Source organism: Blautia sp. OM06-15AC, assembly GCF_003481425.1.
Classification (GTDB): domain Bacteria; phylum Bacillota; class Clostridia; order Lachnospirales; family Lachnospiraceae; genus Fusicatenibacter; species Fusicatenibacter saccharivorans.
In genome coordinates, this window is record NZ_QULD01000013.1 from 42,201 (window position 1) to 93,254 (window position 51,054).

The 51,054-nt window shown below is 50.1% G+C and carries 45 protein-coding genes, 2 tRNA genes and 2 other annotated features; of the genes, 14 read left to right on the plus strand and 33 right to left on the minus strand.

Going from position 1 to position 51,054, the window contains the following annotated elements; translation table 11 throughout:
* Nucleotides 1-100: 100 nt before the first annotated feature.
* Together DXB83_RS14185 and DXB83_RS14190 are read right to left on the minus strand one after the other, a co-directional pair.
* Nucleotides 101-472, minus strand: a complete 372-nt coding sequence (locus DXB83_RS14185; protein ID WP_118595600.1) for a hypothetical protein — start codon at nt 470-472, stop codon at nt 101-103.
* A 97-nt stretch (nt 473-569) separates the two neighbouring features.
* Nucleotides 570-1,409: a DegV family protein gene (locus DXB83_RS14190; protein ID WP_118595628.1), complete on the minus strand. Its 840-nt coding sequence runs from the start codon at nt 1,407-1,409 to the stop codon at nt 570-572.
* A gap of 326 nt (nt 1,410-1,735) precedes the next feature.
* On the opposite strand from DXB83_RS14190, the gene DXB83_RS14195 reads away from it, so the two are divergent.
* The 3 genes from DXB83_RS14195 to DXB83_RS14205 are packed head-to-tail and all read left to right on the plus strand — an operon-like array spanning nt 1,736 to nt 4,232.
* A complete protein-coding gene (locus DXB83_RS14195; protein WP_022461993.1) occupies nt 1,736-2,617 on the plus strand; it encodes a magnesium transporter CorA family protein in 882 nt (293 codons plus the stop codon).
* A 6-nt stretch (nt 2,618-2,623) separates the two neighbouring features.
* Nucleotides 2,624-3,130 carry a DUF5721 family protein gene (locus DXB83_RS14200; protein WP_055221274.1) on the plus strand — a complete coding sequence of 169 codons (507 nt, stop codon included), beginning with the start codon at nt 2,624-2,626 and terminating at the stop codon, nt 3,128-3,130.
* Nucleotides 3,131-3,164: 34 nt separating this feature from the next.
* The gene (locus tag DXB83_RS14205) at nt 3,165-4,232 is read left to right on the plus strand and encodes an ethanolamine utilization protein EutH (RefSeq protein WP_118697773.1); all 1,068 of its coding nucleotides are present in this window, start codon (nt 3,165-3,167) and stop codon (nt 4,230-4,232) included.
* Nucleotides 4,233-4,320: 88 nt separating this feature from the next.
* Here the strand turns inward: DXB83_RS14205 and DXB83_RS14210 are convergent, their stop codons facing one another.
* Nucleotides 4,321-6,300, minus strand: a complete 1,980-nt coding sequence (locus tag DXB83_RS14210; protein ID WP_117509736.1) for an oleate hydratase — start codon at nt 6,298-6,300, stop codon at nt 4,321-4,323.
* A gap of 219 nt (nt 6,301-6,519) precedes the next feature.
* On the minus strand, nt 6,520-7,086 hold the full coding sequence (locus DXB83_RS14215) for a TetR-like C-terminal domain-containing protein (protein WP_022461989.1): 567 nt from the start codon (nt 7,084-7,086) through the stop codon (nt 6,520-6,522).
* A 343-nt stretch (nt 7,087-7,429) separates the two neighbouring features.
* Here DXB83_RS14215 and htpG point away from each other — a divergent pair, with 343 nt between their 5' ends.
* From htpG to DXB83_RS14235, 4 genes are all read left to right on the plus strand, one after another.
* Nucleotides 7,430-9,505 (plus strand): molecular chaperone HtpG, encoded by a 2,076-nt coding sequence (htpG, locus tag DXB83_RS14220; protein WP_118697774.1) that lies wholly within the window; start codon nt 7,430-7,432, stop codon nt 9,503-9,505.
* A gap of 82 nt (nt 9,506-9,587) precedes the next feature.
* Nucleotides 9,588-11,015 (plus strand): Na+/H+ antiporter NhaC family protein, encoded by a 1,428-nt coding sequence (locus DXB83_RS14225; RefSeq protein WP_279221692.1) that lies wholly within the window; start codon nt 9,588-9,590, stop codon nt 11,013-11,015.
* A gap of 223 nt (nt 11,016-11,238) precedes the next feature.
* Nucleotides 11,239-11,610, plus strand: a complete 372-nt coding sequence (locus tag DXB83_RS14230) for a CidA/LrgA family protein (protein ID WP_117509759.1) — start codon at nt 11,239-11,241, stop codon at nt 11,608-11,610.
* Entirely contained in the window at nt 11,607-12,299 is a 693-nt protein-coding gene (locus tag DXB83_RS14235) for an LrgB family protein (RefSeq protein WP_055267500.1), read from the plus strand. The genes DXB83_RS14230 and DXB83_RS14235 overlap by 4 nt, the downstream gene beginning before the upstream one ends.
* A 125-nt stretch (nt 12,300-12,424) precedes the next feature.
* Here DXB83_RS14235 and DXB83_RS16705 read toward each other — a convergent pair whose 3' ends face one another.
* The 3 genes from DXB83_RS16705 to ilvB are packed head-to-tail and all read right to left on the minus strand — an operon-like array spanning nt 12,425 to nt 14,887.
* Nucleotides 12,425-12,628, minus strand: a complete 204-nt coding sequence (locus tag DXB83_RS16705) for a hypothetical protein (protein ID WP_055227113.1) — start codon at nt 12,626-12,628, stop codon at nt 12,425-12,427.
* A gap of 18 nt (nt 12,629-12,646) precedes the next feature.
* Entirely contained in the window at nt 12,647-13,156 is a 510-nt protein-coding gene (gene ilvN, locus DXB83_RS14245; protein WP_022463092.1) for an acetolactate synthase small subunit, read from the minus strand.
* 12 nt (nt 13,157-13,168) lie between these two features.
* A complete protein-coding gene (gene ilvB, locus DXB83_RS14250) occupies nt 13,169-14,887 on the minus strand; it encodes a biosynthetic-type acetolactate synthase large subunit (protein WP_022463091.1) in 1,719 nt (572 codons plus the stop codon).
* A gap of 71 nt (nt 14,888-14,958) precedes the next feature.
* Nucleotides 14,959-15,234: a binding site (T-box leader), on the minus strand.
* Nucleotides 15,235-15,378: 144 nt separating this feature from the next.
* Between ilvB and DXB83_RS14255 the strand changes: the two genes are divergently transcribed.
* Nucleotides 15,379-16,500, plus strand: a complete 1,122-nt coding sequence (locus DXB83_RS14255; protein WP_118595595.1) for a phosphotransferase enzyme family protein — start codon at nt 15,379-15,381, stop codon at nt 16,498-16,500.
* Nucleotides 16,501-16,604: 104 nt separating this feature from the next.
* Here DXB83_RS14255 and DXB83_RS14260 read toward each other — a convergent pair whose 3' ends face one another.
* On the minus strand, nt 16,605-18,620 hold the full coding sequence (locus DXB83_RS14260) for a beta-galactosidase (RefSeq protein WP_118697775.1): 2,016 nt from the start codon (nt 18,618-18,620) through the stop codon (nt 16,605-16,607).
* 161 nt (nt 18,621-18,781) lie between these two features.
* Here DXB83_RS14260 and DXB83_RS14265 point away from each other — a divergent pair, with 161 nt between their 5' ends.
* Nucleotides 18,782-19,603, plus strand: a complete 822-nt coding sequence (locus tag DXB83_RS14265; protein WP_118697776.1) for a helix-turn-helix transcriptional regulator — start codon at nt 18,782-18,784, stop codon at nt 19,601-19,603.
* 79 nt (nt 19,604-19,682) lie between these two features.
* Here DXB83_RS14265 and DXB83_RS14270 read toward each other — a convergent pair whose 3' ends face one another.
* Genes DXB83_RS14270 through DXB83_RS14280 form a run of 3 tightly spaced genes read right to left on the minus strand, consistent with a single transcriptional unit; the run spans nt 19,683 to nt 22,057 of the window.
* Nucleotides 19,683-21,077, minus strand: coding sequence for an NAD(P)/FAD-dependent oxidoreductase (locus tag DXB83_RS14270; protein ID WP_055267487.1), 1,395 nt, complete (start codon nt 21,075-21,077; stop codon nt 19,683-19,685).
* Nucleotides 21,078-21,101: 24 nt separating this feature from the next.
* Nucleotides 21,102-21,365 carry a hypothetical protein gene (locus DXB83_RS14275; protein WP_055221292.1) on the minus strand — a complete coding sequence of 88 codons (264 nt, stop codon included), beginning with the start codon at nt 21,363-21,365 and terminating at the stop codon, nt 21,102-21,104.
* 23 nt (nt 21,366-21,388) lie between these two features.
* Nucleotides 21,389-22,057 (minus strand): HAD family hydrolase, encoded by a 669-nt coding sequence (locus DXB83_RS14280; RefSeq protein ID WP_055221324.1) that lies wholly within the window; start codon nt 22,055-22,057, stop codon nt 21,389-21,391.
* Nucleotides 22,058-22,231: 174 nt separating this feature from the next.
* On the opposite strand from DXB83_RS14280, the gene DXB83_RS14285 reads away from it, so the two are divergent.
* From DXB83_RS14285 to pepF, 3 genes are all read left to right on the plus strand, one after another.
* On the plus strand, nt 22,232-23,053 hold the full coding sequence (locus DXB83_RS14285; protein ID WP_118697777.1) for a Cof-type HAD-IIB family hydrolase: 822 nt from the start codon (nt 22,232-22,234) through the stop codon (nt 23,051-23,053).
* Between the two features lie 143 nt (nt 23,054-23,196).
* The gene (locus DXB83_RS14290; protein ID WP_055267483.1) at nt 23,197-23,568 is read left to right on the plus strand and encodes a hypothetical protein; all 372 of its coding nucleotides are present in this window, start codon (nt 23,197-23,199) and stop codon (nt 23,566-23,568) included.
* Nucleotides 23,569-23,650: 82 nt separating this feature from the next.
* Nucleotides 23,651-25,453, plus strand: coding sequence for an oligoendopeptidase F (gene pepF, locus DXB83_RS14295; RefSeq protein WP_199607239.1), 1,803 nt, complete (start codon nt 23,651-23,653; stop codon nt 25,451-25,453).
* 97 nt (nt 25,454-25,550) lie between these two features.
* On the opposite strand, the gene pdxR is transcribed toward pepF, so the two are convergent.
* The 3 genes from pdxR to DXB83_RS14310 all read right to left on the minus strand — a co-directional run bounded on the left by pdxR (nt 25,551) and on the right by DXB83_RS14310 (nt 29,358).
* A complete protein-coding gene (gene pdxR, locus DXB83_RS14300; RefSeq protein ID WP_117760560.1) occupies nt 25,551-26,957 on the minus strand; it encodes a MocR-like pyridoxine biosynthesis transcription factor PdxR in 1,407 nt (468 codons plus the stop codon).
* 87 nt (nt 26,958-27,044) lie between these two features.
* Nucleotides 27,045-28,718 (minus strand): glutamine--tRNA ligase/YqeY domain fusion protein, encoded by a 1,674-nt coding sequence (locus tag DXB83_RS14305; RefSeq protein ID WP_022463080.1) that lies wholly within the window; start codon nt 28,716-28,718, stop codon nt 27,045-27,047.
* Between the two features lie 151 nt (nt 28,719-28,869).
* The gene (locus DXB83_RS14310; RefSeq protein WP_022463079.1) at nt 28,870-29,358 is read right to left on the minus strand and encodes an Lrp/AsnC family transcriptional regulator; all 489 of its coding nucleotides are present in this window, start codon (nt 29,356-29,358) and stop codon (nt 28,870-28,872) included.
* Nucleotides 29,359-29,647: 289 nt separating this feature from the next.
* On the opposite strand from DXB83_RS14310, the gene DXB83_RS14315 reads away from it, so the two are divergent.
* A complete protein-coding gene (locus DXB83_RS14315; protein WP_117760561.1) occupies nt 29,648-31,060 on the plus strand; it encodes an aspartate ammonia-lyase in 1,413 nt (470 codons plus the stop codon).
* 113 nt (nt 31,061-31,173) lie between these two features.
* On the opposite strand, the gene DXB83_RS14320 is transcribed toward DXB83_RS14315, so the two are convergent.
* From DXB83_RS14320 to mutY, 14 genes are all read right to left on the minus strand, one after another.
* Complete coding sequence (locus DXB83_RS14320) at nt 31,174-32,346, minus strand: NAD(P)-dependent malic enzyme (protein ID WP_055267479.1); 1,173 nt, start codon at nt 32,344-32,346, stop codon at nt 31,174-31,176.
* A 347-nt stretch (nt 32,347-32,693) separates the two neighbouring features.
* Nucleotides 32,694-34,082: an MATE family efflux transporter gene (locus DXB83_RS14325; protein WP_117804325.1), complete on the minus strand. Its 1,389-nt coding sequence runs from the start codon at nt 34,080-34,082 to the stop codon at nt 32,694-32,696.
* Nucleotides 34,083-34,429: 347 nt separating this feature from the next.
* Nucleotides 34,430-34,723, minus strand: a complete 294-nt coding sequence (locus DXB83_RS14335; RefSeq protein WP_117804327.1) for an AAA family ATPase — start codon at nt 34,721-34,723, stop codon at nt 34,430-34,432.
* A complete protein-coding gene (locus tag DXB83_RS14340) occupies nt 34,702-35,298 on the minus strand; it encodes a chromate transporter (protein WP_118666966.1) in 597 nt (198 codons plus the stop codon). The genes DXB83_RS14335 and DXB83_RS14340 overlap by 22 nt, the downstream gene beginning before the upstream one ends.
* Complete coding sequence (locus DXB83_RS14345; RefSeq protein ID WP_118666965.1) at nt 35,295-35,861, minus strand: chromate transporter; 567 nt, start codon at nt 35,859-35,861, stop codon at nt 35,295-35,297. Before DXB83_RS14345 ends, DXB83_RS14340 begins: the two co-directional genes overlap by 4 nt.
* Nucleotides 35,862-35,946: 85 nt before the next feature.
* A tRNA-Thr gene (locus DXB83_RS14350) sits at nt 35,947-36,019 on the minus strand.
* 169 nt (nt 36,020-36,188) lie between these two features.
* A complete protein-coding gene (sigH, locus tag DXB83_RS14355) occupies nt 36,189-36,794 on the minus strand; it encodes an RNA polymerase sporulation sigma factor SigH (protein WP_226906387.1) in 606 nt (201 codons plus the stop codon).
* 39 nt (nt 36,795-36,833) lie between these two features.
* Entirely contained in the window at nt 36,834-37,556 is a 723-nt protein-coding gene (rlmB, locus tag DXB83_RS14360; protein WP_055221331.1) for a 23S rRNA (guanosine(2251)-2'-O)-methyltransferase RlmB, read from the minus strand.
* 243 nt (nt 37,557-37,799) lie between these two features.
* Nucleotides 37,800-38,159: a Mini-ribonuclease 3 gene (locus tag DXB83_RS14365; RefSeq protein WP_055221333.1), complete on the minus strand. Its 360-nt coding sequence runs from the start codon at nt 38,157-38,159 to the stop codon at nt 37,800-37,802.
* Between the two features lie 107 nt (nt 38,160-38,266).
* Nucleotides 38,267-38,950 (minus strand): serine O-acetyltransferase EpsC, encoded by a 684-nt coding sequence (epsC, locus tag DXB83_RS14370; protein WP_055227154.1) that lies wholly within the window; start codon nt 38,948-38,950, stop codon nt 38,267-38,269.
* A gap of 100 nt (nt 38,951-39,050) precedes the next feature.
* Nucleotides 39,051-39,285 (minus strand) — a binding site (T-box leader).
* Nucleotides 39,286-39,327: 42 nt separating this feature from the next.
* A complete protein-coding gene (locus DXB83_RS14380) occupies nt 39,328-41,955 on the minus strand; it encodes a cation-translocating P-type ATPase (protein WP_118697779.1) in 2,628 nt (875 codons plus the stop codon).
* Nucleotides 41,956-42,217: 262 nt separating this feature from the next.
* On the minus strand, nt 42,218-42,766 hold the full coding sequence (ispF, locus tag DXB83_RS14385; protein WP_022463066.1) for a 2-C-methyl-D-erythritol 2,4-cyclodiphosphate synthase: 549 nt from the start codon (nt 42,764-42,766) through the stop codon (nt 42,218-42,220).
* Between the two features lie 26 nt (nt 42,767-42,792).
* A complete protein-coding gene (locus DXB83_RS14390; RefSeq protein WP_055267469.1) occupies nt 42,793-43,809 on the minus strand; it encodes a glycosyltransferase family 2 protein in 1,017 nt (338 codons plus the stop codon).
* Nucleotides 43,810-43,846: 37 nt separating this feature from the next.
* Nucleotides 43,847-44,914: an A/G-specific adenine glycosylase gene (gene mutY, locus DXB83_RS14395; protein WP_055267466.1), complete on the minus strand. Its 1,068-nt coding sequence runs from the start codon at nt 44,912-44,914 to the stop codon at nt 43,847-43,849.
* A 148-nt stretch (nt 44,915-45,062) separates the two neighbouring features.
* Between mutY and DXB83_RS14400 the strand changes: the two genes are divergently transcribed.
* A complete protein-coding gene (locus DXB83_RS14400; RefSeq protein ID WP_226906388.1) occupies nt 45,063-45,695 on the plus strand; it encodes an HAD family hydrolase in 633 nt (210 codons plus the stop codon).
* Between the two features lie 86 nt (nt 45,696-45,781).
* On the opposite strand, the gene DXB83_RS14405 is transcribed toward DXB83_RS14400, so the two are convergent.
* The 5 genes from DXB83_RS14405 to DXB83_RS14425 form a co-directional block, all read right to left on the minus strand.
* Nucleotides 45,782-48,205, minus strand: a complete 2,424-nt coding sequence (locus DXB83_RS14405; RefSeq protein WP_118595585.1) for a L,D-transpeptidase family protein — start codon at nt 48,203-48,205, stop codon at nt 45,782-45,784.
* Between the two features lie 181 nt (nt 48,206-48,386).
* Nucleotides 48,387-48,833: a threonine/serine exporter family protein gene (locus DXB83_RS14410; RefSeq protein ID WP_022463061.1), complete on the minus strand. Its 447-nt coding sequence runs from the start codon at nt 48,831-48,833 to the stop codon at nt 48,387-48,389.
* 41 nt (nt 48,834-48,874) lie between these two features.
* The gene (locus DXB83_RS14415) at nt 48,875-49,636 is read right to left on the minus strand and encodes a threonine/serine exporter family protein (protein WP_118697778.1); all 762 of its coding nucleotides are present in this window, start codon (nt 49,634-49,636) and stop codon (nt 48,875-48,877) included.
* A gap of 389 nt (nt 49,637-50,025) precedes the next feature.
* Entirely contained in the window at nt 50,026-50,625 is a 600-nt protein-coding gene (locus DXB83_RS14420) for a DUF4230 domain-containing protein (protein WP_055268449.1), read from the minus strand.
* Between the two features lie 203 nt (nt 50,626-50,828).
* A tRNA-Trp gene (locus DXB83_RS14425) sits at nt 50,829-50,899 on the minus strand.
* Nucleotides 50,900-51,054: the final 155 nt, after the last annotated feature.

The following is a 51,054-nucleotide window of genomic DNA, read 5'->3' on the forward strand; positions in this document are numbered from 1 at the left end:
TATTTTCGGGGATTGCTATAAATCTCTATAACAAAAGCGCTTATCACTCCGGGATTTTCCCGTCTGTGGTAAGCGCTTTTACTTTCTTTAACAATTCTGCTTATTCCGCTGTACTTTCGCTGATGGAATCTGCTGTGCTGTCACTTGCCGTATCTGCTGTGCTGTCCGAAGATGTATCGGAAACATCAGAGCTGTCGCTGGTGTCATCTGCACTGCTGTCGCTGGATGTGTTGGTCTCGCTCAGATAATTCTGAATATCCGTCACGTTCATCGTTGTGGTTTCTGTCGTGCGGTTCGCCTTTTTCTCTGCTACCGAGTTCTGGTAAACAGCAACGGAGAACCAGCCGATCAGGGTAGCCAGAACAACGACGAAAGCGGTAACTTCCAGTCTCGTGATCCATCTTTCACGTCTCATGATTTTCTCACGGTTCGCTTTTTCCTTTTTATAGCGGTCAACTTTTTCCTGACTCATGGTTCTACTTCTCCTTTGATTTCTAAAAAGTGCTCGGCGGCACTTTCAAACATGTTGAAAATTATACTACATTTTCAACAAAAAGGGAAGAGAAAAGTTATAATGCAATGATAATTCCGCCGTCATTTGCATACATACTGCTGACGCCCTGGGTATCGAGTACGAAGACATCCTGTACCGCAAGGCGCTCCAGAAGGGCTTCTTTTACCATCTCGGCGCGCTCCGGGCAGTTGCAATGAGAGATGGCAAGCGTTTTGTTTTCTACATGCTGTGCGTCATTTACAATGGCATCGACCATTTTCATCAGTGCTTTGTTGATGCCGCGCGCCTGATCAAGCTGTACGATATCGCCCTCCGATGTGGCTCCCATAACCGGTTTGATCTTAAGCGCGGATGCAACAAGTGCTTTCGCCTTGGAAAGACGGCCGTTTTTCCGCAGAGTTTCGAGATTTTCCAGCACGAAATAGGTGTGCTGTGTGCTGATATAGAGTTCTACTGTCTCTACGACGCGCTCAAAGCTCATGCCGGCTTCCTCGCACTCCACGATTTTTTTCACGATCAGGGTCTCTCCTATCGATGCGCTTCTGGAATTGAATACGTGAATCTTCAGATCCTCGTTCTCCTCCTGCGCCAGGTTTGCACCGAGCACTGCGCTGTTATAGGAACCGCTGAGCTGTGCGGAAAGTGTGACCGCGTAGCACCGTTCTGCTCCGTTCAGAAAAGATTTCCGGAAATAATCCGGCGACGGGCAGGCGGATTTCGGGCACTCCGGGCATTCCGCTACTCTCTTTAAAAAATATTTCTGGTCAAATGTCTCGTCATCCAGAATGGATTCTCCGCCGACTTCCAGGGTCAGCGGTGCAATTTCAATATTTCCTCTTTTTTTCATATCTGCTGTCAGTTCACAGCAGCTGTCTGCAACAATGTGAAAACTCATATATTTTATCCCTCCAAACTTGATTCCGCTTTTTCTCACTGCGGACGTTTCGTATTTCCAATCACCGCTCTTTTTCAAACCTTCCTGAACTAGGGACGAATTCGACACAGTGAATTTTTTGATATTTTGTCATGTAGTTTTGATAACTACATTTTATCATAACACACTTAGTGCTCCATTGCAAAAAGTTTTTTCCCAATAAAAGTTTTTCCGTTAAAAGTTTTTTCCTTTTCTTGTCGCACTCCCCTTTTTGCGGTATACTACGGTCATACGGCTTTTTTGTTTATGGATATTTTTCCATTGCTTATTTTCAGGAGGTGGTACGTATGGAATGGACTTTTTCGGATTCGGTCCGGCTTTCCCTGCTTTCGTTTTCGGAAGCTTCCAAAGCCTGCGCGGCGCTGCCCGGATTTTCTCTTTTCCGGCGCAGTCTGCAGCCGGAGCGCATCGAATACTGCCGCGCAGAGCTGCTGCCTGACTGCCTGGTCGGATCGCTTGCCGTCCCGGACAAGACGCATCCGCTTCACCTTGCATTCTCGCTTGCGTTTTATCTCGACCGGGGGCAGCTTATTCTGGCAGCCGACGAACAGACACTTCCGGCTTTGCAGAGCCTCCTCTTCCCGGAAGAACCGCTCGATACTTCCGATGTCTTCCACCTGTTTTTCTCGTTTCTGGAATCGCTGATCCAGGAGGATATGCTCTATCTGCAGAATTTTGAGAAGCGCCTCGCGACAATCGAGGAGTCTCTTCTCGACACTCTGCCAAAAGAGCTGCAGCGGACCCTGATCACGATCCGTCGGGAGCTGCTCGTGTTCCATGCCTATTACCAGCAGCTTCTCGACATGTGCGAAATACTCTCCGAGGACGAAAATCACTTTCTTCCCCCGGAATGCGCCCGTCAGTTTTCGCGCCTTGGAAACCGCGTGGACCGTTTGTACGACCACACCCAGATGCTGCGGGAGTACGCCCTGCAGATCCGCGAGATGCAGCAGGCGCAGATCGACCTGCGTCAGAACGATACGATGCGGATTCTGACGGTCGTCTCGACGATCTTTTTCCCGCTTTCCCTGATCGCCGGCTGGTACGGCATGAATTTTACGCATATGCCTGAGCTTTCTGCCCCGTATGCGTACTTCATCCTGATCGGCGTCTGTATTCTCATTGTTGCTGTTGAAATTTGGTATTTTAAAAAGAAAGGCTGGTTTTAACTACGGATGATTATCCTGCAGATTACACAGTTAAAGAATTTTATGAACACCCTGCTCCGTCTCGAGACATTTGACCGCTTTCCCGTCTCCGAGGCATCGATCACAACGTTTACGACGTTCTCCATCGACGGCAGTCTTCACACGGACTTTTTCGATCCCGATGACGCGCAGCTCTTAAAAGAAAAAGGGCGGACGCGGCTTCTCTGGAAAGATGTGAAATCGTTCTGCTATTCCGTCATCAAAGGAAAACGGACACCTCTGCAGTTCAAATTTGTGTTTCAGCTTCCGCAGGCGGCGTGCGAAAAAATGATCGCGGACCATGCGCTGCCGCTGGAAATAGAGAACGTGTTTGGATGCTTTCTGAATTTTCAGTATAAGGACGGAAAACTCTTACTTACCACCGGAACTTCCCTCAAAATCTTTACGATGGACAAGTCGCTCGACCGCGTCTTCGATGAGGAAGTCCGCCAGTTTCTGCTGAAAAATGAAATTGCATTTGAAGAACAGATATAAAGACAAAATACTTATTTAGAAAGGTTCTCTTTTTATGAATCAGATTATTATGTGGATCATGGCAGTCGGCACGGTACTCGGCGGTGTCGACCGGATCGCTGGCAATCGCTTCGGATTTGGAAAACGGTTTGAGGAGGGCTTTATGCTGCTTGGACCGACGGCACTTTCCATGTCGGGCATCATCTGCCTCACCCCGCTGCTCTCCCGCTTTCTCCGTTTCGCCCTCGTTCCCATCTGGAACTTTTTTGGGCTGGATGCGGGACTTCTCGCCGGCATTCTCGCCATTGACATGGGCGGCTACCAGCTCGCCGGAGAGCTTTCGGCATCGCAGGAGATGGTGCGCTACGCAGGACTTGTGATTGCGGCGACGCTTGGCTGTACCATCACCTTTACAATTCCGGTCGGCATGGGAATGCTGAAAAGCGGCGACCGCCTCTTTTTCTCCCGCGGCATGCTGATCGGCACGGGCACGCTTCCCGTCACGATGATCGTCGGCGGACTGCTCTCAGGACTCTCTTTTCTGCAGATCGTACTTCAGTCGCTCCCGGTGCTCCTCTTCTGCTTTCTGCTGATGTTCGGCATCTGGCGTTTTCCGGAGCAGACCGTGCGCGCGTTCACGGTATTTGCAGATGTGATCCGGCTTCTGACGACGATCGGCCTCATCGCGGGCGCGTTCTGCTATATGACTGGCTTTTCGCTGCTCCCGGACCTTGCGCCGCTGGAGGACGCGATGGCGGTCGTCTCGTCCATCGGCATTGTACTGCTCGGCAGCCTTCCGACGGCGGAGCTTTTACAGCGGGTGCTCAAAAAGCCGCTCTCTTTTATTGGAAGAAAAACCGGCATGAACGACAGCAGTGCCGCCGGCCTTCTGATGGGCATTGTCAGCCCTGTTCCGGCGATCACAATGATGGAAAAAATGGACGAGCGCGGAAAGATTGTAAACGCAGCTTTCCTCGTCTCCGCCGCATCGACCATCGCCGCACATATGGGATTTACGTTCGGCACCGATCCTGATTTTGTCGTGCCGCTTCTCGTTGCAAAGCTCGCTGGAGGCATCGCCGCCGTCTGTGCCGCACTGTTTTTCACGAAGAAATCTGCTTAATTGTTTGAGAGCATACATAGCAACGCAATAAGACCTGCGCCGTTTGAAAGCGCAGGTCTTATTGCATTTCTTACTTATTTTCTATTTCTTATTTCACCATATCCTCTTTAATAATTCCATGCTCTTTTAAGAGATCTCCAACTACATTTCCATCTACCAGTTTCAGCAGAGGTTTTTTCAGCAGGTTGAGCGGTCCAGGAAGCTCGATTTCCAGCGGGGATTTTCCATCCATCAGTTTCACGGAGCTGTCCAGCAGGTCGCGGATATCGTAAACGCTGCCCCATACTTCCGGCACGCCGCGGTCTACGCCGAGGAGTCCGTAAACAGCTTCCATTGCGGTACGAACGGAATACTCTGTCGTGAAGATGGTATCTCTTGGTGTCTCAGCGAACTGTCCGAGGAATGCGAAGTTGACGCAGCCATCCGGGATGACATCCGGGCGGTCGCCCTTTCTTCTTGGCATAAAGAATGCGGTGATGTACGGCATCATGGTCGGTACGCAGACAGCGCTGTTCTCTGCCAGCTCCGGAATCTGGTCAACCGGCACGCCGAGGTGGTACAGCCACTCTTCGGTGATCTCTTTACCAGTGCACTCTTTCATCGGTTTCTTCACATAGTCACCAGGTACGTCGGTGAACAGGCTGTAAACCCATACGCATACCTTATCTTTATCCTGCTCTTTGAACTGTCCCTGACGGTTGATGGTCCAGCTTAAAAGCCACTTGGAATCCTGGCAGCTTACGATACCGCCGGTAACAACCTTTCCGGTTCTCGGATCACGTTTGCAGATATTGGTGATATACGGAATGATCTTATTGTCGAGAGTGGTAATTGTTGCGGATTCCCAGTTTGTCTTTGCAATATCGGAGCAGAATTTCTCCGGATGTCCAAAGGACGGATCCTGTTTTGCAATGTTTTTCCACAGGCTCCAGCAGCCGCTCGTGCGGACCTCTGCATCACCGTTCGGTGCATGGTTCTGATCGCCGTAGATCGTGCCTTCGGTGCAGCTTCCGTTGGTAACGAAGACGAGGTCATTCTCGGTGAGAACGATGCCTTTCTCGACGCCGTTTACTTTGCACTCGATGGCTTTTGCTACTTTCTTTCCATCGTTGATTTCAAAGATAACGTTGGTTACTTCGGTATTGAACTGGAAGTCTACGCCGGCATCCTCGAGGTATTTCTTCATCGGAAGAATCAGGGATTCATACTGGTTGTACTTCGTGAATTTCAGTGCGGAGAAGTCCGGCAGTCCGCCGATGTGGTGAATGAACCGCTGGAAGTACAGCTTCATCTCCAGTGCACTGTGCCAGTTTTCAAATGCGAACATCGTTCTCCAGTACAGCCAGAAGGTGGAATTGAAGACTTCATCATCGAAAACATCCTCGATCGTCTTGTCGTACAGATCCTCGTCTCTTGTCATGAAGAGTTTCATGATCTCCATGCAGCCTTTCTGGCTCAGGTTGAACTTGCCGTCGGTATGGGCATCCTCGCCGCGGTTCTTCGTTGCACGGCACAGGGAGTAGTTCGGGTCTTTTTTGTTCAGCCAGTAATACTCATCAAGAACGGATACACCAGGTGTCTCAATTGACGGGATGCTGTGGAACAGATCCCACAGGCACTCGAAGTGGTTTTCCATCTCACGGCCGCCTCTCATGATGTAGCCGCGGGTCGGATCGTAGATACCGTCGCAGGCACCGCCGGCGATGTCCATGGCTTCCAGAATGTGGATGTGATCGCCTTTCATCTGGCCGTCTCTTACAAGGAAGCACGCTGCTGCGAGGGCTGCGAGGCCGCTTCCTACGAGGTATGCGCTCTTCTCATCGACGCCTTCCGGTTTTTCCGGTCTTGCGAAGGCTTCGTAGTTTCCGTTGGTGTAATAAATGCCTTTGCTGTTTTTCTTATCTTTTCCGCGCTCGGTGTTGCGGTAATCATTCTTTGGTTCTGATGTTACAGTGGTTGTCTCCGCTGCTTTTTTTGCTTCACTCTTGTTTTTTGCCTGCAGCACTGCTGCTCCAGCTCCGATGACTGCTGCTGATGCGATTCCGAATTTTAATCCCTTTTTTGACATAGACGTTCATCCTTTCTTTTCTAAATACGACTGCCGGAATGTTTTTTCGAATTTCCGGTTCGTATAGGTTATGCTGCTTTCTTTGTTTTACAAGTTTCTATTTGTGTTGCCATTGTCTGTTGACAATTTGAATCTTACTTCATTTTTCCCCGCTTTTCCATTTACAAAACAGGGCGGATGATTAAATTTTTATCATCCGCCCTGTTTTGTAAAGTGTAACTATATTTTATTTCTTTTTTCAAAATTTCGGATGGAATTGACGACATTTCCTTCCATCGTGCGGTGCATTTTTTCCGCAATCATATGGTAATCCACTTTCATTCCGTCTTTGATCCAGTCAAGCATGACACCGGTAAAGCTATACTTATAGAAATCTGCGATAAAACTCTGATCCGCCTCAGAGATGCCGGTTCCCTTTGCTTTTTCCTGCACGACACCGTACAGCAGATCGTGCGTCAGATGAAAGAGATATGTTTCGATCTGCTCCCGGCTTACAGAGTGATAGACATTCATAATAAATGGTTTATTCTCGAGCACTGCCTCAAAAATCTGCTGCAGGCCCTCCTGCCATGTCTCATACGTTTTCTTCCCCTGCAGCGCCTGCGTCGCATCCTCCAGGCACGACCATTCGACAAGATCGTAGATATCCTTAAAATGATAATAAAACGCCATCCGGCTGATGCCGCAGTCTGTCGTCAGATCGTTGATCGTAATTTTGTCCAGCGGCTTTTTCAAAAGCAGCTTTTTTAATGACGCTTCCAGCGCCGCCTTTGTCGCATTTGTCATGTATTTCCTCCATTTTTCTTTTATGTACCCTCGGAATCTTTCTGTTCGAAACGCTTCTATGCTTTTTCATTGTAGCATATCCATTCTCCAGAAACAACTGCGCAGCCCTTCTGATCAGACTTTACAAAAAGTTTAGAAAGTACCGTAATACCAGTAAATTCAATACTTTCCGTTGTTCTGTTAGCACTCTTTTTTCTCGAGTGCTAATTTTTCCTTGACTTTTCCCTGTGCCAGTATTACTATAACTATCAGAGCAGTAAAAAAGCTGCAGACATCTAAAAAAGCATGATATCCCCGCTTTGCTGGATCAAAATATTTTTATAAGAAAAGGAGTGTGTTTCTCATGAGTGCGAAACATGGAAATCTTTCAATCAACAGCGACAATATTTTCCCGATTATCAAAAAATGGATGTACTCCGACCACGATATCTTCGTCCGCGAGCTCGTTTCCAACGGCTGCGATGCCATCACCAAACTGAAAAAACTCGACGGCATGGGCGAATATACTCTGCCGGATGACTACAAAGCAGCCATTCAGGTGATTGTAAACCCGGATGAGAAAACCTTAAAATTCATCGATAACGGTATCGGTATGACCGCAGACGAAGTCGAAGAATATATTACCCAGATCGCCTTCTCCGGCGCTACCGAATTCCTGGAGAAATACAAAGACAAAACGAATTCAGATCAGATGATCGGCCACTTCGGTCTTGGTTTCTACTCTGCTTTCATGGTAGCAGATGAAGTTCACATCGATTCTCTTTCCTATAAAGAAGGATCCACCCCGGTACACTGGACCTGTGACGGAAGCACCGAGTACGATATGTCCGAGGGCAGCAAGACAACTGTTGGTACCGAAATCACTCTGTTCCTGAACGAGGACTGCCTGGAATTCGCAAACGAATACCGTGTCCGCGAAGTTCTGGAAAAATACTGCTCCTTCATGCCGGTTGAAATTTTCCTGTCCAAAGCAAATGCGCCGCAGGAATACGAGACCATCGATGAAAGCGAATTAAAAGATGACGACGTTGTCGTAGAGCACATCCACGAGGACGCAAAATACGAAGAGAAAGAAAAAGAAGACGGAACGAAAGAGCAGGTTGAAGTTTCCCCGGCCAAAGAGAAAGTAAAAATCAACAAACGCCCGGTTTCCATCAGTGATATCCACCCGCTGTGGACCAAACATCCAAACGAGTGCAGCGATGAGGATTATAAAGAATTCTACCGCAAAGTCTTCAACGACTACCGCGAGCCGCTGTTCTGGATCCACCTGAACATGGACTATCCGTTCAACCTCAAAGGTATCCTCTACTTCCCGCGTATCAACACCGAGTACGATTCCATCGAGGGAACCATCAAGCTGTACAACAACCAGGTATTTATTGCCGACAACATCAAAGAAGTCATTCCGGAATACCTGATGCTCTTAAAAGGCGTCATCGACTGCCCGGATCTGCCGCTGAACGTATCCCGAAGCGCACTGCAGAACGACGGATTTGTCAAGAAGATCTCCGAGTACATCTCCAAGAAATTCGCTGACAAGCTCTCCGGCATGTGCAAAACCGACCGTGAGAATTACGAGAAATACTGGGATGATATCAACCCATTCATCAAATACGGATGCATCAAGGACGAGAAATTCTCCAAGAAGATGATGGACTATATTCTGTTCAAGAACATCGACGGAAAATATCTGACTCTTGAGGACTGCATCAACGAGAATAAGAAAGAAGAAGCTCCTGCAGAGAACACCGAAGAGAAGGCTGAAACTACGGAGAATACCGAAAATACGGAAAACGCTGACGAGAAGAAAGAGCCGGAAAAAACGACTGTTTACTACGTCACCGACGAAGTTCAGCAGAGCCAGTACATCAACATGTTCCGCAGTCAGGGCATGGATGCTGTCATCCTGAAACACAACATCGACTCCGCTTTCATCACCCATGCAGAGCGTTACAACGAGCATGTAACTTTCCAGCGCATCGATGCAGATCTGACCAACGATATGAAAGACGAGTCCGGTGAGGATCTGACCGACGCTACAAATACTCTGACCGATCTCTTCCGCAAAGTCCTCGACAAGAAAGATCTGACCGTCAAAGTTGAGAACCTGAAAGACGAAAATGTATCCTCCATGGTAACGCTTTCCGAGGAGAGCCGCCGGATGCAGGATATGATGAAGATGTACGGCATGACCGGCATGGATCCGTCCATGTTCGGCGGACAGGAAACCCTGATCCTGAATGCAAAACATCCGCTCGTTCAGTACATTCTGAAGAATGGCGAGAACGGCAACACATCCCTGTTCTGCGAGCAGCTGTATGATCTGGCAATGATCAGCCACAAACCGCTCTCTCCGGACGAGATGACAAAATTCGTAAGCAGAAGTAATCAGATTATGATGCTCCTCGCAAAATAATAAAGCACAGGCACAGCAAAACGCACCTCTTATAAAAAACGCCGGATTTCTGGAATTTACCAGATGTCCGGCGTGTTTTTTCCTGCTTTTTTACTTTACGATTTCTGATCCAGATGATAGAATAATTCTATTCGCCCTATTAAAAAATAAGGAAAATCACACGAAAGGTCTGGTATTTATTTCTATGAAAAAAGGAAAGCCATCCGCCCTGCTCCCGATCGCCGTTTTTCTGGTGTTTTATCTGGGGTTCGGCATTTATTCCGAGTATATTTTAAAAATTCCGATGGGCTTCTACAACATCCCCATCGTCGTCTCGTTTCTGACAGCGATCCTCGTCGCCTGTCTGCAGAACCGCAGTGTCTCGTTTGAAGAAAAGCTCGCCCTCATGGGACAGGGCATCGGGGACAAAAACATCATCACAATGCTGCTGATCTTCCTCGCCGCAGGCACGTTTGTCGGCGTTGTCGGAAGGAGCAGTGCAGAGAGCGTTGCCTATTTCATGCTCTCCTGGATTCCGGCAAAGTATGCCGTCGCTGTGCTCTTTGTCGTTGCCTGCTTCGTCTCCACGGCCATGGGAACCTCCGTCGGAACGATCACGCTTCTCGTGCCGATCGCCGCTGCTGTTGCCGAGACCTCCGGCTTTTCGCTGGCGCTCTGCGTCGCCTCCGTCATGGGCGGATCCATGTTCGGCGACAACCTCTCCTTCATCTCCGACACGACAATCGCCGCCTGCAACGGACAGGGCTGCGAGATGAAAGACAAGTTCCGCGAAAACTTCTGGATCGCTCTCCCGGCTGCTCTTGCCGCGCTGGCGCTGATCCTTGTAATCTCCTTCCGACAGGCGCCGGGCACACCGATCGTCCACGAATACCATCTGCTGCAGATGGTTCCGTACCTGCTCGTGCTGATCGGCGGCATCGCGGGCATTCAGGTGTTTGTCGTACTCCTTATCGGTATTGCTTCCGGTGCCGTTATCATGCTCGGTACGGGACAGACGACGCTCTTGGATATGCTCTCCAGCATGGGAAGCGGCACTTCGGGTATGTTTGAGACATGTATGGTTGCGATTCTCGTCGCTGCGATGTGCGCGCTGATCCGGGAAAACGGCGGCTTTACTGTCCTGCTTCGTGCCATTCACAAAATCTTCCGCGGAAAAAAGGGCGGCCAGCTCGGTGTCGGCATTCTCGTCGCGCTGCTCGACATTGCGACCGCAAACAACACCGTCGCGATCGTCATGGCAAACCCGATCGCAAAGCAGATGTCCGAGGACTACGGCATCACCCCACGGAAAACGGCATCGCTCCTCGATACCTTCTCCTGCATCTCACAGGGCATCCTGCCGTACGGCGCGCAGATGCTCGTGGCGATTTCCGCGGTGCATGAACTGGGATATGAGCTCTCCGCCTTTGAAATCATGGCAAACCTCTTCTATCCGGGCATGCTGCTTGTCAGTTCGCTGATCTTTATCTTCGTTCTGCCGGATCGGAAAAATGCCGAAAGCAATGCTTAAAAAGTTCCGTATCGGATCAACTCAAAAAATTATGTTAAAATGCCCACCGATTTCACTTTTTCGTTTGATTGGCGGGCATTTTTTTGCTTTTTTTGGCAAAAATAGCCAAAATTGCAGTAACATTTACGGTTGAAATTCTTTTACGCGGGTAGTATAATCGGGGTCGTGACATTGAGAAGGAGTGATGTTATGTGGGTTATGGGGAGAAAGGACAACAGAAAAAGTGAAATTATTAAGACAGTTCCTTGTAATTATGGCGGTTTCGTTCGTCGGAGAAATCCTGCACGCCGTGCTGCCGCTTCCGATTCCGGCAAGTATCTACGGCCTTGTGCTGATGCTGGCGCTTCTGATGACGGGGGCATTAAAACTTGATACCGTCGAGGACGCAGGCAAGTTTATGATTGAGATCATGCCGGTCATGTTCATTCCGGCGGGCGTCGGCCTGATGGAATCCTGGGGTGAATTAAAAGCCGTTCTCGTTCCGGTTCTCGTGATTACGCTCGTCAGCACCATCGTCGTTATGATTGTGTCCGGACGCGTGACACAGGCGGTCATCCGGCTGGAAAAGAAACACAAAGGAGGGGACGCAAAATGACAAATATGCTCTGTGAATCTGCATTTTTCGGCGTTGTCATCAGCCTTCTGGCGTATGAGCTCGGCATGCTGTTAAAGAAAAAATTTGGGCTTCCGATTTTCAATCCGCTGCTGATTTCCATTGCAGTCGTCATTGTATTCCTTGCTGTTTTCGATATCGATTATCAGAATTATAATGACGGTGCAAAATACTTGAGCTATCTGCTGACTCCTGCAACGGTCTGCCTTGCGATTCCGCTGTATGAGCAGATGGAGGCATTGAAAAAGAATATCAAAGCCATCCTCGCCGGTATTCTCTCCGGCGTGCTGACGAGCCTTACCGTGGTTCTCGCGCTGGCGCTGATCTTCAATCTGAATCATAAAATGTATGTAACACTGCTGCCGAAATCCATCACAACGGCCATCGGCATGGGTGTTTCGGAAGAGCTCGGCGGTGCGGTGACGATCACGGTTGCCGTTATCATCATCACGGGTGTGCTGGGAAATATGCTGGCGGAGACGCTCTGCAAGCTGTTTCACATTGAGGAGCCGATTGCAAAGGGCATCAGTATCGGATCGGCCTCCCATGCGATCGGTACGGCGAAGGCCATGGAGATGGGCGATGTCGAGGGCGCGATGAGCAGCCTTTCGATTGCAGTTGCAGGTATTCTGACTGTGGTCGGAGCGTCGATTTATGCGATGTTTATCTAAAAACGAACACTGATAAAAAGCAGAAAAAATCCGGGAATGGAAAGCAATGTAAAACTTTCCGTTCCCGGATTTTCTATCCCTGAAATTCTATAATTAAAAATTAAAATTCCGACTGCAGAAACTCTTCAATAAAAAGAAGCGCAGTAGCACTCCGGCCCTTCCGGGTCAATGCAGATATGCTCGAGCGTTCCGCTGTGCATCGAAAGCCCCATCGTCAGATCCTGCACAATCTGCTGCTTCGCCGTCTGGCGGTGCTCATAGATGTACTGATACACACTTTTCTTATTAATCTTTTTTAACGTAATTGTGGTAATACTCTTTTCGTTCACGCAAAAACGTCCTCTCTTTTACCGCTCCATCACATTGATCGACTCGATACCGACGCTTCCGCCGCGCACGACTTCAATCTTGCCGAATTCCTCTTTCATCAGCTTCACAACTGCATCGTTTTTCGTCGCTGTCTGGACAAACTCGAGCAGCAGGCTGTCTTTTCCGTAGTCGATGACCTTCGCCTTGAACGTCTCAGCGATCTGGAACAGCTCGACTTTGTCAGCTGCGCTGCAGTTGAATACCTTGATATACAGAATCTCTTTCATGCGCACAAACACGTCGGTGAAGTCGATGACTTTGATGACCTCGACCATGCGGTTCAGCTGTTTTTTGATCTGCTCAAACGTCTCATCGTCACTGACCGTGGCGATCGTCATACGCGATACGGTCGGGTCCTCGGTCGTTCCGACGGTCAGGCTGTCCAAGTTATAGCTTTTTGCGGAAAAAAGCCCGGAAATCTTGGAAAGGACACCAACCTGGTTTTCTACGTACAGTGAAATCCATCTTTTTTTCATTCCCTTATTCATCGCGCTCTCCTCCTAACAGTCCATAATCATATCTTCGAGCGTTCCGCCCGGCTTGATCATCGGGTAAACCATCTCCTCCGGATCGATGATAAATTCGATGATTGTCGGAGTCTTGGTGTTTTTCTTCGCCTCTTCAAACGCAGCCGCGATATCCTCTTTCTTCATGACACGGATTCCTTTTGCGCCGTAACTCTCAGCCAATTTGATAAAATTCGGCGTGTATTCCGGGTACTCTTCTCCGTCTGTTCTGCGGGAAAGTGCACCGGCGCGCAGGTTTGTCATGCTGTACCGTTTGCCGTAAAACAGCTTCTGCCACTGGCGTACCATGCCGAGGTATTCATTATTGAAGATACACAGGATGACCGGCAGCTCCTCGAGAACGGCAGTCGCCAGCTCCTGAATATTCATCTGCATACCGCCGTCACCGGAAATCGCGATGACCGGTTTGTCCGGGTTGCCGATTTTTGCTCCGATCGCGCCCGGAAGGCCGTATCCCATCGTTCCAAGGCCGCCGGACATGATGATCTGGCGGTTTTCGGTAATGTCGACGTACTGACTTGTCAGCATCTGGTGCTGTCCGACGTCGGTGACGATAATCGCATCGTCAAACTGCTCGTTGATCGCGTTGAAAATATCGAGCGGTCCCATCACGCCGTTCTGGCGCATCGTCAGCGGATGCTCGTTCTTCCAGGCATCGATCTGGGCAAGCCATTTCGATGTGGAGCATGGCTCTACGTACTCTGCCATCTTCGTGATCGCCTCTTTTGCATCGGCTACGATCGGGATATCGACATGGATGTTTCGAGAGATCGAAGCGGTGTCTATGTCGATGTGGACGATCTGCGCGTGCGGGGCAAATTCATGCAGCTTTCCGGTGATACGGTCATTGAAACGTGTTCCGATCGAGAACAGCAGATCGCACTCGCTGACTGCCATATTCGCCGCATACGCGCCGTGCATGCCAAGGTTTCCGATGAACAGCGGATGTTTCGTGGAGATCGCGCCGCGTCCCATAACGGTTGTGACAACCGGCACCTGTGTTTTCTCGACCACTTCGCGGAACACTTCCTGCGCATGTGCGATGTTGACGCCGCCGCCGGCAAGGAACAGCGGGCGTTTTGCTTTCGAAAGCATCTTTAACGCACGTTTTAACTGGCCGATATGAACGCTGGTGTTCGGTTTGTAGCCGCGGATGTTGACGTTTTTCGGATACTCTGCGCTGCCGAACTCTGCCATGACATCTTTTGGAAGGTCAATGAGAACCGGGCCCGGTTTTCCGGTGCGTGCGATGTAGAATGCCTCTTTGATGATGCGTCCGAGATCTTCACGGTTTCTTACCGTCACGCCGTATTTCGTGATGCTGCGGGTGATGCCGACGATATCAACCTCCTGGAATGCATCGTTTCCGATGAGGTGGCGGGCTACCTGTCCGGTGAAGCAGACAAGCGGAACGCTGTCGTAGTTTGCCGTTGCAAGACCGGTGACCAGGTTGGTTGCACCAGGGCCACTGGTAACGAGGCATACGCCGACTTTTCCTGTCGTTCTCGCATAGGCATCCGCCTCATGCACCAGCGCCTGCTCGTGGCGCGGCAGAACGATTTTGATTTCATCCTGTTTGTAAAGCTCATCGCTGATGTCAATGGTGCAGGCTCCCGGATAACCGAAGAGATACTCGACACCCTCCTCCTTCAGAGCCTTTACCAGAAGTTTGTTTCCTGTAATCTGTTTCATATGAAAACCTCCTGTTCTAAATTTACTGCATAAAAAATCCCCGAACATAAAACACCTTTTCTGTGCCTTACGTTCAGGGAGAATGTTTCCATCCACGGTACCACCTGAATTCCAGAAGAATACACTTCTGCTCATTCCGTACAGGATTTAACTTTTTTCATCCGATACGGCATCCCGGTAACGTAGGAACTACGTTGGAGCCTACTTGGAAAACATTGCTGTCCGCTTTTTCTGTTCAGTCCACTGCTCGAGGGCTACTTCCGCAGGCACGCTCACGGAGATTCTCACCAGCCATCTCCTCTCTTTGCTTTGCGCCGCCAGGTACTCCTCCCTGTCACTGCATTTTAGGTTTTGTTTTTTCTTAAATTACTGTCTATTATAGTCGGAAATGCCGCTCGTTGTCAATCGTTTCGCGCCCTTTTCTTGACTTTTCGCCCTGCGTGTGCTTTACTTAATCAGGTTTTTCTAATTAAAATAAGGAGTTTATACCCATGATGATTACATACACACAGGAAGAACTCTCTTCCATTGTCCACGCATTTGCTTTCCCGGGAACGATTACAGACTGGACGCCGCACGGGAACGGCCATATCAACGATACGTTTCTGGTGCGATCTACCGAAAACGGCGTCCTCCGCAAATCGATTCTGCAGCGCATGAACCGCACCGTTTTCCACAATCCAACGGAGCTGATGCAGAATATTGCACAGGTAACATCATTTCTGCGGAAAAAAATCACAGCCGCAGGAGGAGATCCATTCCGCGAGACGCTGAACCTGATTCCGACGACAGACGATGCCTGGTTTTTCGTCGATGAGCGCGGAGAATTCTGGCGCGCATTTCTCTTTATTTCCGATGCGTCCTGCTATGATGCCGTGACAGATCCAAAGCTGTTTTACGAGACCGGTAATGCTTTCGGCCGCTTCCAGCAGATGCTCTCCGATTTTCCGTCCGCCTCTCTTTTCGAGACGATCCCGGATTTCCACAACACACCGCTCCGCTACCAGGCGCTTTTACAGGCGGTACAGGCGGATCCGAAAGGACGGCTGAAAAACGTTTCGGATGAGATGGCGTTTTTCCTCGACCACGCAGACGATTACGGCGTAGCCGAGCGCATGAAGGCCTCGGGCGAGCTGCCGCTCCGCGTAACGCACAACGATACGAAGCTGAACAACATTATGATTGATGACAAAACCGGCGAGGGCATCTGCGTCATCGACCTAGACACCATTATGCCGGGACTGTCGATCTTTGACTTCGGCGATTCGATCCGCTTCGGCGCGAATACGGCCGCTGAGGACGAACAGGATGTCTCGAAGGTGTCTCTTTCCCTTCCTCTCTTTGAGAGCTATACAAAGGGCTTTCTCGCAGGCTGCGCAGGCTCTTTGACCCGCGCGGAAGTCGAAATGCTGCCGATGGGTGCAAAATTAATGACCCTCGAATGCGGCATCCGTTTTCTCGCCGATTACCTGATGGGCGATACCTACTTCAAAACCGCTTACCCGGAGCACAACCTCGTACGGGCGCGGACACAGATCGCGCTTGTAGCGGATATGGAGGAGAAATGGGGCGAGATGGAGAATATCGTCGCACGGGCTTCGTTTTCCCACTAAGCACCCGCATAAATTCACAGCATCAAAAAGACACAGCTGGAAGTATCTTTCTGCCTCCTGCTGTGTCTTTTTTGTTATCTTTCTACTATACAATATGTTTTATATTATGCTCTCGGAACGCTGACAATCCGCAGATCGTATTTCTTCAGCATCTCGCCGCCCTGTACTTTCTCGCCGGTCAGGATATCTTCTTTTCCGTCGAAGACTGCCGGAAGCGGAATCTCCTCATCTTTGAAGTTGATGATAAAGTACAGATCCTCGCCGTCTGCCTGGCGTTTTGTGATCTCGAGTGCTGTTGCTTCTCCAATCACCGGCTGGATGGCTGCGCTGTCTGCTGCCATAGCAAGAATTTTTGCAAGGCCGCTCTCAGAAAGGTCGGTTCCGACATAATATACGGTTCCTTTTCCGAACTGATTTTTTGCAACAGCAGTCATGCCTGCATAGAAATCGCTCTCATACTGTGCAATTTCTTCAGCTCCTTCGAGGTGCATCAGGTCACATACGAGACGGCACTCTTCCTCGGTTCCGTCTGCGAAACGGATCTTGTTTCTCTGCTCCGGTGCAAGAGCGTCGATCTCTTCTACCCATACGCCTGCCATTTTTCTGAGCGGTCCCGGGTATCCGCCGAGATGAACGTTGTCCGACTGTCCGACGATACCGCTCATGTAGGTGGTGATGAGGGTTCCGCCTGCCTGTACATAAGCCTCCAGGCTCTCTGCCACACCGTCTTTTACCATGTAGAGAACCGGTGCTGCAACGAGGTCATATTTGGAGAAGTCCGCGTCGATCGGGATCATATCGACAGCGATGTTCTTGTTATAGAAGTAATTGTACATCTGCTCGATCTGGTCTACGTAACGTAAATCGCGGTTCGGTCCGCTGGTGTACTCCAGTGCCCAGTAGTTTTCCCAGTCGAAGATGATGCCGACTTTTGCGTGGTTCTCGGAGCCCATCACACGGCTTCCGATTTTCTCCAGTTCTTTTCCGAGCTGGGTTACCTCACGGAAGACACGGGTATCTGCGGTTCCTGCGTGTGCGATAACAGCACCATGGAATTTCTCGCATCCGCCGACGCTTCTTCTCAGCTGGAAGAACTGAATCGTGTCTGCGCCGTGTGCAACGGTCTGATAGCTCTGTGCGCGCATCTGGCCCGGTTTCTTTAAGGAGTTGTACGGCTGCCAGTTCTGCTGGCTCGGAGTCTGCTCCATCAGCATGAACGGTGCGTCTTTGAGGCCGCGCATCAGGTCGTGGGTCATAGCTACGTGGCTCCATGGTGTATTGTAGCTCGGGTAGTTGTCCCAGGATACGATATCCATTTCTTTTGCCCACTTGAAGTAGTCGAGACCTTTGTACGTTCCCATCAGGTTTGTGGTGATCGGTGTTTCTTTGTCGTATTTGCGGATCGCGTCACGCTCCATTTTGTAGTTGTTCAGCATGCCGTCGGAGTTGAAACGCATGTAGTCGAGGGACATTCCTGCAAATGCAGTGCCGCTTCCCCATGGCATTCCGTCTCCCAGATCGTTCGGCGGTACAATCTCGTCCCAGTCGTAGATGGTGTGGCCCCAGAACTCCATGTTCCATGCCTTGTTGACTTCATCGAGTGTTTTGTATTTGTCTTTCAGCCATACGCGGAACGCTTTTGCACAGTTCTCGCAGTAGCACTCGCCGCCGTACTCATTGCTGATGTGCCAGCAGACGATGTTTTTGTTGTCGCCGTAACGCTCTGCCAGTTTTTCTGCCAGGCGTTTTGCATATTTCTGGAAAACCGGGCTGTTCGGGCAGGCATTGTGGCGATGACCGAATTTGTGATGGCGTCCTTCGAAATCGGTTCTTGCCACTTCCGGATAACGGTGTACCATCCATGCCGGGAGTGCGCCGGTGGATGTTGCCATGACGATCTGAACGTCCTCTTTTGTCAGGGTGTCTACGATCTCATCGAGCTCTGTAAAGTCGTACTCATTCTCGGACGGCTGGATTTTTGCCCAGGAAAATACGTTGATCGTGGTGCTGTTGATGCCGGCCTGATGGAAAAGTTTCATATCCTCATCCCAGATCTCTTTTGGCCACTGGTTTGGGTTGTAGTCTCCTCCGTATAACATTTTTTTGAATTTTGGCTGCATTTTTTTGATTCCTCCTGTGTTTGGATATCTCGTTTTGATGGCTCTATTATATACTGGTCTTTGTGAGAAAAGTATGATATGCTTGTCTAAAAAGTATGAATTTTCGAAACTCATTCCGGAATCTTATTTTAGACTTTTCTTTCAGAAAGGAACTGACTGTTATGCCTATTTTCTTTAAACCATCCGCCTCTGATTTTTCCCTCTCCGCTGACAGCATCGGCAACCGCTGGCTGCAGGAGCCCGTTGTGCGCCCGAACGGATTCCCCTTATATCACTGGATTCAGACGGAACGCGGCGAAGGGCTGCTGACCCTCGAAGGCCAGGAACTTTTGCTGAAACCAGATGACGGTGTTCTGATTGCTCCGCATGTGCCGCATGAATACCGCGAAAACGACGGCAGCGGGATGTGGTTTACATCCTTTCTGACATTTGACGGAAAGCTCTCCGATGATCTCTATAAAATCTGTGCCGTCTCGCCATATCTTTTCGTTCCGGCCTCAGAGGGCGCGTGGTTTCAGGAATGGATTGACCGCATAATCGACTCACATTTTCTGAAAAATGACATCGACGATGCTGCGCTCTCCGTCGGATGCTTTGAGTTCCTGACACGCCTTTCCCAGCTTCGCACCGGCCTTTCCCGGACGGAGCACCCTCTGTATCTCCAGTATGTCCGCCCGGCAATGCAGGAAATCGAAAGTCGTCTTTCCGACCCGCTCAATGTGGATGATCTCGCGGAACAGCTCCATATCACGCCGCAGTATCTGACACGCCTGTTCCAGCGTTTTGTCGGCAGCTCTGTCCGCTCGTACATCAGCGTTCTGCGCATCAGCCGCGCCAAGGAGCTTCTCATCAGCCGTCCCTACACTACGCTCGACGGCATCGCCTCCCTCTGCGGCTACCGCGATGTCAGCTACTTTATCTCGGTTTTCCGCCAGCAGGCCGGGACAACGCCGAAGCAGTTCCGGAAGCTGTACGGCATATAATCTGAAACACCCCTCTTTCCGGCACAAAAAAAGATCCTCCGTCTCATTTCACAGACGAAGGATCTTTTTTCGTTCTCTCTTATTTCATGCTTTTCAGAATGCTTCTCGCAACCGACAGTCCGTTTGCGCTTGCCTGCTGGAGGCCGCGGGTTACGGATGCGCCGTCGCCGATGGCGCGGAGGCCTTTAACGCTGGTGCAGAAGTCTTTGTCTACGACAACTTTGTTGGAATAGAATTTGACTTCTACGCCGTACAGCAGTGTCTCATCGCTGGCGATACCCGGTGTTACTTTGTCGAGGGCTTCGATCATCTCGGCAATGTCGACCATGATACGGTGCGGGAATACCAGGGAAAGGTCGCCCGGAACGGCATCTTTTAAGGTCGGGATCAGGTTATTGCGGCAGAGACGCTCTTCTGTCGTTCTTCTTCCGCGTTTGAAATCGCCGTACGTCTGAACGAGGATCTTGCCGTCGCAGAGCATGTTGGAAAGCTGTGCGATCTGTTTGCCGTACTCGATCGGGGTTTTAAATGGTTTCGTAAAGTTCTTGGATACCAGGAGGGCAAAGTTCGTGTTGTTTGTCTTGAACTCCTGGGATTTGTAGGCGTGACCGTTTACAACTGCCAGACCGTTTTCATAATACTCAGTTGCCACCTCACCGGACGGGTTCGTACAGAAGGTACGCACTTTGTCGTCAAAAGTCGGGGTATAGTAAACGAGTTTTGCCTCGTACAGGTTCTTGTTCAGGAACTCCATGACCTCGTCGCGGACTTCCACGCGGACACCGATATCGACGGTTCCGACCTCGGTCTCGATGCCGTGGCCGTTGCAGATATGTGAGAACCAGTCGGCTCCCTCGCGACCTACTGCGGAGACAATCTCATCTGCCTCGTAAACCGTTCCGTCCTCAAGTGTTACAGCTGTCGCACGGCCGTCCTTGATCGTAATATCATTGACCATCGTGTTGAATTTCATTTCCACGCCGATCTCTTTTAAGTGATCCTCGAGGCGGCTGTAAATCTTGTAGCCCTCCTCAGTTCCGAGATGGCGGATTGGACATTCGATCAGCTTCAGGTTGGCGTTGATCGCTCTGCGGCGGATCTCACGGATCTCTTTTTCTTTATCGACACCGTAAACATTCTTGTCTGCGCCGAAATCCAGATAGATCTGGTCGGACTCATGGATCAGCTCAACCGTCTTTTCATATCCTAAAATCTCCGGCAGATTTCCACCGACATCCGGGGAAAGAGAAAGCTTTCCGTCGGAAAATGCGCCTGCTCCGGCAAATCCCGTTGTGATCGAGCACGGTTTGCAGTTCACGCATTTTTTCGTTTTTCTCTTTGGACACTGACGGCTCTCGATCGAACGTCCTTTTTCGATCATCAGCACCTTCAGATCCGGTTTTTCTTTCAGCAGTTCATAGGCACAGAAAATACCTGACGGGCCTGCGCCGATAATAATGACATCATATTTCATTCTTTTTTAATTTCCTCTCGTTTTTTATCCCATCACGATCAGATACTGTCCGTCCGGCAGGGCAAAGACTTCGCTCTGCTCTTCTAATTCTGCATCCGACATTTCTTCCACGTCCATGCCCTCTTCTTCCATGTAGGCGCGCACGTCGTCCAGATTGTCGGCAACGACTGCAAGGCAGTCCTCCAGAAAGGCCTCTGCCTCATCGTAATTTTCAGCCACCGGCTCGTCGAATAACTGGCCCTGATTCATTAAAAATGTGTTGATGCATTCTTCAGTATATTCTCCCATTCTGGTTTTCTCCTCTGTTCGTTTTATTTTTCCTGATTCTTTCTGTGAAAAAGCGTTAAGATTTCCTCCGGCCGGTCGAGCAGCTCCATCGCATGGTTGTCGATCAGCTCCTGGCGCGGGCGGAATCCCCACGTCACACCAACGGTAAACATGCCTGCGGCGTTTCCGGTCTGCATATCCGTATTGGTATCGCCAAAGTACAGGCACTCTTCCGGTCTGGCGCCGAGTGCGTCTGCAATCGCGAGCGCACCGATCGGAGACGGCTTTCTCGGGATTTCTGCGGTCTGCCCCTGAATCCGGTTGAAAAAGCCCGGTCCGTACACGCTCTCCACGACGTGGATGGCCGCCTCGTGCGGCTTGTTGGAACATACGGCAATCGGAACTTCTTCCCGCAGCGCGGTCAGGGTTTCCCGCATATTAGGATACGGTTTTACGTGATACAGCGGGTCCTCGTTGAACCACGCGCGGCCAAGGCGGATGCCCTCCTGCAGATAGTTGAGCTCTGCATCTCCGGCGTCTTTTAAAGCGCGCTCCACTGCCAGATCGAAACCGTCTCCGGCGTAAAAGTTGAAGGCTTCTACCGGGCGCGGCACAAGTCCAAAATGTTCCAGAACGCGGTTGACTGCGTGCGCAATCGACTCTACAGTGTCTGCGATGGTACCGTCCAGGTCAAAGATACAAGCTTTTATCATATTCTGACTTCCCTTCTTTGTCTCTTTTGTTCTTCGATTTTCTTTCTTCTCTCTCTTCTTGTCCGCAATCATTATATCCTGTATTTTTTCCCTGCGCAACCATATTTTCTTTTCCGGCACTTTATGCTAAAATGAAACTGTTTTTCAGATTCTTGGAAAGGAAAAAAAGAGAATATGAATCAGACTGTGAAAATATTTTTTACCGATATGGATGATACCCTGCTGAATTCCGAAAAGCAGGTGACAAAAGAAAACATGGATGCCATTTCAGAGGCACTTGCTGCCGGCCACAAAATTGTGTTCAACACCGGCCGCCCGCTCTCCGGCTTTCTGCCGATCTTAAAAGAGCTCGGACTTGACCGCGAAGGCTGCTATGCCATCGCTTTCAACGGCGGACTGATTTACGACTGTGCTGCAAAGAAAACGCTGTACCGCCGCACGATTCCGCTCGAATATGCACGCGTGATCTTTGAAAAAACGCAGGAGGCAGGCCTCTACTGCCACACCTACTCCGACACCTCCCTTCTCTGCCGCCATGCAGGCGAGGAAACGCGCGTTTACACACAGGCAATCCACATTCCCGTCGTGGAAGATCCGCTTCTGCCGGAACACCTCGCCGAGGAACCATGCAAGATGATCGTGATTGATCTCCACGACCGTACAAAAATGGACGCTTACCGCGCTGCCATGGAGCCGTGGGCAAAAGGAAAAATTTCGATGTTCTACTCCAGCCCGCATTACCTCGAGCATGTCCCGGAACACGTTTCCAAGGGCCATGCCGTGAAAAAACTCTGCGAGCTTCTTCAGATTCCGCTTGCCAACACCGTGGCTGCCGGAGATCAGGAAAATGATATTTCGATGATCGAGGCAGCTGCCGTCGGTGCCGCCATGAAAAATGCGACCGATGCCGTAAAGGCGAGTGCCGATTATATCACGGAAAACGACTGCAATCACAGCGGCGTGGCGGAGATTCTTCGTAAGTTTATCCTTGCCTGATTCTGTTTCTGTGTCAGGAAACCTTCTTTTTCTTGTTTTCTTTGGCACTTTTTCCGAATTCTGTAAGATTTTACTTTCTTTTTTGTTGAAACTGTATTACAATAGTTTCAAAGGACGGCATTTGAAAGGAGACTTGAATCGAGATGTCACGAAAATCAAAACGTATTCTGCTTACTCTGGCTTCTGCCGCTGTCGGCGCAGCCTGCGGTGCGGCAGTCTATTTTATCCGGAAAGGAAAAGCAGATCTTGAAACAGATTTTGACGATTTTAAAGACGAATTTGAAGAGGAAGAGCCTGCTCCTGCTGAACGTACTTATACGACCCTTCCGAAAACGAAAGGTGCGGAGGATGCTGCACCGGATCCGGAATCTGCAGCTTGCAATAAAGGTTCCGAAACAGCTGATACAGAAGCTGAAAGCGAAACCGCAGAGTCCGAAGAAGAAGACGCTGAAAAAGAAAGCTGTGCGGATCGTGAAGTTTCTCCACAGGAAGAAAGCGAAGTAACCACAGAATAAAACCCAAAAACAGAATATAGAAACATAAGGAAGTAATTCCTGGGGAGGGAAACCTCCCCTTTTTTATGGAAAGGAGATTGTTATGGAACTTGCAAAACGCGATGACGTTCCTGTAGAACTTACCTGGGACCTGTCTTTAATTTATCCAACCGAGGAGGCCATGCTGGCTGATGCGCAGAAAATGAAAGAATTAAGTCTTTCTATGGAAGCATCCTACAAAGGAAACCTCACCGATGCAGCCACGATCAACCACTGCCTCGACGATTACCAGGAGGTCTACCGTCTGATCACACTGACCGCCAACTACTGCGATCTCGCCGTCTCTGTCGACTATTACAACAGTGCAAACCAGACGCGCAACGACCGCATCAACAGCCTGATCTCTGAGATTTTCAGCCGTCTCACCTTTATCGAGAGCGAGCTTTCCGAACAGTCCGAGGATGTTTTGAACGAGGCCATGCAGCAGTCAGATACGAACCGCTGCTATCTCGCCGAGATTCTCCGCAACAAGGCACACCGCCTGAGCCCGGAAACCGAGCGTGCCATTTCCGCTCTGTCCCAGACCTTCTCTGCTCCGTACCAGATCTACAACATGGCAAAGCTTGCCGATATGAAATTTGATTCTTTCACCGTAAACGGAAAAGAATATCCGCTCGGCTACTCCCTGTTTGAAGATAATTACGAATACGAAAAAGACACCGATATCCGCCGCAGTGCATTCTCCGCCTTTTCTGCAAAAATCAGACAGTACGAAAATGTAACGGCAGCTGCTTACAATGCCCAGCTGCAGACAGAAAAGACCATGGCCACGCTGCGCGGCTTCAATTCCGTCATCGATTCTCTGCTGTTCCCGCAGCAGGTCAGCCGTGAGCTGTACAACCGCCAGATCGATCTCATCACCACCCGCCTGGCTCCGCATATGCGCAAATATGCCCGCCTGCTGAAAAAGGTTCACAACCTTGACCGCATGACCTTCGCCGATCTGAAAATCGCCGTCGACCCGGAGTACGATCCGTCTGTCACGATCGAGGAATCAAAACAGTACATCGAAAAAGGCCTTGCCATTCTCGGTGATGATTACGTTTCCATGATTCAGGAGGCATACAAAAAACGCTGGGTTGACTTTGCACAGAACCAGGGAAAATCCACCGGCGGCTTCTGTGCCAGCCCGTACGGAAAAGGTTCCTTTATTCTCTTAAGCTGGAATAACCGCATGGCAGATGTTTTCACGCTGGCGCATGAACTCGGCCACGCCGGCCATTTCCGTCTCTGCAACGGCGCACAGGCGATTCTCGATACCGAGGTTTCCTCTTATTTTGTCGAGGCGCCGTCTACCATGAACGAGCTTCTTATGGCTCATTATCTGCTGAAAACGACCCCGGACAAACGGTTCCGCCGCTGGGTTTTAAGCTGTATGATCAGCAACACATATTATCATAACTTCGTCACCCATCTGATGGAGGCTGCTTACCAGCGCGAGGTTTACAAGCTCATCGATGCCGGCGACAGCGTACAGGCTGAGACGTTAAGCAGCATTATGAAAGAGACCCTGCAGAAGTTCTGGGGCGATGATGTGGAAATTTCCGATGACGCAGCGCTCACCTGGATGCGCCAGCCGCATTACTATATGGGACTTTACTCCTACACCTACAGCGCCGGACTGACCGTTGCCACACAGGTCTGCAGGCGCATCGAAACCGAAGGCCAGACCGCTGTCGATGACTGGAAAAAGGTACTGACCGCCGGAAGCACGAAGACACCGGAAGAGCTGGCAAAAATGGCCGGCGTTGATATCTCGACGGATGCACCGCTTCTCGATACGATCGAGACGATTGGATCGATCATCGATGAGATCTGCGAGCTGACCGAAGAGCTGGGCTGCTGATCCTGTCCGCATTGTAACTCTCTATCAAACAGTAAAAACGGATTGTTCCGTCAGTTTTTGTTACTGACGAAGCAATCCGTTTTTTTCATATCTTTTTTCACGCATTCCAGCACTTTTTCAGAATCGCAGCTGCCTCTGCAATCTCCTCCTCAGAAAGCCCGGCGTACCCAAGCAGCACTGTGCCGCCCTGTGCGGGATCTGCGGCAGCGCCGATGCAGTACCGTTCCAGCCCGTACACGCGCACGCCATCCTCTTTTGCCCGCTGCACCGCCTCCGCTTCGGAGAGTCCTCTCGGCAGGTGGACCAGCACATGGACGCCCGCATTCTCGCCGGACACCGTGTACTCCCGCCCAAACTCCTTCAGAAGCCGGATCAGCAGGTCGTGTTTCCCTTTATACTGTGCACGCATCCGGTTCAGATGGCGCTCGAACGCGCCGCTCCGCATAAACCCTTCCAGAATCTTCTGGTCCGTCTTCGAAACTGTCGCGGAAAAGCATCTTCCGTTCTCCTCGTAGGCAGGCAGCAGCGTCTCCGGCAGCACCATGTAGCTGATGCGGATGGACGGCGCAATCGCCCGCGAAAACGTTCCAAGATAGATCACTTTTCCCTCTGTGTCATTGCCCTGCAGTGCCGGGATCGGGCGGCCCTTGTAGCGGAATTCACTGTCGTAATCATCCTCAATCAGATACCGCCCATTTTCCCTCGATGCCCACACAAGGAGCTGCATCCGCCGCTTCATCGGCATGACCATGCCCATCGGGAACTGGTGCGACGGCATGATGTACGCCAGATCCGCCCCGCTTTTTTCCAGCTCCGCCGGCCGCATGCCCGCTTCGTCCATCGAAATCGTACACATCGCATAGCCGAGCTTCGCAAAACAGCGGTAGGCACTGATGTAGGTCGGATTTTCCATCGCCACTTTATGGCCACGCCCTAAGATCACCGAAAGCAGCATCAGCAGATAATCATTTCCCGCTCCGACGATGATCTGCTCCGTGCGGCAGTTCACGCCGCGTGCGTGGTGCAGATAGTCGCGGATTGCCTCCCGAAGACCGTGCTCGCCCTTCGCATCCCCGAGCTGGAACAGGCTGTCATCTGCGTCCAGCAGGACTTCTTTCGAGATCTTCTTCCAGCTGTTCTGCGGAAATCCGCCCGGCGCCGTACCGGTCACGGCAAAATCGTAGCGGAACGGCATCTGTTCCGCGGTATCATCCTCTTTTGTCTCCTCTTTCTTTTCATCGAGGCGGTACAGCCCCTCAATCTCACAGACAAAGTAGCCTTTGCACGGCACACTCTCCAGATACCCTTCGGATACCAGCTGCTCATACGCCAGATCCACGGTACTCCGGCTCACCGACAGATAGCCCGAAAGCGCCCGCGCCGACGGCAGCCGCTCCCCTGCACGGATCCGTCCGCCGCGGATTTCCTCGCGGATAAAACCGTAGATCTGCTCATAGAGCGGTGTCTTCCGATGCGGATCCAGCGAAATCGTCAATTCATTCATCTTCCCATCTCCCCTGACAAAAAGAACAGCCGCTTGGGATGTCGGTTTCATCCAGGCGGCTGCTCTGTTCCATTTCAAAATTCTTATTTATTTCGCTGCCGGTAGCTTGAAAGAGCTCTTCAGGGATACGATACGGTTGAACACCAGCGCATCCTCTTTGGAATCTTTTGCGTCTACACAGAAGAATCCGTTTCTGACAAACTGGAAGCTGTCATATGCTTTCGCATCTTTTAAAGACGGCTCCAGATAGCACTCTTTTAATACGGTCAGGGAATTCGGATTCAGGTTCATGGAACCATCCTCGTTGTAAACGCCCTTCTCCTCGTCGATCAGGTTTTCGTACAGACGGCACTCTGCTTTGACGGCGGTCTTTGCTGCTACCCAGTGGATTGTTCCTTTTACTTTTCTTCCGTCCGGGGAATTTCCTCCCTTGGACTCCGGATCGTACGTTCCATGGATTACGGTAATATTTCCGTTCTCGTCTTTCTCGCATCCGGTGCAGGTGACGAAGTATGCGTTCATCAGGCGGACTTCATTGCCCGGGAACATACGGAAGTATTTGCGGACCGGCTCCTCCATGAAGTCTTCGCGCTCGATGTACAGTTCTCTTCCGAACGGTACCTGACGGCTGCCAAGCTCCGGATTCTCGAGGTTATTCTGTACTTCCAGCATCTCAATCTGGTCTTCCGGATAGTTGTCGATGACAAGTTTCACCGGATTTAAGACTGCCATGGTACGGGCTTTTTTCAGCTTCAGATCCTCGCGGATGCAGTACTCCAGCATCGCATAGTCAACGGAGCTGTTTGCTTTTGATACACCGCACAGATCTACGAATTTCTTGATGGACTCCGGTGTAAAGCCTCTGCGGCGGAGTGCTGCGATGGATACGAGACGCGGGTCATCCCAGCCGTCTACCACGCCGTCCTCTACCAGCTTTTTGATGTAACGTTTTCCGGTAACCACGTTAGTCAGATACAGCTTTGCAAACTCAATCTGGCGCGGCGGCATCGGATATTCCAGCTCGCGTACAACCCAGTCGTACAGCGGACGGTGGTCCTCAAACTCCAGCGTACAGATAGAATGGGTAATGCCTTCGATGGCGTCCTCGATCGGATGCGCGAAGTCGTACATCGGGTAGATGCACCAGGTATCGCCGGTTCTGTGGTGATGCATATGGGCTACACGGTAGATAACCGGGTCTCTCATGTTGATGTTCGGTGATGCCATATCGATTTTCGCACGGAGTACTTTGCTTCCGTCCTCGAATTCGCCGTTTTTCATGCGCTCGAACAGGTCCAGGTTTTCCTCTACGGAACGATTGCGGTACGGGCTCTCTTTTCCAGGCTCGGTTAAGGTTCCGCGGTACTCACGGATCTCCTCTGCGGACAGATCGCAGACGAATGCTTTTCCTTTTTTGATCAGTTTTACGGCTGCCTCATACATCTGTGGGAAATAATCGGATGCGTAGTACAGATGATCTTTCCAGTCTGCACCAAGCCACTGGATATCGGCTTTGATGGAATCAACAAACTCGGTTTTCTCTTTCGTCGGGTTTGTATCATCGAAACGCATGTGGAACTCTCCGTTGTACTCCTGTGATAAACCGTAGTTTAACAGGATGGATTTTGCATGTCCGATATGAAGATAGCCGTTTGGCTCCGGCGGGAATCGTGTGCAGACATGGTCGTAAACGCCCTCTGCCAGATCTTTGTCAATCGCAAGCTCGATAAAATTTTTGGAAACAACTTCTTTTTCTTCCATAATAAGGTCAGGCCTCCCTCGAATCTTTTCGTTTGGAGCACTGCCCCGAAAAGGGCGCAAAATGCTCTGTGTATTCTATCACTATAACACAAAAGCATTCTCCTGCAAAGCATTTTTTTCGGTACACAAAGCCGCCGGAGCGGACCGGTGCCTATTCTTCTGCCTCGTGTGCGGTCACCTGGCGGTGCTCCACGGAGGTCGAGAACACGATCTGCGTCCGCGTCCGTCCAAAATGCTGCAGCTCGCCGATAAACTGGTCGAGCTCAATGGTACTAACAAAAAGGCCCTCAATGAGCATGGAGTAATCACCGGTAACGCAATTACATTCCACGACATTGTGGACCTTTTCAATATAGGGATAAAATTCTTTTTTCTGAACCGGCTCAACCTCGAGGTTGATGAACGCTTTGATCGGATATCCCAAAAGCGCCGGATTTAATTTGACCTGATATCCTGTAATGTAGCCTTCCTTCTCCAGCCGCTCAATTCTGGCGGAAACTGCCGGGGAGGATAAAAATACGTGTTCCGCGATTTCTTTCAGCGGCATCCTGGCGTTTTCCCGAAGAAGATTCAGGATTTTTGCATCGATGTGATCGAGCTCATGGCGCATCGCATCGTTCTTGCTTTTTTCATGTTTCATACGCTGCTCTCCTGTTTTTTCACTTTTATACTGTTCAGCATATCACGTTCGCCGTTTTTTGTCTACGAAAACGTGTCCTCGCGGAAACTGCTTTCGAAAAATAAGTAAAAGTGCCTCTTTCCCTTGGTATTTAAAATCAAATGCAAAAATAAATAAAATTCCACAGTTCTTCGGCGGCGGTATTTACAAATTTCTGCCCTGGTGTTATTCTTCCGGTATCGAAAGGCAAAGCAAGAATTGTTTCAGACAATATACACAACTCAATGCGTGCAGAAAGAAGGAGATTATTATGAAAACAAGAATTGAAGCAGATTCCATTGGTTCCCTTGAAGTCCCCTCCGACGCCTACTACGGGGTACAGTCCCTGCGGGCAAAACGGAATTTCCCCATCACGGGAACGCCGATCCACCCGGTCATGATCCAGAATCTGGCGAAAATTAAAAAGGCAGCTGCCATCTCCAACCGCGAAGCACAGAGACTGCCGGAGGAAAAAGCGGCTGCCATTATCTATGCCTGTGATGAAATCATTGCCGGCAAATTAAAAGACCAGTTCATCGTTGACGGCATCCAGGGCGGCGCCGGAACGAGTGCTAATATGAACGCAAACGAAGTCATCGCAAACCGCGCCATCGAAATCCTGGGCGGCGCCAAGGGTGATTATACCATTGTCCACCCGAATGACCACGTCAACATGGCACAGTCCACAAACGACGTTATCCCAAGTGCAGGAAAACTGACCGTGCTCGATCTGCTCCCGGATCTTCTGCATGCGCTCGAGTCACTCCACGCAGCACTGCTCGATAAGTCCCAGGAATTTGACCACATTTTAAAGATGGGAAGAACCCAGCTTGAGGACGCTGTTCCGATGCGTCTCGGCCAGAGCTTCCACGCTTACGCAACGATGATCGAGCGTGATATCCGCCGGATCGAACGCGCCAGAAAAGAGCTGTTCACCCTGAACCTCGGCGGAACAGCCATCGGTACGACGATCAATGCTTCCGATTACTATCTCCACCACATCGTGCCGACCCTCGCTGCTGTGACAGGCTATCCGCTGATGCAGGCGGACGATCTGTTTGACGCGACGGAGAACCTCGACGGATTTGTGACGATCTCCAACACGTTAAAGACCTGCGCCGTCAACCTCTCCAAGATGTGCAACGACCTGCGCCTGCTGTCCAGCGGACCGCGAACCGGATTCGGCGAGATCAACCTGCCGCCGATGCAGAACGGATCCTCGATTATGCCGGGCAAGATCAACCCGGTGATCCCGGAGGTTGTGACACAGGTTGCCTTCCATGTCATCGGAAACGACACCACAATCACGATGGCGGCTGAGGCTGGCCAGATGGAGTTGAACGCGTTTGAGCCGGTTGTCTTCTACTCCCTGTTCTCTTCCATCACCTCGATGACAGGCGCTGTGAATACGCTTGTGAAGAACTGTATTCTCGGCATTACCGCAAATGAGAAACGGTGCGAGGATCTCGTTTCGAAGAGTGTCGGCATCACAACGGCGCTCTGCCCGTATATCGGATACCAGAAAGCGGCCTCGATTGCAAAGAAATCGCTGAAGACGGGCGAGAGTGTTACTTCTCTGGTTCTGAAAGACGAACTGCTGACACAGAAACAGCTCGACGACATTCTCGATCCGTACGCTCTGACCGGACCGGAACTGCCGGCAGAAGACGATCTGGCTGGCTGAATGTAACTGCTGCTTTCTTTCATAATTTCTTAACGATACGCAAAAAGGCTTCCCGGATTTCCTTGCTGTCCGGGAAGCCTTTTTCTGTCGTTTTCTTTTGTATCAAACTCTGTTTAAATTCTCGCTACGCCGCTCTTTCTTGCTGCCTCTGCAACGGCTGCTGCCACCGCATCTTTGACACGCGGATCAAAGGCTGCCGGGAGGATGTAGTCTGCGTTCAGCTCTTCATCGCTTACCAGGCCTGCGATTGCGTAAGCTGCTGCGACCTTCATTTCATCGTTGATATCAGATGCTCTCACATCGAGCGCTCCGCGGAAGATGCCCGGGAAGCAGAGTACGTTGTTGACCTGGTTCGGGTAATCGCTTCTTCCTGTGCTGACAACGGCTGCTCCTGCTGCTTTCGCCTCGTCCGGGAAAATCTCCGGCGTCGGATTTGCGCAGGCAAAGATGATCGGATCTTTTGCCATCGTACGTACCATATCGGGAGTGAGCGTACCCGGCGCAGAAACGCCAATAAAAATATCGGCTCCTTTGATTACCTCTGCAAGCGTGCCCTTCTCATGGTTGTAGTTTGTGATCTTCGCCATCTCCTCTTTGATCGGGTTGAGGCCGTCGCGTCCCTCGTAAATCGCACCTTTGCGGTCTGTCATGATGACGTTTTTGAGACCCATCGAAATCAGCAGGCGGATAATGGCGATTCCGGCTGCACCGGCTCCTGAGGTAACAATTTTGACTTCATCCAGTTTCTTTCCAACCAGTTTCAGCGCATTGATGACACCGGCCAGTGTGATCACGGCTGTTCCATGCTGATCATCGTGGAAAATCGGAATATCACAGCATTCCTTTAATTTCTTCTCGATCTCAAAACATCTCGGTGCGGAGATGTCCTCCAGGTTGACACCGCCGAAGCTTCCTGCGAGAAGACGCACGGTATTGACAATATCATCCACATCCTTGCTGCGCACGCAGAGCGGGATTGCATCGACACCACCGAATTCTTTAAACAGCACGCATTTTCCTTCCATGACCGGCATGCCGGCCTCCGGGCCGATATCTCCAAGTCCGAGAACTGCGGTTCCATCTGTAACAACAGCTACCGTGTTCCATCTTCTGGTCAGCTCGTAGCTCTTGTTGACATCTTTCTGAATTTCCAGGCACGGCGCCGCCACACCCGGTGTATAGGCAAGACTCAAGGCATCTTTTGTATCTACGGCCGCCCGGGAAGTGACCTCAAGCTTTCCGCGTAATTCATAGTGCATTTTTAATGATTCTTTTGCGTAATCCATCGCTTTTTTCCTCCATTTCATGTGTGACTGCGTCTCATTAATAATAGGAAGAGAGATTCACGCGTCACACGGGATGTCTGTTCGCTGCACCCCTATTATAACAAGCGTTCTCTAAATTTCAACCGGTGTTTTGATTAATGAAAAAATTTCTACTTTTCCGCCAAAAACGGCTGCTTCATTTGCGAAATTTTATCAAAAATACTCTTTTTCTTTCTCTCAGCCGCAGTCCGATCCTGCCCGGAGGGCTTTTTTTGCTTTACAGTAAAATTCAACAAAGTTTTTTATAAAGCAAAAAATCTGCCCGCCTCCCATCCTTTTCAGACTGGAAAACAGACAGATTTTTTTCTTTACTCCGCCACAATATTCTGCAGCCAGACTCCTTTCTTGACAAGGACAAATCCAATCACGCACTTGATCAGGTCAACCGACATAACCATAAAGTAGATTGCGTAGATCGAAAGTCCGGTAAAACGGCTCAGGCAGAAAGCCACCGGCACACTGACAACCCAGATGAATACGCTGTCGAACAGGAACGTGATGATCGTTTTTCCACCGGAGCGCAGGGTAAAGTAGCTTGCATGCAGGAATGCATTGACCGGCATGAACATGGCCACTTCCACGATGAAGATTGCCGCCATGTGGCGTACTTCGTCCGTCGTGTTGTAGAGGCGTGGGAAGAGCGGAGCCACGAGCGCCATCAGCGCGCCGATCACAATACAGAGTAATACAGAAAACGTGATCAGCTTCGTATCGGTATCCTTTGCCTCTTCCATCCTTCCGGCTCCGAGGAGCTGTCCGACGATGATGGCAACGGAATCGCCGAGTGCGATGAAAACGACGTTGAACAGGTTCGAGATCGTGTTGGAGATATTCATCGCGGCTACGACATTCAGTCCACGCACGGAGTAACACTGCATCAGGATCGCAACGCCGCCGGCCCAGAACGTTTCGTTCAGCATCAGCGGTGTTCCTTTGATGAGGATCTGTTTCGTCAAAGCCGCCGGAACACGGATCGTGCGGTACAGATGCTTCGTAAAACGATATTTTTCTTTGTTTCCATGCGTGCGGATCAGCACAATCGCCATCTCCACGTAACGGGACAGCACCGTTGCGGCTGCCGCGCCGACAACGCCGAGCTGCGGTGCACCGAATTTTCCGTAGATTAAAATGTAGTTAAAAACCAGATTAACGAAGACAGCGGTAATACCGGCCTTCATCGGAAGCATTGTCTCGCCGCATTCGCGCAGCGTGCTGGCATAAAGCTGCACAAACAGGAACGGCGGGAGTCCTACCAGCATGACCTTCATATAAGAAATGCCATAGGCTAATGTCGCATTCATGTCCTGGCTTCCCTGATCGCCTGTCAGGTAGAGACGAATCAGAGGCTCGTGCGCACCAAGGAAAATAGTGATTGCCGCTGCCGTCAGGATCACGCCGATCCAGAGCTTGAAGCGGAAGGTGTTTCGCACACCCTCGTCGTTGCCCTGTCCGAAATACTGCGCAGTGAAGATTCCTGCGCCAGACACGCCTCCAAAGATACAGAGGTTATAGATAAAAAGAAGCTGATTGACGATCGCAACACCGGACATCTGCTCGGTGCCGACCTGTCCTACCATGATGTTGTCGAGAAGGCTGACAAAGTTGGTGATACCGTTCTGAATCATAATCGGCATCGCAACGCCAAGCACCATCAGGTAAAACCGTTTGTTCCCAATAAATTTTCTGTGTTTCTGCATGGTTTCCCCCTTTTCTTGCTGTATAAAATAAATGACATAAATCGGAGCCTTTCTGGATTTCTCCAGGCAGGCCCCGAACAGTAATGTTTATTATACACGATTCATGTTTAGAAAGAAAGATCCTTTTTATCTTTTTTCTGGCTTTTTTTGACATCTTAATTTCAGAGCATTAAACAGCCTCAACAATAAGATAAACATAACTCCCCATATTACCCATGCCGCAAAGCACCCAATTCCCTGATAGCGGATATCTACCATTATTCCAATAATAAAAGGAAGTGACATAAACATAATTACTGCCATTATAAAATCAAAAATAATGTATAACACTATGTTTACCTTCCCTATTAAGAATCTGCTGTTTGATATTCATCCTGTATTTTCTGATTTGCCGCCTGACCAATATTAAGCTTTTCAAACATTTCTTCTGTATCCAGACCTCTGCTGTAGTACGCAGTCATCATATCCGCTGTGATCGATTTTCCAAATCTTCTGGGGCGGCTGTTGCAGATAAACTTCGATGTTGTGTCAATCACACTGTTGGTGTATTCCAGCAATCCTGTTTTATCGATATATATTTTTGAGTTTAATACGTCCTGAAAAGCATTCACCTTTGAATTTAAAAAATCGTCCCACAGCATGCCGCAAATTTTTCCACCAGCGCCACTGCCACCTTCATCACCCCGGCCAGTACCATCACAAAGATTGGGTTCTTTTTGCCTTTCTGCAGCAGGATGAGGCTGATGATAAAGATCACGACAAGACTCCAGTTCGTCTGCGCCAGCCGGATCACGGTATCTCCTTCACTGCTCCAAAACGCCGTGACCAGAATTGAAATCCCTGCGGAACCGATCATCGCCACAACCGCCGGGCGGAGGGAGCGGAGGATGCCCTGGAGCATTGCCATTTCACGGTATTTTAAATAGAGTTTCGCAAGCAATGTGACAAGAATACACGACGGCAGAATACAGCCAAACGTTGCCGCAAGTGCGCCCGGAACACCAGCGATTTTAATTCCGACGAACGTAGCCGAATTGACTGCGATCGGCCCCGGCGTCATCTGGGAGATGGTAATCAGATCCGTAAACTCCGACATCGACAGCCAGCCGTGTCCCTGCACCACCTGCCCCTGAATCAACGGCATGGCGGCATAGCCTCCGCCGAAGCTGAACAGGCCGATCTGGAAAAAGCTTAAAAATAACTGAAGATAGATCATTTCGCACCCCTCCGTTTCGCCAGAATCGTCCGCACCGCACCGATGGCACCGCAGACCAGTACAATATAAATCACGTTGACCTTGAAAAAACAGGCTGCTGCAAACGCACAGACAAGAATCACCAGCGACAGTGGATCTTTTTCTTTCACAACCCCGGCTCCCATCTCATACGTCACAGATGCAATCACTGCTCCGACACCTGCCTGCATCCCTTCCAGCATCTGACTCACAAAAAAATTATCCCGAAACGCCTGGTAGCAGACCGAAATCACAGAGATAACCAGAAACGGCGGAATAATCGTTCCAATAATGGAAACCAGCACACCGATCAGCCCCGCCAGCTTATACCCGACGACAATCGCTCCGTTTACCGCAATCGGCCCCGGCGACGACTGTGCAATCGCTACCAGGTCCAGCATCTCATTTTCCTCAATCCAGTGGTACTCATCCACGAACTTTTTCTTCATCAGCGTCACAATCACATACCCGCCTCCGAACGTAAACGCGCTCAGATACAGCGTGGAAAGGAACAGCTTCTGCAGTACCTTACGTTTTGACTCCATTCTTTTCACCTCGTTTTTTCCGATCTGTCTCCCGTTGTTTTTATATAATGAAAAAATCCCGGTTTCCCGGGATCTTTCTTAAGTAAGCTGATGACGGGAATCGAACCCGTGACCTCCGCCTTACCAAGGCGACGCTCTACCGACTGAGCCACATCAGCATTCGCAAGTTGTTTTGTTTTTTGTTAGCTCCTTGCTACATTTGGTATTCTATCAAAACTATAGTGAATTGTCAACAGTTTTTTCTACAAATTTGAAAATTTTTATTTGTTCACAGATTTTCCTGCACTTTTGACAATTCACCGTAATTTTTTCGGTCGTTTTTCCATCTCACGAACAGACCTCCCGCACTTTACTGCGGATTCTCTGCAGTGCATTGTCGATTGCCTTCGGCTGCTTTCCAAGTTTTTCTGCAATCTGCGTATAATCGTACCCTTTCAGATACAATTCCAGCACCTGGTACTCAAATTTGCTGAGCCGTTCTTTGATCCGCTCATGCATGCCGATTACGTTTTCCCGGCTGATCATGATCTCCTCCGGTGTCTCCTCGTCCACCAGGCGCAGCTCCTGCTCGGAAACCGGTTCACTTAACGAGACGAAGCTGTTCAGCGGCTGATGCTTCTGGCGCTGGGACGATGCCACTGCCGAATACATCTGACGGTCGATGCACAGGCCGGCGAAGGTGGCAAACGATGCCTCCTTCCCCGGTTTGTAGTCACGCACTGCCTTAAAAAGTCCGAGCATGCCCTCCTGGATCAGATCCTCGTGATCTCCGCCCACCAGGTACAGCGCCCTCGCCCTGGTCCGCACCAGCGATTTGTATTTGTCGATCAGATAATCGGTAATCTCGCGTTCTCCTGCCCGCAGACGCGCAATCAGCTCCTCATCCGTACAGGTATCGTAATCTTTCACCATCATATCTCTTGTATCCTTCATCTTTCTTCCGCCGGAGCGTAATGTGATTTTCCGCAATTTCTAGCAGCTTCTCTGTCTTACAATCTCATAAGCGAGCACGCCGGCTGCCACGGAAGCGTTCAGAGAGTCGATATCGCCTTTCATCGGAATTGTGGCTGTGAAGTCGCAGTTTTCTCTCACCAGACGGCTGACACCCTCTCCCTCATTTCCGATTACAAGGCCGATCGGTCCTTTGAGGTCGAGATCATACATTCTCTGTCCGTTCATGTCCGCGCAGACAAACCAGATGCCCTTTTCCTTCAGCATTTCCATGGTCTGCACCAGATTCGTCACCTTTGCCACCGGTGTGTAATTTAATGCACCTGCCGACGTTTTGGCAACGGTTGCTGTCAGGCCGACTGCGCGGTGCTTCGGCACGATGACACCATGTGCGCCTGCCAGGTTTGCGGTACGGATGATCGCACCGAGGTTATGCGGATCCTCAATGCCGTCCAGCAGAAGGATAAATGGCGGCTCTCCTTTCTCCTCTGCGCGCGCGAGGATGTCCTCAACGGTTGCATAACTGTAGGAAGCCACCTGTGCAATGACACCCTGATGCTTTCCGGTGGTGGACAGCTCGTCAAGACGTTCTTTTTCTACATAATTGATGATGGTATCGTGTTTTTTCGCCTCACGGATGATCGTGCGGATCGGGCCGTCCTGGCTGCTTGCAAGGACGAACAGCTTGTCCACGGTCTTGCCGGAGCGGAACGCCTCGATGACAGCATTTCTTCCCTCTACCATGCCGCCTGTAAACTCCTCATCCGCCTGCTGTACTTCCTGTTTTCTGTCTCTGTCACGGTAATCTCGTTTCCCCTTAAAGTCACGTTTTTTTCCGTCTCTTCTCTCAAAGTTTCTCTTGTCGTTTCTGTTGTTTTCTCTCATATCATTCCTGTTCCGCGGTCCCAAAAGCAGTGGGAACTTTTGCTTTTTCAAAAGCCCCACTGCCCTGCCGCTTCTTTTTTATTTTCTGAATCTTATCTGCTCTCACACTTCGCCAAGTCCTGCCCGGATCAGGTCGATCATCCGCTTGTAATCCCCTTTCAGGTACAGATACCCCATCACGGCCTCAAACCCGGTTGCCCGGCGGTAGTCGATCGTGGACGCATTTTTTGCCTTGGTATAGGATTTCGCATTTCTGCCTCTTTTATAAATCTGTTTTTCCTCTTCGGTAAACAGCGGCTCCAGAATTTCAATCATCGCCGACTGTTTCTCCGCCTTTACAAGCCCTGCCGCATGGCGGTGCAGCTTGTTGACCTGCATATTTGCTTTCCGCACCAGAATCGTGCGGATGACGATCTCATACGCAGCATCCCCGATGTAGGCCAGCGTAAGCGGCGAATACATGCGGATGTCATGCTGTTCCAGTCCGAATACCTCCGAAAGATAATCCTTCTCCCCGAAAACTGCCTCTGGAAAAAGCTCCTCGTTTTCTGTCTCTTTGCCCACTTCCGTCACTTCTGTTCTGTCCTTTCTTTTTTCCTCATCTGACGCAGCTCGCCCTCCAGCTCGAGCACACGGTTCGTAAGCTCCGTATTCTCCTGCTGCAGTACTTTGATATCCTCGAAAATCGGGTCCGGCAGATGAATGTGATCCATGCTTTTTCTCGGAATCCGCACATCATTCTGCTTCACAATGTGCCCCGGCACGCCGACGACGGTACAGTTCGGCGGAACCTCCTCGATCACAACCGATCCGGCTCCGATTTTGGAGTTTTCCCCGATCGTAAACGATCCGATGATCTTCGCACCGGCGCTGACCATAACATTGTCCTTCAGCGTCGGATGACGTTTCCCGGTCTCCTTACCATTACCGCCAAGCGTCACGCCCTGATACAGCGTCACGTTGTCTCCGATAATGGCTGTTTCTCCGATAATCACACCAGAACCATGATCAATAAACAATCCCTTTCCGATCGTCGCACCCGGATGGATTTCGATACCGGTTTTTCTCGCTGCCCGCTGTGAAATCCATCTGGCCAGAAAGTAATGGCCTTTCAGATATAGCTTGTGCGCCCGTCTGTACTTCAGCATAACACGAAATGAAGGATACAGCAAGACTTCCATGGGAGAATGTATCGCCGGATCCCGCTCCTGAATCACCTGAAATTCCTCTTTAAAATACGCGAAAAAACTCATCTTTCCTCTCCTTGCCTCCTGCTGGGACTTTTCCGGATTTTTATTTCTTACCATCATTCTGCATAACAGTAATATTCAAAAACGGAGCTGTTTCATCTCCGATAAAGACGAAATAGCTCCGTGGTTCCACTTTACTTTAAGGGCACACCTGCCCTCTTCTTTTCTTCTGCATAACGTGCAGGACCCGTGCCGGACTACCCACTTTTTCCGCTTCACCCGGCCAGCTTCCGGACGCACTTCAAAAACCCTCGTTTCAGGCAGCTTCCAGCCCCATTTGTCTGCCATTCTCTGTGAAACAATTCTGATTTTCTACTTTTTCCGTTCCAAGCCTTTTTCTGTTTCCGTTTGTTCTAGTTTATGCAAATTTTTCTCGTTTGTCAAGCAAATTTCCGCCGGATCCACTTGCTGATTTCGACCGCCGGAATGACAAGCAGTCCAAGGCCGATCGCCACATCATATTCCAACGCGCTGATCCGCTCAAAACCGAACGCACTCGACAGTACCGGGATGTAAATGACGGCGGATGTGAGGACAAATGAGAGTGCCATCGCGCCCCACAGATACTTGTTCTGATGCTTCATGTGGAAAATAGAACCTTTCCGTGATCTCATATTGAAGGAATGGAAAATTTCCACCATAGAGAGTGTCAGAAACGCCATCGACATGCCGTCCGGGCTGTTGACGATTTCCCAGCGGCCGGCTTCCAGATAGTGGCCGATGAAGTAGGACGCCAGCGTCAGCACCGTAATCACGATGCCCTGAAACGCAACATCAAAGCCGAGGCCGTCCGCAAAAATACCGTCATCCGCATTTCTCGGCGGGCGTTTCATGATGTCTGCCTCACCGTCCTCCATACCGAGCGCCAGCGCCGGGAAGCAGTCCGTAATCAGGTTGATCCAGAGCAGATGCACCGGATTTAAAATCGTAAAGCCCATCAGCGTCGCGCAGAAAATCGACAGCACCTCGGCAAGGTTCGATGCCAGAAGGAACTGAATTGCCTTGCGGATATTATCGTAGATTCGTCTTCCTTCCTCAACCGCCGCGATGATCGTCGCAAAGTTGTCGTCCGCGAGCACCATATCTGCCACGTTTTTCGTCACATCCGTTCCCGTGATGCCCATTCCGATGCCGATATCCGCACGCTTGATCGACGGCGCATCGTTGACTCCGTCTCCTGTCATCGCGGTGATTCTGCCTTTCCGCTTCCACGCATCGACGATCCGCACTTTATGCTCCGGCTGGACGCGTGCGTAAACAGCATATTCCTCGATTCTCCGGTCAAGCTCCTCATCGCTTAACTGGTCAATCTCGGCTCCCGTTACCGCTTTCCAGCCCGCCTCCAGAATACCCAGCTCTTTTGCAATAGCAACCGCTGTGTCTTTGTGGTCACCCGTAATCATCACCGGACGGATGCCTGCCCCGCGGCATTCCCGGATCGCATCGACTACTTCCGGCCGCACCGGATCAATCATACCGCAAAGTCCTAAAAAGCAGAGATCCTGCTCCAGAAAGTCCGGCTCCTGGGAGGACGGCATCTGGTTCCACGCTCTTCCTGCTGCCGCCAGCACGCGGAGTGCCTGGTCTGCCATCGCCTTGTTCTGCGACAGGATTTCCTGCCGGAATGCTTCTGTCATCGGCTGTTTTCTGCCGTCACGCCAAACGGAGGTGCACCGCTTCAGAATCTCATCCGGTGCGCCTTTTGTGCAGGAAAAATACGTTCCGTCGTTTGCGCGGTGGATCGTTGTCATGCGTTTCCGCATCGAATCAAACGGCGCTTCCCCGACACGCGGATACTGGACGGACAGGCTCTTCTTCGGGCATCCCTCTTTCTGCGCATCGTTGACCAACGCACATTCCGTCGGTTCTCCGACTGCCTCGCCGTTTTCGTCCGGCTCCGCATCGGAGCAGAGTGCCATGACGGATACGAGACGTTTTATATCGCTTCCCTCATGTTTTACCACGGTCATCTTATTCTGTGTCAGCGTTCCTGTCTTATCCGAGCAGATCACCTGCGTACAGCCGAGCGTCTCGACAGCCGTCAGTTTCCGGATCACCGCATTCCGCTTTGACATTTTGGTCACACCGATGGAAAGCACGATTGTGACAACTGCCGCAAGTCCTTCCGGAATTGCCGCTACGGCAAGGCTGACGGCTACCATAAAGGTATTTAAGATGTTCTGCGGCGTCACGCCCTCTTTTAAAATGCCGACAACGAAAATCATGGCACAGATGGCGAGCACCATCACGCTTAAGATTTTGCTGAGCTGGTTCAGCCGCTTCTGCAGCGGTGTGCTCTCATCCGCCGACTGCGTCAGAACATGGGCGATTTTTCCCATCTCGGTTTTCATACCCGTTCCGGTGATAACAGCGCGGCCGCGGCCATAGACAACGGTGCTTCCCATATAGACCATGTTTTTCCGGTCCCCGAGCGGAACCTCGCTGGCTGCGCCGGCGTTCAGAACATCCGCTGTTTTATTGACCGGGACAGATTCTCCGGTCAGCGCTGCTTCCTCGATTTTCATGCTGGCGCTCTCTAAAATACGGCCATCCGCCGGAACAGCATCGCCCGCTTCGAGAATTACAATATCACCGGGTACGAGCTCCTCGCTCTTTTTCACTTCCATTTTCCCGCCGCGCATCACCTTCGACGTGGCTGCCGCGATCTCCTGCAGAGCTTCAATCGCTTTCTCTGCCTTGCTCTCCTGCAGAACACCGAGCACCGCATTAATGATGACAACGGTGAGAATAATGACCACATCAGCGTACGATTCGCCTTCATACGCCGATGTGATGCCGGAAATCAACGCTGCGGCGAGCAGGATCAGGATCATCGGGTCTTTCAGTTCTTCGAAAAACCGCTGCAGATTGCTCTTCTTTTTTCCCGCCGCCAGCCGATTCGGTCCGTGTTCGGAAAGCCGCCGCGCAGCTTCCGCCTCGGAAAGTCCCTGCTCCGTTGTCTGTAACTCATCAAGAATCTTCGAACTTTTTTCCAGATACTCTTTCATTTCCATCCGTCCTTTCTTCTGAAAACGCTTTTTGCGTTCCTGTGATAAGTTCCCACTGGTACACCGGTCTCTTTCTATATAGAAAAAGACCTATCCGCACCATATTTGTTGATACAGATAAGTCTTGTCATTTCATACAAAGCCAGAAGAAATGCTTTTTCTTCGGTTGTTGGCCTTATAGCGTCACGTATGCCGCCGACTACTCCCTTATTCTTCTTCCAGTCTACCACATCTTCCGGCCTTGTGCAATCGCATTTCTCTTTTATTCTTCTGCGTTCTTTGCGCATCCCGGGCAGCCGCTGCATCCGCCTGCGATCCGGTCGTCCGGCATCAGGTCGAGTGCCTTGGAAATGCAGCAGATCGCCTGTGCGGAAATTCCCTCTTTCTTTCCGGTAAAGCCAAGTCCTTCCTCGGTCGTTGCCTTGATATTGACCTGATCCTCTTCGAGATGAAGCGCCTCCGCCACATTTTTCACCATCGTGTCGATGTATGGCAGGAGCTTCGGCTTCTGTGCAATAACGGTTGCATCGATATTTTCAATCAGATACATCCGCTCCTCGAGCATCTCACCCACTTTTTTCAGCAGTTCGATGCTGTCTGCGCCCTCATACGCCGGATCATTGTCCGGAAAATGGCGTCCGATGTCCCGCAGTGCTGCAGCGCCGAGAAGCGCATCCATAATGGCATGGACCAGCACATCTGCATCGGAATGTCCCAGAAGGCCATATTCATACGGGATTTCCACACCGCCCAGAATCAGTTTCCGGTTTTCCACCAGTTTATGCACATCGTAACCCATTCCTACTCGCATTGTTCGTTCCTCCGCTTCGTTACTTTCTAGTTAAATCCATACAGTTTCTGCGCTACCTTGTAGGCATAGACTGCAATTTTCTGTCCCGGTTTTGATTTGCTGCTCATAACAGTTCCGAAAATGCCGTGGCGGATGCGGAAGTAATCGGCTGCATCCTCCTGTTTCAGGTATCTCCAAAGATCGTTCTTTTTCTCGAGATTTTCTTCCGTTCCAGAGCGCATCATCATCACGGAAGAAACCGTCATAATAATGGTCAGATAGCTGATCATATATTTCCGCAGGTGCTTCGACAGCCCTTTCTGTTCACCAAGGTAATCGATCATCAGCTTGTTGACACGGATCTGCTGGTCAATTCTGCCGATCATGACTTTCTCGTTAACCGACTGGTCGGCTCTCCCGATAAAGTAGCGGTAGAAATTGACATCGAGATAATACATCGTTTTGACGTACGGAAGCGGAATAAACGCAACCAGATTATCCACATAGAAGGTGTGCTCCGGCAGCTTCATGCCGCACTCTCTTAAAAGAGAAGTCCGGTAAATCAGCGAATGCATCAGCAGATAATGTGTTTTGCCGAGAGCTTTCGCCTCATCCCATCCGAAAAAGCGGCCTTCCGGCAGCGATTTCGCATAGCGCATCACACGTTTTCTCTTGGCGCCCTCTTTTTCATACACATAGTTACTGATCAGAAGGTCGAGTGTTTTCGGTCCGCGTACGACTTCTGCCAGAACATTTAAAATCTTCTGGTATGCCTCTGGGTTTACCCAGTCATCACTGTCCACAACCTTAAAGTACAGACCCGTCGCATTTTCCACACCCGTGTTGACTGCTCCGCCGTGGCCCTTGTTTTCCTGATGAATCGCTTTTACAATCGTCGGATATTTTTCCTGATAGCGGTCTGCAATCTCTGTGGTTCCGTCCTTGGAACCATCGTCCACGATCAGAATTTCTACTTCTTCTCCGCCGACCAGCAGCGAATCGATACATTTCTCCATATATGCTTCTGAATTATAGCATGGTACTGCAATTGATAAAATCTTCATCTTTTTTCTCCCTGCTCTTTTTTGCTCTTCTGCCGTTTCAGGCACGTTCCAGATCTGTATATTTTGCGTATTCCGCAAACGCAGACGGAATGGCATATCTTTCAGCCGCGGTTTTCGCATCCGCAAAAATCAATCCGGCTTTTTCTTCCCCTTCCTGCTCCACATCGTTTCCTGCAATTTTAATAGCGTATCCTGTGATATGCCACTCGACATGGGAAAAAATGTGCTTGTACGGCGGCAATGCCTGAATATGAAGCGGCGTCACGCCGAATTTTTCTGCCTCTTCAAGTGCTTCCTGTTCGGAGAGCACGCCATCGAAGTTCGGGAACTCGTAAAGTCCCGCCAGAAGTCCTTTTTTCGGCCGTTTCCGCACTGCTGTGTGCGTACCGTCCAGAAATAACAGAACGGTTCTGTCTTCGATTCTGCGCGGCTTTGCGCTCTTTTTAAACGGATATTCCGTCCAGGTCTGATGCTGTCCCGCCAGACACTGGTCAAAAAGCGGACAGACTTCACATTTTGGTGCGCCGTTCGGCAGACAGACCATTGCGCCGAGATCCATCATCGCCTGGTTGAAGGCTCCCGGATCTTCTGCCGGCATGATTTCGGTCAATTCCGCTTCCACGCGGTTTTTCACGGACTGCTTTAAAATGTCCTCACCGTCCTCCCGGAGGCGTGCCATCACACGAAGCACATTTCCGTCCACCGCCGGCACCGGAATGCAAAACGCGATCGATGCAACGGCTCCCGCTGTGTAATTTCCAATTCCCGGAAGTCCTTTTAAGGCTTCGTAATCTGCCGGAAATACACCGTCATACACTTCCATAATTTTCTGTGCGGCCTTCTGCATATTCCGCACACGGTTATAGTAACCAAGGCCTTCCCAGAGCTTCAAAAGCTTTTCCTCGGGACAGACCGCAAGTGCTGCGACATTGGGCAGTTCACGCATAAACCGCTCATAAAACGGCTTGACCGCCTCCACCCTCGTCTGCTGGAGCATAATCTCGGAAACCCAGATTTCATACGGGTTCTTTTTTTCTCTCCACGGCAGCACTCTTTTATTTTCGCCATACCATTTCAATAATGGCTTTGTGATTGTGTCCTGCATAGTAATCTCCTGTTAATATATCATTCTTATTTTGCCACATTTTCCTCCAAAATGCAAAATAAACATTGCGCTCTCACGTGTTTTTGATTAAAATTAATAAATACTTTAAAAGAATAACCAAAACCCTTAAGATATGGAGGAAAAACTCTTGATCGACAGTATTATTTTTGATGTGGACGGCACCCTGTGGGACTCCACAGACGTTGTTGCCGACGCATGGAATCAGATTATGGAAAAAGAAACTGATATGACACCAAACCTCACCGGAACCGTGTTAAAAGGCCTGTTCGGCCGCCTGCTCCCGGATATCGCCGCCGTCATTTTCCACGAATATCCAAAGGAGCGCCAGTTAGAACTGATCGAGGCATGCTGTGCCAAAGAGCATGAGGCACTTCTTGCGACACCGGCTCCTGTTTATCCGGGACTTGTCGATGCACTTTCTATTCTTTCCAGACATTACCCGCTTTATATCGTAAGCAACTGCCAGGCGGGCTATATCGAAGTTTTTCTGGAAGCCACAGGCCTCGGTCACTATTTCAAAGGCCATCTCTGTCCTGGCGATACCGGAAAGGCAAAGGCAGACAACATCCGTACAATCATCGAACAGAACCATCTGCAGCACGCGGTCTATGTCGGCGATACCGACGGCGACTACAAGGCGACACGCGAGGCCGGAATCCCGTTTGTCCATGCCGCATACGGTTTTGGTCAGACCGAAAACCCGGACTACACCATCACTTCCCCGATGGATCTTGTCACACTGTTCGTACCGGAAAATTAATTTTTAACAGTTTCTTTCTCATAAAAAATACGCATTCCTGTTTTGATAACGGAATGCGTATTTTTTATGTTCTATTTCTTCTTTTCTCAGCTCTCGCCCTTACCTGGGTAATCATCGTCACCCGTATGGTCTCCCTGATCCGGTGCGCTCGGCTCCTGGGTCGGTTCCGGTGTGGACGGGGTCTCCGTCGGTGCTACGGTCGGCTCCGGCGTAGACGGGATCTCGGTCGGTGCTGTGGTCGGTTCCGGCGTAGACGGGGTCGATGGAGTTGATGGGGTTGATGGAGTTGATGGGGTTGACGGAGTTGACGGCGTGTAATCATCGTACGTGTAGGATGGCGTTCTCGTCGGCGTTACTGTCGTGGTATTCGTCGTATCATCGACATTTTCGTCATCTGCTTCCGGTGCCTGTGTCACAGTAAGCGTGTCTTCACTTACCTCATAAGCTTCGGAATAATAAATGATAACCGGTGTTCCGTCATCGACATTGTCATATAATGCCTGTGCCACTGCAGTCGGAAGTGCAACAGATCCTGTCGTCGATCCTGCAGTCAGATACAGGTTTCCGCCGAAACTACTTCTCCAGGAAGCATCGTAGAAACCAATCTCTCCGTTGAACGGAATCCAGGAATCCACATCTCTTTCCCAGGAATAGCTGCCGTCTGCCTGAAGCTCTCCGTGCAGTTTTTTCTGGCTTTCTTTTGCTGCGGTTGTGTAGATACCCGGCTTCGTGTAGCTGCTCTGCTCCATCAGACCGGTTACACAGTCACCGTCGACAACCAGATTTCCATCTTTGTAGAGCCAGATATGCTGACGGCTGGCATCAACCTCAACATACGTCTTGCCGAATCCGTTGTTCTCTGTGGAAGCAGCAAACTCTCTCTGCGCATACTGCGGCTCTCTTGCGTCTGCTGCGTGAGCATCTACTTCTTCTGCGATCTTTGCTATCTCCTGCTCCTGATCCACTTTCCATCCGTAGCCTTCCTGGCTGATGGTCACGCCGCCTTCGATACCGGTTGCCGGGAAGGTGTGATCCTTGCCATCGGTATCAATCGCTGCCGCAAGATTTGCCACATATTCTTTTACTTTTTCATTCCACTGGTTTTCATCTTTGGAATAATTTCCATCCGCATCGACCGCCAGCCAGTCTTTCATGGTATTTCCGTCAAGAACCTGTGTTGTTCCATCCGGCATACTGTATGTGATACTTGCGCGTACCAGTTCATTTAACTGATCCTTCTGTGCATTCAGTGTTTCGTCATCTGCTGTTACCAAGGTTCCGTCGTAAACGCCTGCTTTTTCAAGATCCACTTCGGTATCCGCATTGATCAGCGCGTTTTCGATGCACTGTTTTGCAAGGGTAAGATCCATTCCCTCACCCATAACAGCATCCACAATCTCAAACTCATTGTTCTGGAAGGTGATGTAGGCGCTGGCCGGTGCATTCTCACCGTCTGCGGACTGGAATTCGTCAAATCCATCAATCACCGCATCCAGTTTTTCCTGACTGTACTGCATGGTGACCTGGGAATCTTTCTCTTTTCCGCCATTTCCCAGGAACCAGAGGAAACTGTTCTGTTTCTTTAACACGCTCTCCACGCTGCCGTCTCCGGCGTAGGTGTAGTCGATGTCTTTTCCGCTGACACTCTTCGTATCATTGTCTTTGAATTTTACATTTAAGGTATAGTTTGCAGCCTGCTCTTTGATTTTCGTTTCTGCCTCTTTGGCCGTCATATCCGAGCAGTCTACTCCGTTGATGGTTGTTCCGTTGAAAAAATAATTCTGGTAATGGAACATTTTGCTTCCATAGAAAAAGCCTCCCACAGCAATAACAGCAACGGCTGCAACGGCGATAACCGCACCGCCTTTTCCCTTTTTCTTCTGCGGTTTTGCGCCATGCGGAATGTACTCTTCGTCGTCATCCTCATAATCGTCGTAGTCATCATCCTCATCGTCTATTTCCGGCATTGGGATATGGCCTACCGTGTCGCTGACGAGGCGCTCCATTGCGGCTTCCACCTGATCACCAAGCACTTCTTTCTCCGAACCCTTGGTCTCTGTCTTCTCTTCTCCCAGCAGATCATCCTCATCTGCGAATGGATCGTTGATGATCAGATCATCATCCACCATCACTTCTTCCGGTTCCGATTCTGTTTTTGTCTCCGCCGGCGTCTCTTCGATTTCTTCTTCCTCTTCTGTAAATTCCGGAATCTCGATGTCCTGCGTCACAGGCTCCACTTTGGTCTGCTTCATTTTCTGCTTCGCTTCTTCGTCTTTTGCACGCTCAGTTGCCTCAAGGACACTTCGCAGATTACTTAAATTTGCAGTCTCATCCGGGATGTGATCTTCGCTTTTTGTTTCTTTGCTTTCAAATTCAATGGAGTCTTCGATGTCTGCCAGTTCTTCCTGGAATGTTTCACCGCTCTCCTTTTCCGCCAGGTCACGGTCAATCTCTTTTTGCAGGGCAGCCCAAAGTTTACCGTCCTTTAAATCATCATCTTCAAACTTCATATTTTTTGCTCCTCATAGTTCTGTGTCTGCACTTTACTTACTTCTCTTCTTTTTTCCTTAAAAATGTCCCTATAGATTTCTTCTTTCGTCCAAGGGCACATACACTGTTAAGTATATCATAAAATCCGACAAAAAAAAGCAAAAAATTTGGTTTTGGCAAATTTCTCACTTTTTTCGTAAATCACCTATGGAATTCGTAAAAAAATACCTTCTGCAGCGCTTCTCCGAGGAAAATTCCAAGGGCAATTGCGCCTGCCGCGGTCGCTGTCTCTAAAAGATACGTTCCAACCATGTTTTCCGGCCCCATAACGATCGAGTAGACGATGCGGTACATACCGGCTCCCGGCACCATCGGAAGAATGCCCGGGATCACGAAAAGGATCACCGGCGCTTTGAAATGACGCGCCATTGCCTGGGAAACCAGGGCGACGGCAACGGCGGCAAGAAAGTTCTTCATCAGAATGCCGTCGTTGAATACTTCCACGATCAGATAGACCGCCCAGCCGATCATACCGACACCGGCCGTGTAGCATTCCAGCTTTTTTGGTGCGTTCAACAGTCTTGAAAATCCCCAGATTGCAACCCAGGCTCCAAGGGATTTCAGGATGATTTCACCTGCTATTCTCATATTTTTGCTTTAACCTCATCTTTTTTCTGTATCGGTTTTCTCTACCGCACCAGTGGACGGAGCAGCAGCATGCCAAGTCCCACGCCGATTGCGATGGCAGCAGCGGTTACAAACGCCTCAAGCATCCGTGCCGCACCGGAAATGTAGTCGCCGTGCAGGGTATCATACACCGCATTCGTGATCGCCACACCCGGTACGAGGGGCATGATCGATGCAATGATAATGACGTTCAGATCCATGGTCCCCGGCAGGTAATGAACACAGAGAATAGATGTGACCGCCAGCAAAAATGACCCGATACAGTTCACAAGAAACGACTGCATCCCGGCTTTTTTTCCTCCGTAAACACCGATTCCTGATATAAAACCTGCAAGTGCAGATGCCAACACTTCGTAGAACCCGGCTCCGAACATGATTGCAAAGCCTGCGGTCGTCGCCATCATCGCGAGCAGATTTTTTTTAATTTCCGGCTTAGCACGATAGATATCCCGCACCCGGTGGAACAGCGCATCCAGGTCGATATTTCCTTCGCAGAAATCGCGGGAAAGCTGATTGACCGCATGGATCCGGTTCAGATCCGTTGCACGGCTCTCTACGCTGCGCATAACAGTCATGGAATCCATCGACGGGTCATCGAGCGTTACCACAAAGCCGGTCGTCAGCGCCAGTACATCCGCTGTTTTCAGGCCGGACATGCGCAGCATCCGCAGCATGGTATCCTCCACCCGCCACGTCTCCGCCCCGCTTTCCAGCAGGATTTCTCCCGCCATGACCACGGTGTCCAGCAGCAGTTTATAGTCCATAGTTTTTGTCCTCTCAAATGTAACTCATATTTCACACATGCCAAACGATTGTACCATGAAGCAGTGTTCACTTTCAAGTTAATTCTATGCAAATTCGGCGATATCCGGGCGTTGGGATGTTCCGATGTTCACCCGCGCCATTCACAAATCTTTTCAAAGTTTCTTCAAACTCCATTCACACTTTCCTCACATATGACAACTATACTAAACGTATCAAAACAAAGGGACAACAAATCATCTTCCTCTATCTTTCAACCGTTGTCCCAACCTAATATTCTTTCCAATTTATATAGATTTTTCTTTTTCATAATGCCGGTGTTTCTGCCAGAAGAAATACCGGCCCTCCTTTTTTTATCCCCAAAAAGAAGTGCTGGCATCCCGTCTATGTACTATTCTTCAAATTTTACAACCAATGTCTTGTCCCCGACCGTCTCGGACAGCATTCCGGTAATCAGTGTTTTCGCCTGTTCCTGTGCCATCGTTTCCAGGTCATCCATTTCTTTCGTCTGCTGCTCTACATCCTCCTTCGCACTCGCGATTGCATCCATCGCATCTTCCTTCCGCTCCCAGTTCAGAAGCGCTGCCTTCTCATCGTAATACTGGATGGAATCATTGTCGATGGAAATATCAAAAATCTCCACTGCCGGAAGTGTAACTGTTACTTCTGAATCCGTCACCTCCGTATTCGCCTTCGCGAGATTCACGCCCGCACGTACCTCTGCACGGTATGTCATATTAAACGCCTTCTGCGTCAGAAACGGAATCGACCCGTCCGAGTAATGAATCAGCCCGTTATAAATCATCTTCGCCGACGTCAGCTCCCCCGCCGCCTCCAGCTTACTGTCAATAAACGTCCCCGTAATCTCCGGCTCCCGGTCCCGCCGCAGCGACTGCGTCAGATAAACAACCATTCCAGCAAGGATTACTACGATCAGAAGATAAATGACAGCTTTTACCGTGCCGCGGCTTCCATTTTTTTCTCTGCTCACGTTACACCCACTCCCTTCTCATGTTTCATTTTTCATTATTTTTGAATATGTTCTGTGGCTCTATTGTACCTTATTTACACCATAAAAAACAGTCCTGCTTTACAAAAATATCTTAAAATTCTGTAAATCCTGTTCTGTTAGACTTTTCTTTTAAACAATACGAAAAAAGAGTGAAGATTTTGTATCTTCACTCTTTCCTAATACAGGGGATGAGAGAATCGAACTCCCACCAAAGGTTTTGGAGACCCCTATCATACCATTTGACCAATCCCCTACGCTAGATATACCTTCAAAACCGCATACACTTAACATCTATATATCATACAATACTTTCTTTCCGAACACAACCATTTTCTGCAAAACTTTTGTTTTACATTTCAGGTCAAGCCCTCGACCGATTAGTAACAGTCAGCTCCATGCCTTACGGCA

Excerpts from the sequence above, each read along its gene's own strand:
- DXB83_RS14305 (WP_022463080.1), bottom strand. The coding sequence starts at position 28,718 with ATGGAAGAAAAAGAAGTTGTTTCCAAAAATTTTATCGAGCTTGCGATT.
- DXB83_RS14195 (WP_022461993.1), top strand. The coding sequence starts at position 1,736 with ATGGAATGGACTTTTTCGGATTCGGTCCGGCTTTCCCTGCTTTCGTTT.
- DXB83_RS14380 (WP_118697779.1), bottom strand. The coding sequence starts at position 41,955 with ATGAAAGAGTATCTGGAAAAAAGTTCGAAGATTCTTGATGAGTTACAG.
- DXB83_RS14345 (WP_118666965.1), bottom strand. The coding sequence starts at position 35,861 with ATGGAGTCAAAACGTAAGGTACTGCAGAAGCTGTTCCTTTCCACGCTG.
- ispF (WP_022463066.1), bottom strand. The coding sequence starts at position 42,766 with ATGCGAGTAGGAATGGGTTACGATGTGCATAAACTGGTGGAAAACCGG.
- ilvN (WP_022463092.1), bottom strand. The coding sequence starts at position 13,156 with ATGAATAAGGGAATGAAAAAAAGATGGATTTCACTGTACGTAGAAAAC.
- htpG (WP_118697774.1), top strand. The coding sequence starts at position 7,430 with ATGAGTGCGAAACATGGAAATCTTTCAATCAACAGCGACAATATTTTC.
- DXB83_RS14325 (WP_117804325.1), bottom strand. The coding sequence starts at position 34,082 with ATGCAGAAACACAGAAAATTTATTGGGAACAAACGGTTTTACCTGATG.
- DXB83_RS14190 (WP_118595628.1), bottom strand. The coding sequence starts at position 1,409 with ATGAGTTTTCACATTGTTGCAGACAGCTGCTGTGAACTGACAGCAGAT.
- DXB83_RS14405 (WP_118595585.1), bottom strand. The coding sequence starts at position 48,205 with ATGAAGTTTGAAGATGATGATTTAAAGGACGGTAAACTTTGGGCTGCC.
- DXB83_RS14255 (WP_118595595.1), top strand. The coding sequence starts at position 15,379 with ATGATGATTACATACACACAGGAAGAACTCTCTTCCATTGTCCACGCA.
- rlmB (WP_055221331.1), bottom strand. The coding sequence starts at position 37,556 with ATGGTAGAGGGAAGAAATGCTGTCATCGAGGCGTTCCGCTCCGGCAAG.
- DXB83_RS14215 (WP_022461989.1), bottom strand. The coding sequence starts at position 7,086 with ATGACAAATGCGACAAAGGCGGCGCTGGAAGCGTCATTAAAAAAGCTG.
- sigH (WP_226906387.1), bottom strand. The coding sequence starts at position 36,794 with ATGAAGGATACAAGAGATATGATGGTGAAAGATTACGATACCTGTACG.
- DXB83_RS14415 (WP_118697778.1), bottom strand. The coding sequence starts at position 49,636 with ATGGACTATAAACTGCTGCTGGACACCGTGGTCATGGCGGGAGAAATC.
- DXB83_RS14410 (WP_022463061.1), bottom strand. The coding sequence starts at position 48,833 with ATGAGAATAGCAGGTGAAATCATCCTGAAATCCCTTGGAGCCTGGGTT.
- DXB83_RS14365 (WP_055221333.1), bottom strand. The coding sequence starts at position 38,159 with ATGTATTCGCCGCTTACGCTGGCCTACATCGGGGATGCTGCGTATGAG.
- DXB83_RS14390 (WP_055267469.1), bottom strand. The coding sequence starts at position 43,809 with ATGAAGATTTTATCAATTGCAGTACCATGCTATAATTCAGAAGCATAT.
- ilvB (WP_022463091.1), bottom strand. The coding sequence starts at position 14,887 with ATGAAACAGATTACAGGAAACAAACTTCTGGTAAAGGCTCTGAAGGAG.
- DXB83_RS14270 (WP_055267487.1), bottom strand. The coding sequence starts at position 21,077 with ATGAAATATGATGTCATTATTATCGGCGCAGGCCCGTCAGGTATTTTC.
- DXB83_RS14210 (WP_117509736.1), bottom strand. The coding sequence starts at position 6,300 with ATGTCAAAAAAGGGATTAAAATTCGGAATCGCATCAGCAGCAGTCATC.
- DXB83_RS14290 (WP_055267483.1), top strand. The coding sequence starts at position 23,197 with ATGTCACGAAAATCAAAACGTATTCTGCTTACTCTGGCTTCTGCCGCT.
- DXB83_RS14200 (WP_055221274.1), top strand. The coding sequence starts at position 2,624 with ATGATTATCCTGCAGATTACACAGTTAAAGAATTTTATGAACACCCTG.
- epsC (WP_055227154.1), bottom strand. The coding sequence starts at position 38,950 with ATGAGTTTTTTCGCGTATTTTAAAGAGGAATTTCAGGTGATTCAGGAG.
- DXB83_RS14235 (WP_055267500.1), top strand. The coding sequence starts at position 11,607 with ATGACAAATATGCTCTGTGAATCTGCATTTTTCGGCGTTGTCATCAGC.
- DXB83_RS14265 (WP_118697776.1), top strand. The coding sequence starts at position 18,782 with ATGCCTATTTTCTTTAAACCATCCGCCTCTGATTTTTCCCTCTCCGCT.
- DXB83_RS14285 (WP_118697777.1), top strand. The coding sequence starts at position 22,232 with ATGAATCAGACTGTGAAAATATTTTTTACCGATATGGATGATACCCTG.
- DXB83_RS14335 (WP_117804327.1), bottom strand. The coding sequence starts at position 34,723 with ATGCTGTGGGACGATTTTTTAAATTCAAAGGTGAATGCTTTTCAGGAC.
- DXB83_RS14320 (WP_055267479.1), bottom strand. The coding sequence starts at position 32,346 with ATGGATTACGCAAAAGAATCATTAAAAATGCACTATGAATTACGCGGA.
- pdxR (WP_117760560.1), bottom strand. The coding sequence starts at position 26,957 with ATGAATGAATTGACGATTTCGCTGGATCCGCATCGGAAGACACCGCTC.
- pepF (WP_199607239.1), top strand. The coding sequence starts at position 23,651 with ATGGAACTTGCAAAACGCGATGACGTTCCTGTAGAACTTACCTGGGAC.
- DXB83_RS14310 (WP_022463079.1), bottom strand. The coding sequence starts at position 29,358 with ATGAAACATGAAAAAAGCAAGAACGATGCGATGCGCCATGAGCTCGAT.
- DXB83_RS14185 (WP_118595600.1), bottom strand. The coding sequence starts at position 472 with ATGAGTCAGGAAAAAGTTGACCGCTATAAAAAGGAAAAAGCGAACCGT.
- DXB83_RS14275 (WP_055221292.1), bottom strand. The coding sequence starts at position 21,365 with ATGGGAGAATATACTGAAGAATGCATCAACACATTTTTAATGAATCAG.
- DXB83_RS14280 (WP_055221324.1), bottom strand. The coding sequence starts at position 22,057 with ATGATAAAAGCTTGTATCTTTGACCTGGACGGTACCATCGCAGACACT.
- DXB83_RS14315 (WP_117760561.1), top strand. The coding sequence starts at position 29,648 with ATGAAAACAAGAATTGAAGCAGATTCCATTGGTTCCCTTGAAGTCCCC.
- mutY (WP_055267466.1), bottom strand. The coding sequence starts at position 44,914 with ATGCAGGACACAATCACAAAGCCATTATTGAAATGGTATGGCGAAAAT.
- DXB83_RS14205 (WP_118697773.1), top strand. The coding sequence starts at position 3,165 with ATGAATCAGATTATTATGTGGATCATGGCAGTCGGCACGGTACTCGGC.
- DXB83_RS14340 (WP_118666966.1), bottom strand. The coding sequence starts at position 35,298 with ATGATCTATCTTCAGTTATTTTTAAGCTTTTTCCAGATCGGCCTGTTC.
- DXB83_RS14260 (WP_118697775.1), bottom strand. The coding sequence starts at position 18,620 with ATGCAGCCAAAATTCAAAAAAATGTTATACGGAGGAGACTACAACCCA.